Origin of the sequence: Brevibacillus fortis (assembly GCF_003013395.1) — a bacterium.
GTDB classification, from domain to species: domain Bacteria; phylum Bacillota; class Bacilli; order Brevibacillales; family Brevibacillaceae; genus Brevibacillus; species Brevibacillus fortis.
Window position 1 is genome coordinate 1 of record NZ_PXZM01000044.1, and the last position, 55,353, is coordinate 55,353.

Below are 55,353 nucleotides of genomic sequence, written 5' to 3' on the forward strand. Positions count from 1 at the left end.
TGTTCAGTTTTCAAAGAGCAATTTCCTGTCCTCAATGTTCATCGTTATTTGTGATGGCGTCTTAAGGACAAGAATTAATCTATCATGTTACCTATATTTGAGTCAATAGGTTTTTTGAAAAAGTTTTTAAGTATAGTGTTCCTCCCCGAGTTTTCTGCGTCTGACATACTTGGATAACTCATTAGGAGAGGCGATTCTTGCATACATACGAAACATAATGGAGTATCTCTCCTCCATGGCCCGCTTCACTAGATGATCAATTCGTTTATCGCTAAAATCAAGGAGCATCTCTTCCAGCTCACGTTTTAACAAGTATTCTAGTTCCTGCACTTCTTTCGTATTGAACAAAAACCCTAGCAACGATATCGCCCTCCGCCTTACGAGTCTCTCCTTTATCCTTTCCATCAAAATTCAGCCCTATTCAAAATAAAAAGCCCCCGTTTAGGAAGGCTTCAATTTGTTCGCAAATCTGAATTATTTCAGTAAGTTCAATTGCTGCAGTTGTGGGCCCACTGTTTCCTTGATAATGGTTGGCGTAATCGTGCTCTCCACAATGGCAGCGACGAATAACAAAACGACCACAGTAAGAACCGCTATTGGAAATTGCTTGAGTGTATCGTACCAGTCATTTTTCAATCGTGCCAGCTTGTGCGGTTGGACCAGAACTCCCACAGACCGTAAACTCAGTACTCCTAAACGAATACCAATTCCCGCTGCAAACAGGATAGCTGGAAGCTCAAATATTCCATGCGGTAAAATACCTGCACTAAAAATAAGCCATGGGCTTACTCCCGCCGCACTGTATTTGAAAAGGATAAATCCAAGCAGCACTCCATTTGTGAGCAATCCAATTATAGGAAAGAATGCAAACAATATTCCCAGCGCCATCATCATCAATGCACTAAAGACATTATTGGAAAAAATCATCCAGAATACCGCTAAAGGCCCGCCGCCATTATCTTTTATCCGTTCAGCAATTTCCTTTAATTGGCCCATCATTTTATCGACCATATCTTCGACAAGCGGTGCTTGAAAATAACCAATCAAGGCGCCACCCAAAAATAATAAGCATGCGGCGAAGAAAAATTTTCGGTTATCAAGCCATAAATGCCGCAATCGATTGCCCATGCACCACACCCCTTTACTGCCTCTTATTTCACTATATGCATTGTACCTCAACAATAGCCAACAGGCCAAAGAATATCCTTGTCTTCCCTGCATAAACTGTTATCGGACAAAGGAGGTGCTTATCCATGAAATTCATTTACGTGATCAGCGCGAAACGATTAAAGCAAATCTTAATTATCGTCGCGGCCATCGTACTCACAGCTGGAATTGGTTATGCGGAACGCGATTCCATTGCTGCCTTTGCTGAAGGTGCCAGCGCGCAAGCCCCCCAAGCTATTTATAAGGTCGACACCAAAGAAAAGAAAATCGCCCTGACCTTTGATATTAGCTGGGGTGAGACACGAGCATTACCCATCTTGGATGTGTTGAAAGAAAAAAAGGTTAACAAAGCTACCTTTTTCCTCTCCTCCCCTTGGAGCCAACGACATCCGGACGTCTTGAAACGAATCAAAGAAGATGGCTTAGAAATTGGTTCACACGGTCACAAGCACGATAACTACACCAAATACTCCGATGAAGAGATTCGCTCCCAAATGGCCAAAGCCGACTCCATTCTTACCGAAATGACTGGCAAAAAACCAGCGCTCATTCGGATGCCAAATGGTGATTTTGACAAACGAGTGCTGGAAATCGCAAATCGCATGGGTTATACAGTCATCCAATGGGATACGGACTCAAAAGATTGGACCAACCCGGGAACAGATCTGATCATCAATAATGTATTGTCGAAAGCTCATCCAGGAGACATCATCCTGATGCATGCGAGCGATTCTGCGAAAGATACACATCTTGCCCTCCCTGTGATCATTGATCAACTTCGCAAGAATGGATATGAATTCGTTACGGTATCTGAACTCATTTCGGGTACCAGTGTAGACAGCAAAGAAATTCACTAAAACAAAAAGCTGACCTTCATTGGGTCAGCTTTCTCTTTTTACCAGGCGATGCAATTGCATGACTTGCCAGACGTTACAAAACAATAGTGGAACGAGCATGGACAGTGTTGCACGCACATTATCTTCCTTCAAAGCTGGAATCCATTCCAGTGCCGTGACAACAAACATAAAGAACGTCGTCGGTATCCATGCAGATTTATTGGTCAGACTCACTTTTCCATATGCGGTAACAAGCGCAACAATCAATAATAGCGTTGGCTCAATAAGGTACGGGCCAAATCCTTTTCCTTCACCGAAGGATGTATAGCGAAGATAAATCATATCGAAAAAGACAAACAAAATAAGAAATACTTGGACGCTTTTCCACATGGAAGCCGTTTTAAATATCGTTTTGGCGAAATAATTAATTGTCATATACGCAAAAAAGCCCATCTGCGCCACAATACTAATGGTCATTCCGTACAATAAATACATGAACAAGCCAACAAAAAAGTTACCTGTACCGCCTTCTAACAGCTTGTCCAAATCAAAAACAAGGGCAACCAGGATTCCACCTAATCCCCCAAGCAAGAGCGTGGTAATAAAAAGCCAGCCATACTTACGCAAACTCACCAAGTATTCCCTCCCATCCACATCGAATATGATTGTACCAATGGATACAAGAAAATACTAGCGTAAGAACAAAACAAAATGCACACGTTACTTGTAGGCAGAGTAAAGAAGGAGGTGTCCACCCCATGAGAAAGAAGACAATGTCTTTTTGGTTAACCGCTCTTGTCTGTCTGGTGCTCACCAGTTGCGGGGGTGGCGGACAAGCGCAAAGTTCGTCTCAGCCTGATTATAAAAGCGTCAAAGACATGGTGCTGGACATATTGCAGACGGACGAAGCGAAGCAATCTGTAGGTAAAATGATGAAGGATGACAAGTTCAAACAAAGCCTGCTGCTGGACGAGTCGACAGTGCGGACAACTTTGATTCAAAGCATGACGAATCCTAATAGCACGCACATCAAAGAAGCGTTTAAGGACCCCAAGTTCGCAAGCGCCATGGCTAAATCCATGAAAAACGAGCAAAAAACGCTAATGAAGGACCTGATGAAGGACCCTGAATACCAGAAAGAGCTCATAAGCGTAATGAAAGACCCTGAGTTTGAGAAAAATTTGATGGACCTGATGAAAAGCTCTGCTTATCGTCAACAAACCATGCAAGTGATGAAGGATTCCTTGCAGAGCCCATTATTCCAGGCTGAACTCATGAAGATCATGACCAAAGTATCCGAGGACATGACAAAACCCAAGGAACTGAAGTCGAAGAAAAAAGGAAAGGGAAAAGAAGGTGGCGAAGGAGGTTCCGGCGGCGGCAATCCTTCTTCCTAAAATACAAAGGTGAGCTCTATTGCAGAGCCCACCTTTTTCATCTTCTCGGATATTATTGTTTGACAGCTTCCCCGCATTTTTCTATGACACGTTTGGCCATATCGATGTACAACTGACCAATTTCCGTCTTTTCTCCATAGATGGATGGGGAATAATCAGGTTCAGATGGATGATTTTCCGGTTGGCCCAGCGGAATTTGAGCGAGCAGCTCACATGTCAATGTCTCGGCAAGCTTAGCTCCTCCACCACGTCCGAATACGTACTCTTTCGAACCATCCTTTGCTTCGTACCACGCCATATTTTCCACAATACCGAGGATTTCATGACCGGTCCGTTTTGCCATAGCGCCTGCACGGGCTGCTACAAACGCTGCAGTAGCATGAGGAGTCGTTACCACAATCTCCATGCTTTGCGGAATCATGGTATGCACGTCGAGGGCCATATCTCCCGTTCCTGGTGGCAAGTCCAACAAGAGGTAATCCAATTCTTCACCCCAGTGCACTTCCGTGAAAAAGTTACGCAGCATTTTACCCAACATAGGGCCACGCCAAATGATCGGAGAGTTATCCTCCACAAAAAAGCCCATGGACATAACCTTTACGTTTTGCTTTTCAACAGGCAGAATGGTTTCACCAATCACAGTTGGACGTTGTTCAATATTCATCATATCGGGCACACTAAAGCCGTAAATGTCTGCGTCGATAATACCCACTTTTTTTCCTAAACGCGCGAGGGCAACAGCCAGGTTCACTGTCACTGTCGATTTTCCGACGCCACCTTTTCCGGAAGTGACCGCGATAAAGGTCGTATTCGAATCCTTCGCCAAGATCGGGTTCAAGAGGGGAGCTTGTCCCGGTGTCATGTTATGTGTTTGCCCACCTTGGTTATTGCGAAGCTGGGCAGACAGAGCCGCGCGTTCCTCATCTGTCATCGAACCGAATTGCAGGCGTACCTCTTCGGCTCCCAGCGCTTTTACAGCTGAGATGACATCGTCCTCGATCTTGGCTTTGAGCGGACAGCCCGAAATCGTCAGAACGACCGTGAGACTTACTGTCTTGCCTTCAATTTGGATATCCCGAATCATGTTGAGCTCGACCAAGCTACGATTAATTTCAGGGTCTTTTACATCGCGTAATGCTTCGAGAACCTGTTCTCTGGTCAACATACTGGTTCACCTCATCTATGATCTTTAGAAACATTTTCATGCCAGTATAAAAAGAGCGTATGCGCGTTCATTATAGCATATTCGGGCGGTCGGGACACGACCACCGCCCTCTCAAGGTGTAATTGGCACTTTTTCTCCCGAATACTGACGCAATATCCCCTGATATATGGCATTCGCCATAGCCTTTTGGTATTCAACGCTCTGAAGTCGCTTTGCCTCCTCCGTATTGCTGACAAAGCCTACTTCGACCAAAACGGCCGGGCAGTTAACCTCCCGAATCAAGAACACATTGTTCGTCTTACTCGGAACCCGATCTGTATGACCGATTACTCGTTTGATTTCATCTTGTATCAGATACGAAACTTCTTCACTCTTTTTGAAGGTGGGAGAGTAAAATGTCTGCGCTCCCGACCATTTCGGAGAAGGGATGGAATTGACATGGATGCTAACCAAAAAATCTGGTGTACTATCATTGACCAGCTTCACCCGGTTTCTAATATCCTCCGATTTTCGTTTACGTGCCTGATCTGCATCCGGACTAGCTAAATCCTTGTCTTCTTCCCTGGTCATGACGACAAAAGCTCCAGACTGCTGAAGGAAATCCCTCAAATACATGCTAATGGCCAACGTCACTTCTTTTTCAACCACATCCCCGGCTTTGGAAACAGCACCCCCATCTTTTCCCCCATGCCCTGGGTCAATGGCTATGACCGTTCCCGTCAGCGGTAGCGACCATGCCTGCCAGGAAGAGCGATCCGGTGATTCGTAGGTGAACAACAGCATGAGTACTGCAAAAGCCAATATCCAGCCTACTCCTTTTCGTGTCACAGTGTATCGTCCCCTTTGTCCCATTCTCGTTCCATCATATGGACAAACATGGACAAATATACCCGTTTATGAAAAGGAAAAACCCCCTGCCTGCGAACAGACAAGGGGTTTGTATCGAACAGCAATTAGCGCTTGGAGAATTGAGGTGCGCGACGAGCTGCTTTCAAGCCGTATTTCTTACGCTCTTTCATACGAGGATCGCGAGTCAGGAAGCCAGCGCGTTTCAGAGCGCCGCGCAGTTCCGGATCTGCTTTCAGCAGAGCGCGAGCAACGCCGTGACGGATTGCACCAGCTTGACCAGTGGTTCCGCCGCCGTTTACGTTAACCAATACATCGTAACGACCAAGAGTTTCAGTCAGAACGAGTGGTTGTTTTACGATCAATTTCAGTGTTTCCAAACCAAAGTAAGTATCCATTTCACGCTTGTTGATCACGATGCGACCTTCACCTGGAACCAGGCGAACGCGTGCTACGGAGTGCTTACGACGACCTGTACCGTAGTATTGTACTTGTGCCACGTATATTTCCTCCCTTTACCTTAACCGCGAATTTGCCAAACTTCTGGTTTTTGTGCTGCGTGTGGATGCTCAGTTCCAGCGTATACTTTCAGCTTGGTGAACATTTGACGTCCCAGGCTGTTTTTAGGCAGCATGCCTTTTACCGCCAGTTCGAACATACGATCTGGTCTCTTGTTCAGCATTGCGCCAGCAGTGGTCTTTTTCAAACCACCTGGATACAGGGAGTGAGTGTAGTAAATTTTGTCATTCAGTTTGTTACCAGTCAATTTCACTTTGTCAGCGTTGAGTACGATTACGAAATCGCCAGCGTCAACGTGAGGAGTGAATTCTGGTTTCAATTTTCCGCGCAGGATAGAAGCTACTTCGCTCGCCAGACGACCCAGCGTTTGGCCTTCAGCGTCAACGATGTACCATTTGCGCTCAACTTCGAGCGGTTTCGCCATATATGTGGTACGCATTTTTGTCCCTCCTAAATATCTTACCTAACACATATCCATCTACTTATAACCAAAACAACCGAAACTTGCAATGGAAGATAATTGCTGTTACGGGTGAGCAACTCTTCCAGGTGTTCCATGTAATCACGATCTTGTCTTTCAATCCCGGGGCTAGAGTGGGGCTAGGCGGGGTTAAAATACCAAGGAATATCGTACTACATAGACGCCTTATAGTCAAGTGCTGCTCGTTCGTCTAATAGTTGGAAATTAGAAAACTAGTAGACAACTTCCCACATGGTCAGACCCTTGGCTGGTGCTGTCTTACCTGCCTTTTCCCGATCACATGCGGCGAGGATCTCCCTCAGTTCAGCAGGTTTTCTTTTTCCTTGCCCTACTTCAACCAAAGTCCCCACAATAATTCGAACCATGTTGTACAAAAAACCGTTGCCTCGACATGTCACCCATACCTCGTCTCCGCTTTTTTCCACGGTGAGCCCGTACACAGTCCGAACCTTGTCCTCGACGTATGTCTTTGCCGAGCAAAAGGAAGTAAAATCATGTTCACCCACCAAATAATGAGCAGCCTGCTGCATCGCGTCCACATCTAACGGAAACCGGACATGATCGGCGTAACGATGTCGAAATACATCTGCCACCGGATTGTTGTCGATGCAATATCGATATTCTTTTACTTGCACGTCAAAACGCGCATGAAAAGAGGCATCGACCTCTTCGACTGTCCGAATGACAATAGAATCAGGTAACTGATTGTTCAACACAAACCGCCACTTATCCATCGGAATGTTGCTCGACGTGTCAAAATGAATCACTTGACCACGCGCATGAACACCCGCATCTGTCCGGCCTGAACCGAAGACTTGGATATCCTCTCCGGTAACCCTCTTCAATGCAGCCTCAATTTCACCCTGGACCGTTACTTGATCTGGCTGTACCTGAAAACCGCTGAAGTCAGTCCCATCATATGCCAATACACATCGCAGTCGCTTCATGTACGCCACCATCCAATCACGATTACCAAGATCACACTCGCAACAGCTACAACTACATCACGCCAGGTAAACGTCAGCTTATTCAGCCGCGTTCTTCCCACTCCCCCGCGATAGCCACGTGCTTCCATCGCCAAAGCCAGCTCTTCTGCACGCCGAAACGCACTGACGAACAATGGGATGGCGATCGGAATCAGGTTCTTGGCTCTGCGCACGAGACTTCCACTGGTGAAATTGGCCCCTCTGGCGGTCTGCGCCTTGATGATTTTATCCGTTTCTTCCATCAGGGTCGGAATGAACCGGAGTGCAATTGACATCATCAGGGCTATATCATGAACCGGTATCCCGATCTTCCCTAGTGGTCCTAGTAAACGCTCCAAACCTTCCGTCAAATCGATTGGAGAGGTTGTCAGTGTTAGCAAGGAACTAATGAGAATCAAAAGTCCCAAGCGCAAAGAAATGAAGATCGCTTGGCGAACCCCCTGTTCTTCTACTGTAAACCATCCCCACTGAAAGTAGACCGTTCCGCCTTTCGTGATGAAGATATGCAAGACGACGGTAAATAAAATCAGGATCCAGACTGGCTTTAAGCTGTTTAATATATAGGACAATGAAAGCCTAGAAAGAAGTGCAGCATACAAGGTAAAACCAATGAGTATGGCGTACGTAATCGTATTGTTAGCCAGAAAAATCAGGGTAGCAAAAAGAATGATGAAGAGAAGCTTGCTTCGCGGATCTGCACGATGTAAAAAAGATTGCCCTGGTACGTATTGACCAATTGCGATATTCTGCAGCATGCCTAGCCCTCCTTTGGTACGGACAGTCGTTCCAGCAGATGGGCAATCAGCTCTTCCTCCCGATAAAGGGAGCTCGGCAGACTAGCCTTGTCCGGCAGCATTTGATTCATATGCGATACGAGAGCAACCGTTTCCGGTACATCCAAAGACAGCTCTCGGAGCCGATCCACTTGCATGAATACTTCCTCCGGCTTGCCCTGCAAAGCTACTTGACCTTGCGCCATCACAAGCAAATAGTCTGCATAGCGGGCTGCCTCTTCCATGCTGTGCGTTACCAATAGTGTCGTGAGGTTTTGTTCCCGATGAATCCGGTAGATCCCTTCCAGAATCGTTACTCGTCCCGCAGGATCAAGACCCGCAGTTGGTTCATCCAATACCAGAACCTTCGGCTGCATGGCAAGAACACCAGCCAAAGCAACACGTCGCATTTGCCCGCCACTCAAATGAAACGGCGAGCGATCCTTGATCGTGGCATAATCCAGGCCGACAATTTCAAGGGACTCCTTTACGCGCACTTCCGCCATTTCCGTTGGCAAGTCAAAGTTGAGCGGTCCAAAAGCAACATCCTTGGCAACCGTTTCTTCAAACAACTGATGTTCAGGATATTGAAAGACGAGCCCAATATCGCGCCTTTGAGAATGGGATAATCGCCGCTTTGGAGTAATGACCGCATCACCCAGGGTAATCTGCCCTGTACTAGGCATCAGCAACCCGTTCAAGTGCTGAATAAGCGTTGACTTACCCGAGCCCGTGTGGCCAATAATTCCGACAAACGAACCGGATGGAATCGTCAGCGAAATATTGTGTAAGGCAACTCGTTCGAACGGTGTTCCCTTTGCGTAGATGTGGCTTACTTGGTCAAAAGTAATTTGCATACGTGCTCCACCAGCTCCTCTTGATGCAGGACAAACGGTAAATCAATCCCTTTGGAATGAAGTGCGTGTCGCAGTCGAACGGCAAATGGTACATCCAGTCCCACCTGTTTCAATCGATCTACCTCATTAAACACTTCACTCGGCTGACCCTCCATCAGGACTTCACCCGCATTCATGACGATGACCTTATCTGAATAGATGGCTTCTTCCGGAAAATGAGTAATGTTAATGATCGTGAGTCCCTCGTTACGGTTCAGTTGACGAGCCAGATTCAGCACTTCCATTCTCCCTTGTGGATCAAGCATGGCAGTCGCTTCATCCAAGATGATGACAGAAGGACGCATCGCCATAATCCCTGCGATTGCCACTCGCTGCTTTTGCCCACCAGACAGACGATGTGGTTGTGCCTGTAAATAAGACTCCATCCCTACGGAAACGAGCGCTTCATCAATACGATCTCGCATCTCTTTGGGGTCCACACCCATGTTTTCTAGGCCAAAGGCGACATCATCTTCCACTGTAGCCCCAACAATCTGATTGTCCGGGTTCTGAAAGACCATGCCAACATGTCGTCGAATCTCCCAAAGCATCTCACCATTTTTCGTATCCATTCCACTGATGAGTACAGTACCGTCCTCAGGGAGCAGCAACGCATTCATCAGCTTTGCCATCGTTGACTTACCGGAACCGTTGTGACCCAATATGGATACAAAGGAACCCTTTTGAATGGTAAGGTCAACATCTTGTAATACAGGGACCCGTTGGCCATCCTCACCATCGTAGGTATATGAAACATCTCGCAATGCCAGCAGGTTATCTTCATTCATGAGGCATTCACAACCTCCCCAGCCTTCACAGGGAACTGACTAGCAGGATTTCGATGAGAAAGGAAAAAAGGGTTGAATCAGAGTCCAGCCTATGACCAGATCTGCCCCCACCCTTTTCGCGGTAATCTACTCGACCAAAGTCTGAGTAAATGACCTGTTACATGTATTAAACGAATTCGATGTACGCCATTGGAGCAGCGTCGCCACGGCGAGGGCCGGTTTTCAGGATACGTGTGTATCCACCGTTGCGCTCTTTGAAGCGAGGAGCGATTTCATCGAACAGTTTTTGAACTGCATCGCGGCCTTCTGCATTCGCAACTTCTTTGCGAACGAAAGCAGCAACTTGACGGCGAGCATGCAGATCGCCACGTTTCGCGAGCGTGATGATTTTTTCAGCGATTGGGCGCAGTTCTTTCGCCTTCATCTCTGTAGTTTCGATACGCTCGTTGATGATCAGGTCTGTTACCAAGTCGCGGAACAGCGCTTTACGAGCTGAGCTACGACGACCCAATTTACGTTGTGCCATGTGGTTTACCTCCCTCTTAATCGAGAGAACAAAAGTTTGCTTCTTGGTTTGCTATTCTAATCGTCGCTGCGCAGGGACAGGCCCAGTTCAGCTAACTTTTCTTGAACTTCTTCAAGAGATTTGCGCCCCAGATTGCGTACCTTCATCATGTCCTCTTCGGTCTTCTGCGTCAGCTCTTGCACGGTATTAATACCGGCACGCTTCAAGCAGTTGTAGGAACGAACAGAAAGATCCAGCTCTTCGATAGTCATCTCCAAGACTTTCTCTTTCTTGTCCTCTTCCTTCTCTACCATGATTTCTGCGTCCTTCGCCTCGTCAGTCAGACCGACAAACAGGTTCAGGTGCTCCGTCATGATTTTAGCGCCGAGACTCACGGCTTCTTCCGGACTGATGCTACCGTTAGTCCAAACCTCAAGTGTCAACTTATCATAGTTGGTCATTTGCCCTACACGGGTATTTTCCACTTGATAGTTAACGCGCTTGATTGGCGTGTAGATGGAATCAATCGGAATCACACCAATAGGCAGATCCTCAGATTTGTTTCCGTCAGATTGAACATAACCACGACCACGTCCAGCTGTCATGCGGATATGCAGACGACCGCCATTGGCCAACGTTGCAATATGAAGATCAGGGTTTAAGACCTCCACATCACTGTCAGCACGGATATCTCCCGCTTTGACAACGCCTTCGCCTTCTGCATCGATCTCGATTACTTTTTCTTCATCGGAATGGATCTTCAGCGCCAAGCCTTTGATGTTCAGGATGATCTCGGTTACATCTTCAACGACGCCTTCAATCGTGGAGAATTCGTGAAGAACCCCATCGATTTGAACAGTACGAACTGCCGCGCCTGGCAAGGACGAAAGAAGAATTCGTCTCAGCGAGTTGCCAAGGGTAGTTCCGTATCCGCGCTCTAGAGGTTCTACAACAAACTTTCCATACGAGTTGTCGTCGCTAACTTCCACAACCTCGATTTTTGGTTTTTCTATTTCTATCATTAAACAAACCCTCCTTCAAAACGTCGAAATCCTGGGGTGGGCCGCATACGTGCCCACTCAGGAATTTCCCCGGCGGTTTACCGTTTGCGTGCATGACAAGCTATAAATCAGAATTTACCATTCTAGTATGGACATGTTCTGAACGATATAAACCAGTTACACGCGGCGACGTTTTGGTGGACGGCAACCGTTATGCGGAATTGGCGTCACGTCTTTAATCATGTTCACTTCAAGACCAGTAGCTTGCAGGGAACGGATCGCAGCTTCACGACCAGCACCTGGGCCTTTTACTGATACTTCAAGGGAACGCATACCGTGTTCCATAGCAACGCGTGCAGCCGATTCAGCAGCCATTTGCGCAGCAAATGGAGTGCTTTTACGGGAGCCTTTGAAGCCGAGGGAACCAGCACTGGACCAAGAGATCGCGTTACCGTGTGGATCCGTGATAGTGACGATCGTATTGTTGAAAGTAGAACGGATGTGTGCTACGCCGACTTCAACATTCTTACGGTCACGACGACGGGTACGAGTTGCTGTAGCTTGTTTTCTTTTCGCCATGTCAGATTACCCTCCTTTACTTCTTCTTGTTTGCTACTGTACGGCGTGGACCTTTACGCGTACGAGCATTTGTTTTAGAACGTTGACCGCGAACTGGAAGTCCACGACGATGACGGATGCCACGGAAGCAACCGATTTCCATCAGACGCTTGATGTTGAGGGAGATCTCACGACGGAGGTCACCTTCCACCTTCACAGTTTTATCGATGTACTCACGAAGTTTGTTCACTTCGTCTTCTGTCAGATCGCGAACACGAGTGTTCATGTCTACGCCAGCGGCGGACAGAATTTTTTGAGACGTGGGGCGGCCAATACCAAAAATGTAGGTAAGAGCAACTTCAACGCGTTTTTCGCGCGGCAAGTCTACGCCTGCAATACGTGCCATGTGTCAAAAGCACCTCCTTGTTTACCCTTGTTTTTGCTTATGCTTCGGATTTTCACAAATAACCATTACGTTACCTTTGCGACGGATAACCTTGCATTTCTCGCAGATCGGTTTAACCGAAGGTCTCACTTTCATGGTTCTTGCCTCCCTTTTCTAGGGGTTTTACTAACTATTTATAGCGGTACGTAATACGTCCGCGGGTTAAGTCGTACGGCGACAGTTCAACAGTTACTTTATCCCCCGGCAGGATACGGATAAAGTGCATGCGGATTTTTCCAGAGACGTGAGCGAGGACTTTATGTCCATTCTCTAATTCTACTCGAAACATAGCATTTGGCAAAGGTTCGATTACCGTACCTTCCACCTCAATTACATCATCTTTTGCCATGGTAAACTCTCCTTTCTTCTGCTCTTCAGTCGGACCATGAGTTTTGCGAAATGATCACACAACGAACTTATCGTCGACACGTTGGACGACAATCCCGAAGCATTCGGAACTACCGTTTTTATGTCCGTGTAAAAATCTCATAGCCATCTTCCGTAATCGCGATGGTGTGTTCAAAATGAGCACAAGTTTTCCGATCCACTGTTACTACCGTCCAATTGTCCTCCAATGTGCGGACATAACGTTCGCCGGCATTTACCATTGGCTCAATAGCCAACACCATGCCTGGTTTTAACCGCGGTCCTCGATCAGGAGGGCCGTAATTAGGAACCTGTGGATCTTCGTGCAAGTTTTGCCCGATCCCATGCCCCACATACTCGCGAACGAGTGTGAAGCCGGCAGCTTCTGCATGAACCTGAATTGCATGAGAGATATCAGATAAGCGTCCACCCGGAACAGCTTTTTCAAGCCCCTTGTACAACGACTCTTCCGTTACTCTGAGCAGATTCTGGTTTTCTGTTGAAATCTTACCGACCGGATACGTCCAAGCGGAGTCGCCATGGTAACCCTGAAACTGGGCACCAATGTCGATACTGATAATGTCTCCTTCTTGCAACGCCCGTTTACCTGGGATCCCGTGTACGAGTTCTTCATTGACTGAAGCACAGATACTTCCTGGAAAGCCACCATAGCCTTTAAACGATGGAATTGCTCCCATGCTTCGAATAAAGGTCTCGGCAATTTCGTCTAGCTGCTTCGTCGTGACACCAGGCTTGATCGCCTTGGCCAGTTCTTGATGGGTGAGTGCGACGATACGACCAGCTTCGCGCATAACCTCAAGTTCTGCTTTCGACTTTAGGATAATCATTCGCAATTACCCTCGCAACAAAGACTTAATTTCCGCAAACACTACCTGGATATCTTGTTCTCCATCGATATCTCGCAGAAGCTCCTGTGCGGAGTAGTAGTCGATAAGTGGCTGTGTTTGCGCGATATTCACGTCAAGACGTTGTGTTACCACTTCGATCTTGTCGTCTTCACGCTGATACAGCTTACCACCGTCTTTATCACATACGTCAGCCTCTTTTGGAGGATTGAACATCGTGTGATAGCTAGCACCACAAACAGGGCAGATCCAGCGACCGGTCAGACGTTCAATCAATTGCTCGCGTTGAACGTTGATGTTAATTACATGGTCAATTTCGCGTCCCAGCTCTTTTACGGTAGCTGTCAACGCTTCCGCCTGAGGAACTGTGCGCGGAAAACCATCTAAGAGGAATCCCTTTGCGCAGTCTTCCATCGAAAGGCGCTCCCGCACAATACCAATGACGACCTCGTCTGGGACGAGATGACCTTTATCCATGTAGGATTTAGCCTCTAGTCCGAGCGGCGTTTCATTTTTGACCGCAGCTCGGAACATGTCGCCAGTCGAAATGTGCGGAATGTCAAACTCTTTTACGATACGTTCTGCCTGTGTCCCTTTACCGGCTCCAGGCAGTCCCATCAGAATTATATTCAAGTCCATTCCCTCCGTCCCATCAAAAAGCAGAAGCTTTTCTGTAAACATCTAAGTCATTACTTGATAAACCCTTGGTAGTGGCGTTTGATCATCTGACTTTCAATCTGCTTCATTGTATCCAAGCATACCCCGACCACGATCAAGAGCGATGTACCGCCGATGAAAATGGATTGCGGCAAGTTTGCAATACTACCGAAGAAGAATGGCAAAATGGCAATTGTCATAAGGAACAAAGCGCCCGCCAATGTTAACCGGTTTAACGTACGAGTAATGAATACCTCAGTGTTTTTACCAGGTCGGATACCAGGAATGTAACCGCCATTTTTTCTCATGTTCTCTGCCATTTGTACAGGATTGATCTGTACGAATGTGTAGAAGTAGGTGAATCCGAGAATCAAGATAGCGTAGAGCGTCATTCCTAATGGTTTGTTGACTTGGAAGTTCTCATAAATCCAGTTGGCAAATCCTTGTCCAGATGCATCCACCCAGAACTGAGCAATTGTTGACGGGAACATTACCAGCGATACCGCAAAGATAACAGGAATAACACCAGCAGAGTTGATTTTCAGTGGAATGTGGGTAGATTGACCACCGTACATTTTGCGTCCAACCACTCGTTTCGCATATTGCACTGGAATCTTACGAAGACCTTGCTGCATAAAGATAACCCCGACAATAATGGCGAGGACCACCAATAGGATAAGCAGAACTTTGACGATGCTGAAAAAGATGTTTACAGATGGATCACCAAACATCGTGGTGTAAATCGTCGCAGCTGCATTAGGCAATCCAGCAACGATCCCGGCAACGATCAGGATCGAAATCCCGTTACCGATACCCTTCTCCGTAATCTGTTCCCCCATCCACATCATGAATGCGGTCCCAGCTGTCAAAGTCAACGCAATGAGTGCATAGCTACTAACCGACGTGTCGTTTAGCAATCCAGGCGCCATATTGTTGAATCCAATCGTCATCCCTACAGACTGAATCAAACCAAGGATGATGGTAGCGTAACGGGTAACGGTAGCAATCTTGCGACGGCCAACTTCCCCTTCACGAGCCCATTGCGTAAGCTTAGGCACAACATCCATGGACATCAGCTGCATGATAATCGATGCCGTAATGTACGGCATGATACCCATGGCAAAAATCGAGAAGTTTTGCAGTGCTCCACCAGAGAAGGTGTTCAACAAGCCCAGTAATTGGTTTGTGTTCTGCTGAAACAACTCGACGTTTACGTTAGGAACTGGCACGAAGCTTCCGATCCGGAAAACAACCAGCATCATGAGCGTAAAAAGGATCTTACTACGCAAGTCGCTAATCTTAAAAATGTTAGTTAAGGACGCTAACATTAGATCACCTCGGTTGTTCCACCGACTTGAGCGATCTTCTCAGCAGCAGCTCCGGAGAACTTGTGAGCTTTTACAGTCAGCTTCACAGTCAGTTCACCGTTAGCAAGAACCTTAACACCATCGCGCAGCGCACTGATAACACCAGTTTCTTTCAACAGTTCAGGTGTTACTACAGTGCCCTCTTCGAAACGGTTCAGCGCGTCCAAGCTAACAATCGCAAATTCTTTGCGGCTGATGTTAGTGAAACCACGCTTAGGCAGACGACGGTACAATGGGTTTTGACCACCCTCGAAACCAGGGCGAACACCGCCACCAGAACGAGCGTTTTGACCTTTGTGACCTTTACCAGCAGTTTTGCCAGTACCGCTACCAATACCGCGACCGATGCGCTTACGAGTGTGACGGGATCCTTCTGCAGGTTGCAGTTCATGCAATTTCATACGTTGCACCTCCTAACTAATTGAGATGATCAATTAAGCTTCTACTTCTTTCACTTCAACCAAGTGCTTCACTTTGAAAACCATTCCACGGATTGCAGCGTTATCTTCCTTCACTACAGTGGAGTTGATTTTGCGAAGACCCAGAGCTTTTACAGTGTCTTGTTGGTCAACAGTGCGACCAATCAAGCTGCGTTTGAGGGTGATTTGCAATTTTGCCATTTTCATTCCCTCCTTATTAACCCAACAACTCGTCAACAGTCTTACCGCGCAATTTCGCGACATCTTCCGCTGTTTTCAGACGACCGAGGCCTTCCAGCGTAGCGTTGACCATGTTGATAGGATTGTTGGAACCAAGAGACTTACTCAAAATATCGCCTACACCAGCCAGTTCGAGTACGGCACGAACAGGTCCACCAGCGATAACTCCTGTACCAGGGGCAGCAGGCTTGATGAGAACCTTACCTGCGCCAAATTGGCACAGTACTTGGTGTGGGACAGTTGTCCCTCTCATCGGTACACGAATCAATTTTTTCTTAGCATCGTCAATCGCTTTGCGAATGGCGTCTGGAACTTCTTGAGCTTTACCCATACCAGCACCTACGTGGCCGTTACGGTCTCCCACAACAACCAAGGCGCTGAAGCTCATGCGACGTCCACCTTTAACCGTCTTAGCTACACGGTTAACTGCGACTACTTTTTCTTCGAGCTCTAATTTGCTAGGGTCGATACGCATTCCTTACCCTCCTTGTTGTTAGAATTGCAGACCAGCTTCACGAGCTGCTTCTGCCAGTGCTTTAATACGTCCATGATAGATGTAACCACCGCGGTCAAAAATCACTTCAGTCGCACCTTTTTCTTGTGCACGCTTAGCGATCAGTGTGCCAACAGCTGTAGCAGCTTCCACGTTAGTGCCATTTTTCAGGCCCAGCTCTTTATCCAAAGAAGATGCAGATACCAATGTTGCGCCTGTTGCATCGTCGATCAATTGAGCGTAGATGTGCTTAGAAGAACGGAATACGTTCAGACGCGGGCGAATGGTTGAACCAATCACGCGTTTGCGGATTCGCAGATGACGTTTTTTCCGAGCTTTGTTTTTATCAGCTTTCGTAAACATTAAGCGGCCTCCTTTCTCATGAAGCTAGAAGCTTATTTACCTTTTTTACCTTCTTTACGACGAACCACTTCGTTGTTGTAACGAATACCTTTACCTTTGTATGGCTCAGGTTTGCGCAGGGAACGAATCTCAGCAGCAACTTGGCCTACACGCTCTTTGTTGATACCTTTAACAATCAGAGTCGTTTGGTTAGGTACGTCGATTTCGATACCCTCTTCTGGAGTAACTTCCACTGGGTGGGAGAAACCAAGAGAGAGAGTAACGCCGTTGCCAGTTTTGGCAGCACGGTAACCTACACCGACCAATTCCAGGGTACGAGTGAAGCCTTCAGATACGCCATTTACCATGTTGGCAACCAGCGCACGAGTCGTACCATGCAGGGAACGGTGAAGTTTGTTATCGCTTGGACGCTCTACTACTACTTCGTTTTCAGCGATGTTGATTTTGATATCTTCATGGAAGCTACGAACGAGTTGACCCTTAGGGCCTTTTACCGTCAGCTCAGTTCCGTTCAGAGTGAGGGTAACGCCTGCAGGTACCACGATCGGTTTTCTACCGACACGAGACATGTGGTGCACCTCCTGTGCTATTTACAATCTATTAATTACCAAATGTATGCGAGAACCTCTCCACCAACGTGTGCTTGACGAGCTTGCTTGTCAGTCATTACACCAGTGGATGTAGAGATGATCGCGCAACCGAGACCACCCAAAACCTTAGGTACTTCATTGTTCTTTGCATAAACACGAAGTCCTGGCTTGGAGATACGTTTCAGACCTGTGATGACGCGCTCGTTGCTCGCACCATATTTCAGGAATACGCGGATGATTCCTTGTTTGTTGTCTTCAACAAACTCCGCATCGCGGATGAAGCCTTCTTCTTTCAGAATGCGCGCGATTTCCTTCTTGATGGTGGACGCCGGGATTTCCACTTTCTCGTGGCGAACCATGTTGGCGTTACGAATTCGTGTCAACATATCTGCGATTGGATCAGTCATAACCATGAGAGAAAACCTCCTTCCCGTTTCAAATTACCAGCTTGCTTTTTTCACGCCTGGAATTTGACCTTTATAAGCAAGTTCACGGAAGCAAATACGGCAGAGTTTGAATTTGCGCAATACGGAGTGAGGACGTCCGCAACGCTCGCAACGAGTGTACGCGCGTACTGCAAACTTCGGCTGCCGCTGTTGCTTGATGATCATTGATTTCTTTGCCACATTCTTCCCTCCTTACGAGTGGGTTTATTTACGGAATGGCATACCCATTTGAGTCAGCAACTCACGAGCTTCCTCATCCGTTTTCGCGGAAGTAACAATAACGATGTCCATACCGCGAACTTTATCAATTTTATCGTACTCGATCTCAGGGAAGATCAATTGTTCCTTCAGACCAAGTGTGTAGTTACCGCGACCGTCAAAAGCCTTGGAAGAAATTCCACGGAAGTCACGAACACGCGGGAGAGATACGTTCATCAATTTGTCGAGGAAGTGGTACATACGCTCGCCACGCAGGGTAACCTTCGCGCCGATTGGCATACCTTCACGCAATTTGAAACCCGCGATGGATTTCTTAGCCTTTGTTACTACAGGCTTTTGACCAGCGATGATTTGCAGGTCTTCAATTGCAGTATCCAAGGACTTAGCGTTAGCTACCGCTTCGCCAACACCCATATTGATGATGATCTTTTCTACTTTCGGCACTTGCATGATGGAAGTGTAGTTGAACTTGCTCATCAAACCAGGCACGATTTCGCTCGTATACTTTTCTTTCAATCTTGTTGCCATTTAGGATATCCTCCTTTCCAACCTGACTACTTGTCGAGTACTTCGCCAGACTTTTTCGCGTACCGAACTTTCTTGCCGCTATCCAATACTTTGTAACCGATGCGAGTAGCTTTTCCGGACTTCGGATCGATCAAAGATACGTTGGATACGTGAATAGCTGCTTCTTGAGTCACAATGCCACCTTGCGGGTTAGCTTGGGACGGACGGCTGTGTTTCTTCACGAGGTTGATACCTTCAACCAGAACGCGTTCTTTCTTCGGATAAGCAGCGAGAACGCGACCTTTTTTGCCTTTATCTTTGCCCGCATTTACGATAACAGTGTCGCCTTTTTTAACGTGCATCGCTTGGTGCACCTCCTATCGAACAAACTGCCTGAGTTTTGCCGTTCAATTAGATAACCTCTGGAGCCAGAGAGATGATCTTCATGAAATCCTTATCGCGGAGCTCACGAGCCACAGGTCCAAAGATACGAGTACCACGAGGGGATTGATCGTCTTTGATAACTACAGCTGCATTCTCATCGAACTTGATGTAAGAACCATCGTTACGACGAACGCCACTTGCTGTGCGTACTACAACCGCTTTAACTACTTGACCTTTCTTGACAACGCCGCCGGGTGTAGCGGATTTTACGGAGCACACGATAACATCCCCGATGTTCGCCGTTTTGCGACCGGAACCACCCAGAACCTTGATGCACATGAGTTCCTTAGCACCGGAGTTGTCAGCAACAGCCAATCTCGTTTGAGTTTGGATCATTTACTGTTCCTCCTTTCGGATTTATCTATCCGAAAATCTGACTTATACGATTACTGCCTCTTCAACGATACGTACCATACGGAAACGCTTGTCTTTAGACAATGGACGAGTTTCCATGATTTCTACGATGTCGCCAACTTTTGCTGCGTTGTTCTCATCGTGAGCCTTGAACTTTTTGGAGAATTTCATGCGTTTACCGTACAATGGGTGTGTCTTGTAAGTTTCAACAAGAACAACAATGGTTTTATCCATCTTGTCGGAAACGACGCGACCTACAACGGTTCGACGCATATTGCGATCTGCGGTCATCGTTCAAACCTCCTTCCTATAATTAGCCGATTCCCAATTCTCTCTGGCGCAGGACGGTTTTCGCACGAGCAATATCCTTACGCACTTGTTTGATACGAGATGTGGTTTCGAGTTGACCCGTAGCCAACTGGAAACGAAGGTTGAACAACTCTTCTTTCAAAGAAGTAACGTTTTGTTCTAGCTCGGCAGTGGTCAAATTACGGTACTCATTAGCCTTCATGTGCGTCACCACCCACTTCTTCACGCTTCACGAACTTGCACTTGATAGGCAGTTTGTGCATAGCCAGACGCATAGCTTCGCGAGCGACTTCTTCAGGAACACCAGCAAGTTCAAACATGATCTTGCCTGGCTTCACTACCGCTACCCATTTCTCAGGAGAACCTTTACCGGAACCCATCCGTACTTCGAGCGGTTTTTGTGTAACTGGTTTGTCAGGGAAAATTTTAATCCAGACTTTACCACCACGTTTAATGTAACGGGTCATTGCAATACGGGCAGCCTCGATTTGACGGTTGGTTACCCAAGATGGTTCCATTGCTTGCAATCCGTATTCACCGAACGCAACAGTGGTACCGCCTTTTGCGTTACCTGCCATTTTCCCGCGGTGTTGTTTACGGTGTTTCACGCGTTTTGGCGTCAACATGATTACTTGCCTCCTTCCTCAGTAGCGACGTTCTTTCTCGCTGGAAGGACTTCTCCACGATAGATCCACACTTTAACACCGATGCGACCATAAGTGGTATGTGCTTCAGCAGTACCGTAGTCGATGTCAGCGCGCAATGTGTGAAGCGGAACAGTACCTTCGCTGTAACCTTCAGAACGTGCGATGTCCGCGCCGCCAAGACGACCGCTTACCAAGGTTTTGATACCTTTAGCACCTGAGCGCAGCGAACGAGTGATCGATTGCTTTTGCGCACGGCGGAAAGAAATGCGGTTTTCCAATTGGCGTGCAATATTTTCAGCTACCAGAGTAGCATCCAGATCCGGACGTTTTACTTCGTTGATGTTGATATGAACGCGTTTGCCAGTCAGTTCGGTCAAAGTTTTGCGCAGAGTTTCAACCTCTGAACCACCTTTACCAATTACCATACCAGGCTTAGCGGTGTGAATCGTAACGTTCACGCGATTAGCTGCGCGTTCGATTTCGATCGTGGATACAGCAGCATCTTTCAGACGCCCTTTTACATACTTACGGATTTTCAAGTCTTCGTGCAACAGAGTTGCGAAGTCCTTGTCAGCGTACCATTTGGACTCCCAGTCACGAATGACACCGATCCGAAGACCTACCGGGCTTACCTTTTGACCCACACGTAATCCCTCCTTATTTCTCGTTTAGTACCACTGTGATGTGGCTCGTGCGTTTATGGATGCGGCTAGCGCGACCCATAGCGCGCGGACGGAAACGCTTCAACGTAGGACCTTGGTCTACGAAGATTTTGCCAACTACCAGGCTATTTGGATCCAGCTCATAGTTGTGCTCAGCGTTTGCAATAGCCGACTTCAGGAGCTTTTCAACAACTGGAGAAGATGCCTTTGGCGTGTGTTTCAAGATCGCCAAAGCTTCACCTACTTGCTTGCCTCTGATCAAGTCAGCCACGAGGCGGACTTTACGAGACGCGATACGAATATTGCGTGCAACTGCTTTTGCTTCCATCTTTGTACCTCCTCTCTGTCAAGAGAAAATTAGCGCTTCTTGGACTTCTTGTCGTTGTCGACGTGACCCTTGAAGGTACGAGTTGGTGCGAATTCACCCAATTTATGACCAACCATGTCTTCCGATACGTATACAGGTACATGTTTGCGGCCATCGTAAACTGCAAACGTGTGTCCTACGAAATCAGGGAAGATGGTGGAACGGCGAGACCATGTTTTGATCACGCGTTTCTCGTTCTTTTCATTTTGCTCGTCAACTTTTTTCATCAAGTGGTCATCCACGAAAGGACCCTTTTTTAAGCTACGTCCCATTAGTGAACCTCCCTTCGCCAAAGGCGTTCGGTTATAGTATCAGCCTACCTTACTTTTTACGGCGGCGGATGATGTACTGGTCGGACTTGTTCTTCTTCTTACGAGTCTTGAGACCCAGGGTTGGTTTACCCCAAGGAGTAACAGGAGCCTTACGACCGATTGGAGCGCGACCTTCACCACCACCGTGTGGGTGATCGTTAGGGTTCATTACGCTACCGCGAACTGTCGGGCGAATACCCAACCAGCGGGAACGTCCTGCTTTACCGATGTTCAACAATTCGTGATCTTGGTTACCTACTTGACCGATAGTAGCACGGCAAACGTTATGAATGCGGCGTGTTTCACCGGAAGACAGGCGTACGATTACGAATTCACCATCACGACCAAGCAATTGAGCAGAAGTACCAGCAGCGCGAACCAATTGGCCGCCTTTACCAGGTTTCAGCTCGATGTTGTGGATGGTTGTACCTACCGGGATTTTCTCCATTGGCAGTGCGTTACCGATTTTGATGTCGGCATCTGCTCCGGATACAATCTGGTCGCCCACTTTCAGGTTTTGTGGAGCGATAATGTAACGCTTTTCACCGTCTGCATAGTTGATCAGCGCGATGTTAGCGGAACGGTTTGGATCGTATTCAATGGTTGCTACGCGACCAATGATACCATCTTTGTTACGTTTGAAGTCGATAATACGGTATTTACGTTTGTGACCGCCACCTTGATGACGAACGGTAATTCTACCTTGGTTGTTGCGACCAGCTTTTTTGCTGAGAGGCGCCAACAAGGATTTTTCGGGAGTCGACGTGGTGATCTCCTCGAAAGTAGAAACCGTCATTTGGCGACGACCAGGAGAAGTCGGTTTAAACTTTTTGATACCCATGTTAATACCCTCCTTTTCGGTAGTCGTCGAGGTTATACTCCCTCGTAGAAGGCCAATTCTTTGCTGTCATCAGTCAGCTTAACGATTGCTTTCTTCCACTCGGATGTGTAACCGGAGTATTTTCCGTAGCGTTTTGGTTTAGCAGGTACACGAACTGTGTTAACTGCTTCTACTTTTACGCCAAATACTTTTTCAACTGCTTGTTTGATTTCTGTCTTGTTGGCTTTGAGAGGTACTTCGAATACGTACTTTTTCTCAGCCATCATATCAGTGGTGCGCTCGGTAATGACAGGGCGTTTAAGGACATCATGAAGGCTCTTCATTAGGCGAGCACCTCCTCTACTTTCGCAATCGCTTCTTTCGTCACGATTACTTTGTCATGCGCTACCAGATCAAGAACGTTAATGCCAGCAGCATCTACGATTTTTGCACCTGGAATATTGCGGGAAGCAAGAGCTACGTTTTGGTCGTACTCGGAAGTAACGATCAGAACTTTGCGATCAGCTTTCAAGTTGTTCAGAACAACTGTCATTTCTTTAGTTTTAGGAGCTGCAATGTTCAGAGCTTCCAAAACCAAAATTTCATTGCTTTGTACTTTTGCGGAGAGTGCGGATTTCAGTGCCAAACGGCGAACTTTACGGTTCAGTTTGTAACCGTATTTGCGCGGAGTTGGACCGAATACAACACCGCCACCTTTCCATTGCGGAGAGCGAATGGAACCTTGGCGTGCACGTCCTGTACCTTTTTGGCGCCATGGCTTGCGGCCACCACCACGTACTTCAGAACGGTTCTTTACATCATGTGTACCTTGGCGTTGGGATGCTTGTTGCATCACGATCGCATCGTACAGAACTGCGCTGTTAGGCTCAATCCCAAATACGCTGTCTGCCAGATCGATTTCGCCAACTTGAGAACCGCTTTGGTTATAAAGAGCTACTTTCGGCATGTCAGTTCCTCCTTTCCTTACTAGTTCTTCTTGACTGCCGTGGAAACCAGTACGCATCCGTTTTTCGGACCAGGCACGGAGCCTTTCACGAGAATCAAGTTGCGTTCTGCGATAACTTTAACCACTTCCAGGTTTTGAATGGTAACGTTGTCTCCACCCATTTGACCTGGCAGGGTTTGGCCTTTAAATACACGACCTGGATCGACAGCACCCAAAGAACCTGGGCGGCGATGGTAGCGTGAACCGTGAGCCATAGGACCGCGGGATTGATTGTGACGTTTGATAGCACCTTGGAAACCTTTACCCTTGGTTACGCCGGCAACGTCAACGAATTCTCCCTCAGCAAAAATGTCAGCCTTCAACTCTTGACCAACCTCATAATCAGCGAGGTTTACTCCGCGAATTTCGCGAACGAAGCGCTTAGGAGCAGTGTTAGCTTTTGCTGCATGGCCTTTTTCCGGCTTGTTAGCGCGCTGTTCTTTTTTGTCTTCGAAGCCGATTTGAATCGCTTCATAACCGTCGTTCGCAACGTCTTTCTTCTGAAGAACTACGTTAGAACCTGCTTCGATAACCGTTACAGCAATCGCTGCTCCGTTTGGACCAAAAACTTGACTCATTCCAAGTTTTTTCCCTAAGATTCCTTTGGTCATTTGTGCCACCTCCTGTGCTTATTTCAGTAAAACGTTTTATGTTGTATCAAGTCCCCATCGATGCGCAGGGGTGCCATTTAAGGGTTTGTTGCTTGGTATAACACGCTTATCAAGACAACGTCTGCGCGTGTATCGCTTTTTGGGACCTTACAGTTTAATCTCGATGTCCACACCAGATGGCAGATCCAGACGCATCAGAGCATCTACTGTTTGTGGTGTAGGATTCAAGATATCGATCAAACGTTTATGTGTACGCATCTCGAATTGCTCACGAGAATCTTTGTACTTATGAACCGCACGCAGGATCGTGTAAATTGCTTTCTCCGTAGGAAGTGGAATTGGACCGGATACGTTAGCACCGGAACGCTTCGCAGTGTCCACGATTTTCTCTGCGGACTGATCCAGGATTTTATGATCATACGCCTTCAAACGAATACGAATCTTTTGCTTTGCCATTGAAGTCCCTCCTTTTTCGCCCATTTTTTAAACAGACATTTCTCCGTGGAAATATCCTGCACCCCAGTCATGGCAAAGGGCCCGGGTGTGTCAGCAACCTCCCACATCATCGCAAGTCCATGACCAACATTCAATATTGTACTAAAAAGATCTGGGCAACGCAAGTTTTTTCTTGGGTTTCCGAATATTTTTTTGTACACGGTGTGCCTACTGAATGACTCACCTTGATCATCTTACAGATTTCCGGGAAAAAAGGCAAGCGGGATTACCTGCCAACTCGCCGAGTAATCTATCTATAATAGAAGGAAGACGTTATACTTATGGTTGTAATCGTTTAGAAATGGAGGTTTTCCTCAGTGTCTGATGTGAATCAAACCCCTTATGAAATCATCGGCGGTGCAGATACCTTGGCCCGTCTTGTCGATTCCTTTTACGATCTGGTAAAGCAGCATCCCGACATTACCGAGCTCTTCCCTGACGATTTAACCGAAGTGAAGGAGCGTCAATATCAGTTTTTGACACAGTTTCTCGGTGGTCCAAGCCTTTATTCGGACGCCCATGGTCATCCGATGCTGCGAGCACGACATATGCCGTTCCCTATTGGACCTATACAGGCAGAGGCTTGGCTCTCATGTATGGATAAAGCCATGGATTTGACAGGACTCGAAGGAGAAATTCGGAAACAAATCTTTGATCGTTTGCGTTTAACCGCCCACCATATGGTCAATAAGTGGGAACAATAAGAAAAAGCGTAGGACAATTTCTGTCCTACGCTTTTGTTGTTAGATCAGAGGTTGCTGCCGTACTTGTAACTTTCGGTCTCACCAGGCTACGCGATCCCAAATAAACACCGCCGACTATCATACACAACGCCAGCAAGTGTACGAGTTGAAGTCTTTCGCCCAGGAATATCGCCGCAAATACCAAGCTGGCCATTGGCATTCCATTTAGGAAAACAGCCGTTCGACTTGCCCCCAGCTGACGTATCCCATAGTTCCAGCCGATCGAGCCGACCGCAGTTGATAGCGCACCTGAAGCAAATATCACAAGCCACTGGAAAGAAGAAACGTCCAAAGAGAGATAATAGGATGCAGGTTGGACAGTCAATGCTACTCCCCACAAGAAGAAGACCCCAAACATTTGTGATAAAGCCGTAATTAAAAGAACTGGTACACCTCTTACGACCAATTTCCGTATGAGCAAACCACCCGTTACATACATAAGCATGGAGAAAAACATAATGGCATCTCCCCAGCCATTCATATGAAGGCCACCGTGCTGAGAGATGACTACAATCAAAACTCCTGCAAAACCCATTCCAATGCCAAGCCCTTTTTTCAACGACATGCCTTCCCCTAAGAAAAGCATCGCCAAGAGTGCCGTTGCTAACGGATTTAATCCAAGAATAAGCGATGCATTTCCCGCTGTTGTATATTGAACACCCGCGGCAAGCGTAATTTGATGAAGCGCGATAGAACTAGCGCCGACTCCACCCAGCAAGAACCAATCCGTTTTGCTAAATCGCAAACTCTTTCTGTATAAGAAAATGAGAGGCGATAAACAAATTCCACCGACAGTCATGCGTATAGCGGCGACATACAACGGAGGAAACGTTGATAAATATTTGACCATGACGACGTTTAAGCCCCACAGCGTGACAACACCTGCAAGCATAAGAAACAATAATCGCTCATTATTTTTCATCTCTAATATCCCCCATCCAATCCTGATGGTATTGTAGCATATTGCTACGAGAGGCAAATTGAATGATTTTGATGGGAGTTATTTAAAAATTCGATAAAAGAGCATAAAAAAACCCGACAACCAAAGTTATCGGGTTTTGTGTATCCGTATATCTTACGCGTCGATAGAAGCTACAACGCCAGCGCCTACTGTACGGCCACCTTCGCGGATCGCGAAGCGAGTACCTTGTTCCATCGCTACTGGAGCGATCAGTTCTACAGTGAACTCAGTGTTGTCGCCAGGCATGATCATTTCAACGCCTTCTGGCAATTGGATGATACCTGTTACGTCAGTTGTACGGAAGTAGAATTGTGGACGGTAGTTAGCAAAGAAAGGAGTGTGACGTCCGCCTTCTTCTTTGGACAGAACGTAAACTTCTGCTTTGAACTTAGTGTAAGGCTTAACGGAAGCTGGTTTCGCCAAGCATTGTCCACGCTCGATGTCATTACGGTCTACACCGCGCAGAAGAGCACCGATGTTGTCACCAGCTTGAGCGGAATCCAGCAATTTGCGGAACATCTCAACACCAGTTACAGTAGTAGTTTTTGTTTCTTCAGCCAAACCGATGATCTCAACTTGGTCACCAACTTTTACTACACCGCGCTCTACGCGACCAGTAGCAACAGTACCACGACCAGTGATCGTGAACACGTCCTCTACAGGCATCAGGAACGGCTTGTCAGTTGCGCGCTCAGGAGTTGGGATGTAAGAATCTACAGCTTCCATCAGCTCAACAATTTTCTTAGCCCAGTCACCAGTTGGGTTATCCAAAGCTTCTTTAGCAGAACCTTTGATTACTGGAGTGTCGTCACCTGGGAACTCATATTGAGACAACAGGTCACGGATTTCCATTTCAACCAGTTCCAACAACTCTTCATCGTCTACCATGTCGCATTTGTTCATGAATACTACGATGTAAGGTACGCCTACTTGTTTGGAGAGCAGGATGTGCTCGCGAGTTTGTGGCATAGGGCCATCAGCTGCGGATACAACCAGGATTGCGCCGTCCATTTGAGCAGCACCAGTAATCATGTTTTTCACGTAGTCCGCGTGACCAGGGCAGTCAACGTGAGCATAGTGACGGTTGTCAGTTTCGTACTCAACGTGTGCTGTGTTGATTGTGATACCGCGCTCTTTTTCTTCTGGAGCAGCGTCAATCGCAGCATAGTTCATAGCTTGTGCTTTACCGCTCTGTGCCAATACAGTTGTAATAGCAGCAGTCAGGGTAGTTTTACCATGGTCAACGTGACCGATAGTACCAATGTTAACGTGTGGTTTATTACGCTCAAATTTCGCTTTTGCCATGAGAGAAAAGCCTCCTTATAGAAAAGGGTTTTATGGTTTGAAGAAAGGTTTACCTTACGAATGGTTGTCCCTTCAATATTGTAAACCTTTCTGATTGCAAGATAAAGCTGTAACCTGTAATTATTCGCCTTTAGATTTCTTGATGATCTCTTCAGCGATGAATTTAGGTACTTCTTCGTAGTGGTCGATCACCATGGAGTAAACGCCACGACCTTGGGTACGGGAACGAAGAACTGTGGAGTATCCGAACATCTCGGACAGTGGTACCATCGCACGGATTACTTGTGCATTTGCACGAGCTTCCATACCTTCGATACGACCGCGGCGGGAGTTCAGGTCGCCCATTACGTCGCCCATGTACTCTTCAGGCATTGTAACTTCTACTTTCATGATTGGCTCGAGCAATACCGCGCCACATTTTTTCGCAGCTTCCTTCAGTGCGAGGGAACCTGCTACTTTAAATGCCATCTCGTTGGAGTCGACATCATGGTAGCTACCGTCAACGATCGCCGCTTTAATGTCAACAAGCGGGAAGCCAGCAATAACACCATTTTTCATCGCTTCTTCGATACCCGCTTGAACAGCAGGGATGTATTCGCGTGGTACTACACCACCAACGATTTTGTTTTCGAATTGGAAGCCTTGACCAGCTTCGAGTGGAGCGAATTCCACCCAAACGTGACCGTATTGACCACGACCACCGGACTGACGAACGAATTTACCTTCCACTTTTGCTGCGTTACGGAATGTTTCACGGTAAGCAACTTGTGGAGCACCTACGTTCGACTCGACTTTAAATTCGCGTCTCAGACGGTCTACGATAATCTCCAGGTGAAGCTCACCCATACCGGAGATGATTGTTTGACCAGTCTCTTCATCTGTGCGAGTTCTGAACGTTGGATCCTCTTCAGCCAGCTTGGACAGGCCGATACCCATCTTGTCTTGGTCTGCTTTGGATTTTGGTTCGATCGCAACAGAGATAACTGGCTCTGGGAAGTCCATAGACTCGAGGATTACAGGAGCCTTTTCATCACACAGAGTATCACCAGTTGTTGTATCTTTCAAACCTACAGCTGCTGCAATGTCACCGGAGTAAACCGTTGTGATCTCTTCACGGTGGTTTGCGTGCATTTGCAGGATACGGCCAACGCGCTCACGTTTACCCTTGGTAGAGTTGAGAACGTAAGAACCGGAGTTCAGTACACCGGAGTATACGCGGAAGAAAGTCAAACGACCAACATACGGGTCAGTCATGATCTTGAACGCAAGAGCAGAGAACGGACCGTTGTCGTCAGCTGGACGATCAACTTCATCTTCAGTATCTGGCAATGTACCTTTAATTGCAGGGATATCTACCGGAGACGGCAGGTAAGCAACTACGTTGTCCAGCATAGGCTGAACACCTTTGTTCTTGTAAGAAGAACCGCACATTACCGGCGTCAGTTTGCACTCGATAGTACCCTTACGCAGAGCAGCACGGATTTCGTCGTTGGTCAGCTCTTCGCCTTCCAAGTACTTCATCATGAGCTCTTCGTCTTGTTCTGCAGCTGCCTCAACCATCGCCATGCGAAGTTCTTCGCAACGTGCGAGCAGGTCAGCAGGGATTTCAGCGGAGTCAGAAGTTTTACCCAAATCATCGGTATATACGATTGCCTTCATTTCGATCAGGTCAACCATACCTTTGAATTGATCTTCTGCGCCGATTGGATATTGGATAGCTACCGGATTTGCACCCAGTCGAGATTTGATCTGACCCAAGCACATATCAAAGTTAGCACCCATGATATCCATTTTGTTGATGTAGCACATGCGCGGTACGCCGTAGCGGTCAGCTTGGCGCCATACTGTTTCGGTTTGCGGCTCAACGCCACCTTTTGCGTCAAAAACGGTTACAGCACCGTCAAGAACGCGCAGGGAGCGCTCAACTTCTACAGTGAAGTCTACGTGGCCTGGCGTATCGATGATGTTGATTCGATGGCCATCCCATTGAGCAGTAGTAGCAGCCGAAGTAATGGTAATACCGCGCTCTTGCTCTTGTTCCATCCAGTCCATGGTAGCTGCACCTTCGTGCACCTCACCAATTTTGTGTACACGACCAGTGTAGAACAGAATACGTTCAGTCGTTGTCGTCTTACCAGCATCGATGTGAGCCATGATACCGATATTACGCGTATTCGGCAAAGAGAACTCGCGAGCCATTAGGTATGCTCCTTCCATACTCGAGTTTGAGAATAAACGGGTATCCAATACGGACACCCGATTCAATTCCTACCAGCGATAGTGAGCAAACGCTTTGTTCGCTTCAGCCATCTTGTGCGTGTCTTCACGCTTTTTAACTGCTGCACCGGTGTTGTTAGCAGCGTCCATGATCTCGTTAGCAAGACGTTGTTCCATGGTTTTCTCTCCACGGTTACGGGAGTAGTTAACCATCCAACGCAGGCCAAGAGTGGTACGGCGCTCCGGTTTTACTTCGATTGGTACTTGGTAGTTAGCACCACCTACACGGCGAGCTTTAACTTCCAGTACTGGCATTACGTTTTTCAGTGCTTCTTCAAACACTTCCATCGGGTTGCGACCTGTGCGCTCCTGGATGATGTCAAATGCGTTGTAGAGAATGTTCTGAGCTACACCACGCTTACCATCCAACATCAGGCGGTTAATCAAGCGAGTAACCAACTTGCTGTTGTGAATAGGATCAGGCAGCACGTCACGACGGGTTACAGGACCTTTACGAGGCATCGTATTCCCTCCTTCTTTTCGTTATAAAATCACGCCACTTCACAGGCGTTTTCTTATTTCTTTTTCGCTGCAGCTGCTGCTTGACCTGGCTTCGGACGCTTAGTACCGTATTTGGAACGACCTTGTTTACGGTTGTTCACACCAGCAGTGTCAAGTGCACCACGAACGATATGGTAGCGTACCCCTGGCAAGTCTTTTACACGACCGCCGCGCACCAGCACGACGCTATGCTCTTGCAGGTTGTGGCCAATACCACCGATGTAAGCTGTTACCTCGATTCCGTTAGTCAAACGCACACGAGCGTATTTACGCAACGCGGAGTTCGGTTTTTTCGGAGTCATGGTACCTACACGAGTGCAAACACCACGTTTTTGAGGAGAGCTTTGGTTAGTTTGGCTTTTCTTGAAGCTGTTGTACCCCTTTTGAAGAGCTGGGGACTTCGACTTCACAACCTTATCCTCGCGACCTTTACGCACCAATTGGTTAATTGTAGGCATGATGTTACCTCCCTTCTTAATACCCAATCTTCAAGACCACAGATCCAGGTGAGTCATTTTTAGGTCAAATAGAAAGTCCTTGTCCAGCATTACGCAACGTGTAAGCCAGAGACAAAAACATCGTTAACCACTTTTTTTAATCGCAGCAGTAGCCGCTCCCACTTCAATTCCGCACGCTTTGCCTAAGCGATGCATGGAATCTACATGAATGACTGGAACACCCTTCTCTTTGCAAAGGAGCTCGACTTTTTGGGTCAAACGCTTATCTGCATCAACAGCGATATACACTGCTTCTACCTGTTGGTTTTCAACAGCCTTGATCGTCTGCTTAATGCCGATAGTCAAGTCCTTGGCCCGCTCTACTTTTTCATAAGACATGATCCTCATATCCTCCAAAGTACAGATGTCAGGCACACTTGAATATAATATCAGGTGGGCTAGTTGTTGTCAACGCCCATCTACTATTTTTATTTAGGAAAGCGCCCACCAATCGGTGATGGGCGCTTTTCCCGGTAATTACTCTACAGAAACTGCTTCTTGCTCAGCCTTCGCTGCTTCCAGCTCTGCTTCGTAATCTACTTGACTAGCAACTTTTACATTGCGGTAACGTGACATACCGGTACCTGCTGGAACCAGCTTCCCGATAATAACGTTCTCTTTCAAACCTAGCAAGCGGTCCACTTTTCCTTTGATCGCTGCATCGGTAAGAACACGAGTCGTCTCCTGGAAGGAAGCTGCCGACAGGAAGGAGTCGGTTTCGAGGGATGCTTTGGTGATCCCGAGAAGAACCGGACGACCTACTGCTGGACTTCTGCCTTCCATGAGGGCTTTAGTGTTCGCTACCTCAAACTCTGGTACCTCAACATAGGAGCCTGGCAAGAGGTCAGTATCTCCGCTGTCGATGACGCGCAGTTTGCGCAGCATCTGGCGAATCATAACCTCAACGTGCTTGTCGTTAATTTCTACCCCTTGCATACGGTAAACTTTTTGTACCTCTTGCAAGATATAGTTGGAAACGCCGCGCATGCCGCGAACTTTGAGCATTTCTTTCGGGTCTACGGAACCTTCCGTGAGCTCATCACCGGCATTCAGCTTGACACCAACAGAAACCTTGATGCGAGAGCCGTACGGTGCTGCATACACTTTGTTTTCCGCTTCGCCACGAACTTCGATTTCGCGACGATCTTTCCCTTCGCGAATGTCGATGACTTCACCATCGATCTCGGAGATGACTGCTTGCCCTTTTGGATTACGCGCTTCGAACAACTCCTGAATACGCGGCAAACCTTGGGTAATATCGTCTCCCGCAACCCCACCGGTATGGAAGGTACGCATGGTCAGCTGGGTACCCGGCTCACCAATGGACTGAGCAGCGATAATACCAACCGCTTCTCCCACTTCCACCTCGGCACCTGTCGCCAGGTTACGTCCGTAGCACAGTTTGCAGACACCATGGCTGGTGCGGCAAGCAAGTACGTTACGGATATATACGGAAGTAATACCTTCTTTTTCGATATACTCGGCAACCTCTTCAGAGATCTCCTCATTGCGGTGCACGATAATTTCTTTCGTCTCAGGGTGGCGCAAAGTCTCGAAGCAAGTACGTCCTGTCAGACGGTCAGACAGCTTCTCAATTTCTTCCTTACCATCCTTGATCGCTGCTACACGAATACCTTTATCTGTTCCGCAATCCGTTTCACGAACGATAACGTCTTGCGCAACGTCTACCAGACGACGAGTCAAGTAACCTGAGTCGGCTGTACGCAATGCTGTATCGGCAAGACCTTTACGCGCACCATGCGTGGAGATAAAGTACTCCAATACAGTCAGACCTTCACGGAAGTTGGATTTAATCGGCAACTCAATGATTCGACCAGATGGGTTGGCCATCAGACCGCGCATACCTGCCAGCTGAGTGATCTGGGATACGTTACCGCGGGCACCGGAGTTCGCCATCATGTAGATCGCATTGAACTTATCCATCGCCTTCATCAATACTTCTGTTACTTCATCCTTCGCTTTGGACCAGATGGAGATTACACGGTCATAACGCTCGTCTTCGGTAATTAAACCGCGACGGAATTGCGTCATGACAGTTGCAACTTTCTCATCTGCAGCATCAAGGATGTCTTTTTTCTTTCCTGGTACTGCGATGTCCGCTACGGCAATCGTGATACCCGCTTTTGTCGAGTACGTGAAGCCCAGTTCCTTGATCTTGTCGAGGATCATGGACGTTTTCATCGTACCAAAGCGACGGAAGCACTCGGAAATAATGGTTCCTAGGAAGCCTTTTTTTACAGCGCCTGGGTCCGGGAGGTTCTTAATGAACTCAGAAACATTCGTACCTTTATCAAAGACAAAGCACTCATCTGGGACAATCGTTTGCAGGTTAGCTCTAGTCGGTGCATTGATAAACGGCATATCTGCAGGGAAGATTTCGTTGAAGATCACTTTCCCAACTGTCGTTACGATCAGTGCGTTCTCTTGTCGCTCAGTAAAGCTGGTTTTGTTCAGGCGTTTCGCTGGCAGAGCGATGCGCGTATGCAGGCTGATAAAGCCTTGCTGATAAGCGGCAATCGCATCGTGAGGATCACGATAAATCGTACCCTCGCCTTTGTCGCCTTCGCGTTCCAGTGTCAGGTAGTAAGAACCAAGCACCATGTCCTGGGATGGAGTTACTACCGGCTTACCGTCTTTCGGGTTCAAGATGTTTTGCGCTGCCAGCATGAGGATACGGGCTTCTGCCTGTGCCTCAGCAGACAACGGAACGTGAACCGCCATTTGGTCACCGTCAAAGTCCGCGTTGTACGCTGTACAAACAAGCGGATGCAGACGGATCGCACGGCCTTCAACCAGAACTGGTTCGAATGCCTGGATACCCAGACGGTGCAAGGTGGGGGCACGGTTCAACAGTACCGGATGCTCGCGAATTACATCTTCGAGAACGTCCCATACCTCTGGCTGAACGCGCTCAACCTTGCGCTTTGCGCTCTTGATGTTGTGAGCGAGGCCTTTGGAAACCAGCTCTTTCATCACGAACGGTTTGAAGAGTTCCAGTGCCATTTCTTTTGGCAAACCGCACTGATACATCTTCAAGTTAGGTCCTACAACGATAACGGAACGACCGGAGTAGTCAACACGCTTACCGAGCAGGTTTTGACGGAAACGACCTTGTTTACCTTTCAGCATGTGGCTGAGAGATTTCAAAGGACGGTTACCTGGTCCTGTTACCGGACGTCCACGACGACCGTTGTCGATGAGCGCGTCTACTGCTTCCTGCAGCATGCGCTTTTCGTTTTGTACGATAATGTCAGGAGCACCCAGTTCGAGCAGGCGCTTCAGACGGTTATTACGGTTGATTACACGACGGTACAGGTCATTCAGGTCGGAAGTGGCAAAGCGTCCACCATCCAACTGAACCATCGGACGAAGCTCTGGCGGGATAACCGGCAATACGTCGAGAACCATCCAATCCGGGTTGTTACCGGAGTTGCGGAATGCCTCAAGTACTTCCAGACGCTTGATCGCACGGTTGCGACGTTGTCCTTGCGCCGTTTTCAAGTCTTCTTTTAACGTTTCCACATCTTTATCCAGATCGATTTCAGCAAGCAGGCGTTTGATCGCTTCTGCACCCATCATCGCCTGGAAGGAGTGGCCGTATTTCTCACGATAGTTGCGGTACTCTTTTTCGGAGAGCAATTGCTTTTTATCGAGAGGAGTATCACCTGGATCGGTAACTACATAAGAAGCAAAATAGATTACTTCTTCCAGGGAACGAGGGGACATGTCGAGCACCAAGCCCATACGGCTTGGAATCCCTTTGAAATACCAGATGTGAGAAACTGGGGCAGCCAGTTCAATGTGCCCCATACGCTCACGCCGTACTTTGGCGCGGGTCACTTCCACGCCACAACGATCGCACACTACACCTTTATAACGAACGCGCTTGTACTTACCGCAATGACACTCCCAGTCCTTGGTTGGTCCAAAGATGCGTTCGCAAAACAAGCCGTCTTTTTCCGGTTTCAATGTGCGGTAGTTGATCGTCTCTGGCTTCTTCACTTCCCCGAAAGACCACGAACGGATCTTATCGGGGGAAGCCAAGCCGATCTTCATATATTCGAAGTTGTTCACGTCAATCACAGGGCGTTACCTCCCTTGGTACCGGAATCTTACTCTTCGTTCAAGCTTCCGCCTTCGAGTACAAGGTTCAGTTTTTCACCGTTACCTTCATCCTCGTCTTCCATTTCACGCATTTCAATCTCCTTCTCATCACCGGACAGAATCTTCACGTCCATACCCAAGCTCTGGAGTTCCTTGATCAATACCTTGAAGGACTCTGGTACACCTGGTTCTGGAACGTTTTCGCCCTTAACAATCGCTTCGTACGTTTTCACGCGGCCCACGACGTCATCCGACTTGACAGTGAGAATTTCTTGCAAGGTGTAGGCAGCACCGTATGCTTCCAATGCCCAAACCTCCATCTCCCCGAAACGCTGTCCACCAAATTGAGCTTTACCACCCAATGGCTGCTGCGTAACAAGAGAGTAAGGACCAGTGGAACGAGCATGGATTTTGTCATCGACCAAGTGAGCCAGTTTCAGCATGTAAACACAACCAACCGTTACACGGCGATCAAATGGTTCACCTGTACGACCATCAAACAAGATCGTTTTTCCGTCACGATCCAGGCCTGCTTCTTCCAACGTTTCGAATACTTCTGCCTGACGTGCACCGTCAAATACTGGCGTTGCTACGTGGATACCCAGAAGCTTCGCTGCCATACCCAAGTGAGTCTCCAATACCTGACCGATGTTCATACGCGAAGGTACGCCCAACGGGTTGAGTACGATCTCTACTGGAGAGCCATCTGGCAGGAACGGCATGTCTTCTTCCGCCATGATGCGGGCGATAACCCCTTTGTTACCATGTCGACCGGCCATTTTGTCACCTACGGAAATTTTCCGTTTTTGGGCGATGTAAACGCGAACCAGTTGATTTACGCCTGGTGGCAATTCGTCGCCATTCTCACGCGTAAATACTTTTACGTCTACAATGATACCGGAACCACCATGCGGTACGCGCAGGGATGTATCACGAACTTCACGAGCTTTTTCACCGAAGATTGCATGCAGAAGGCGCTCTTCTGCTGTCAGCTCAGTAACCCCTTTTGGCGTAACCTTACCAACGAGAATGTCGCCGTCCTGAATCTCTGCACCAACACGGATGATACCGCGTTCGTCCAGGTTTTTCAGAGCATCTTCCCCGACGTTTGGAATATCGCGAGTGATTTCCTCTGGACCCAGCTTGGTGTCGCGAGCTTCGGACTCGTATTCTTCAATATGGATAGACGTATACACGTCATCTTTTACAAGTTTTTCACTCAGAAGAATCGCGTCTTCGTAGTTGTATCCTTCCCACGTCATAAACGCAACGATTACGTTACGACCGAGAGCCAATTCACCTTTTTCAGTGGATGGGCCGTCCCCAACGATATCGCCTTTTTCAATCCAGTCTCCGCGACTTACGATTGGACGCTGGTTGATGCAGGTACCTTGGTTGGAACGGATAAACTTGTGCATTTTGTATTTATCGAGATCGCCGGCAACTTTTCTGCCGTCGATTTCTTGGTAACGACGAATCCAGATTTCGCGAGCCGTTACGCGCTCTACTTGACCCGGATGCTTGGCAACGATCGCCACGCCGGAGTCTTGCGCTGCTTTATGCTCCATACCCGTACCGACAAACGGTGCTTGTGGAATCAAAAGCGGAACGGCCTGCCGCTGCATGTTTGAACCCATCAGTGCGCGGTTGGCGTCATCGTTCTCGAGGAACGGAATCAGCGCTGTCGCAACAGATACAACCTGCTTCGGCGATACGTCCATGAAGTCAACCTTGTCGCGAGGTACGCTCAAGATCTCACCTTTACGACGGCAGATAACCATGTCGTTAACAAATCGGCCATCTTGATCGAGAGGCTGATTCGCCTGCGCCACGTTAAACACATCTTCCTCATCAGCCGTCAAATAGCTGATGTCAGTCAACACGAAGCCTGTTTCCGGATCTACTTTACGACGAGGCGTTTCGATAAATCCGTAGTCATTAATGCGTGCAAAGGAAGACAGAGAGTTAATCAAACCAATGTTTGGTCCCTCTGGCGTCTCAATTGGACACATACGACCGTAGTGAGAATGGTGAACGTCGCGCACTTCAAAGCCTGCGCGCTCACGCGTCAAACCACCAGGTCCGAGTGCGGACAGACGGCGTTTGTGCGTCAGCTCAGCCAATGGGTTTGTTTGGTCCATAAACTGAGACAGCTGCGAGCTACCAAAGAACTCCTTCAGTGATGCAATCACTGGACGGATGTTAATGAGAGCCTGCGGTGTAATTTGATTTTGATCCTGGATGGACATACGCTCACGAACCACACGCTCCATACGGGACAAACCGATACGGAACTGGTTCTGCAAGAGCTCACCCACGGAACGGAGACGACGGTTACCCAAGTGGTCAATGTCGTCAGTGGAACCAACACTGTGCAGGAGGTTCATGAAATAGTTGATCGCCGATACGATATCCGCCGGCGTAATATGCTTGAAGGACTTATCTACATTTCCGTTTCCGATTACTTTGATGATCTTGCCGTCTTCAATCGGAGAGAAAATATTAATAGATTGTAGATGGATTGCTTCATCTTCCAGAACGCCGCCATGCGTGCGAACGTCAATAAATCCGATGCTGCCTTCCAGAGCTGGCACAATGCGTTCCAATACACGACGGTCAATCATTTGACCGGCTTCGGCGAAAATTTCACCTGTAGTGGTATCGATCAATGTTTCAGCCAAACGTTGGTTGTACAGACGGTTTTTCAGATGAAGCTTCTTGTTCATTTTGTAACGACCAACAGAAGCCAGGTCATAGCGCTTAGGGTCGAAGAAACGAGAGATCAAGAGGCTCTTCGCATTTTCAACTGTTGGCGGCTCGCCCGGACGAAGACGCTCGTAGATTTCGATGAGCGCTTTTTCCGTAGAATCGGTATTGTCTTTTTCCAGCGTGTTCTTGATGTATTCATCTTCACCCAGCAAGTTGAGAATCTCGATGTCAGAACCAAAGCCCAACGCACGCAAAAGAACCGTTACCGGGATTTTTCGCGTACGGTCGATGCGGACATAAATTACGTCTTTCGCATCGGTCTCCAGCTCCAGCCAAGCACCCCGGTTCGGGATTACTGTAGCTGTAAACGTCTGCTTGCCGTTTTTGTCCACTTTGGTGTTGTAATATACACTGGGGGAACGAACAAGCTGGCTGACAATAACGCGCTCAGCACCATTAATAATGAAGGTTCCCGTTTCGGTCATGAGCGGGAAATCCCCCATGAAGACTTCTTGTTCCTTCACTTCTCCCGTCTCTTTGTTCAACAAACGTACCTTCACACGCAGAGGCGCCGCATAGGTGACGTCACGTTCTTTCGACTCGTCAACATCGTACTTCGGCTCTCCCAAGCTGTAGTCGATAAACTCCAGCACGAGATTACCTGTGAAGTCCTGGATTGGCGAAATGTCTTGGAACATCTCACGGAGCCCCTCATCAAGGAACCACTGGTAGGACTTTTGTTGAATCTCGATGAGATTTGGAAGGCCCAGCACTTCGTTAATACGTGAATACGTACGACGCTGGCGGTGTCGGCCACTTTGAATCACTTTACCTGCCAACTTATTCACCCCTCAGGTTGTGTTTTCACACATAGAAACTCGGCATTCGGCAACTTTAAAATCGCAGACGAATGCCTAAAAATAAAAATGGGTTAAAGCAGTTTCAACCATTTTTAACCCAGAGAAACTCTATTTTAAAAGAATTCCCATGTTTTCACGCAAACATTCCTATCTAAGGAAAAAAGTAGAAACGCTTGACGGACAGGAAATCGCTGAAAAATAGACATTTATCCCATATTGACATTTTATAATGCTACCACATTGAAGTATTCGCGTCAAGAAAAGATTTCTAATGATTTCTTCTTGCTTATTTGATTGCACGGAATATGTGGTAGCCCTTTTCCCGATCTACTTCTATCACTTCACGGTACATTTCCTGTAGTTTCTTCAATGCAGATGGGGCGCCTTGTTTCTTTTGAATGACAACCCACATTTCTCCACCATCAACCAACAGATCGTAACCTTCCGCGAAAATGCGATGAACGATTTCCTTGCCCGCGCGAATCGGCGGGTTGGTCAGAATGACGTCAAACTGCTCACCTTGCACGCCGCTATAAACATCACTCACTCGAACCTCGACATTTTTTAATCCATTTGCTTCTGCATTACGACGAGCCAGGTTCACCGCACGCTCGTTCACATCGATCATCGTTACCCGACCATGTTCAGCAAGTCTGGCAGCCGTCAAGCCCATCGGACCATACCCACAGCCCACATCGAGCACACGCGCATGACTGTCGATTTCCATGTTCTCGATGAGCAATACACTTCCAAAGTCAATCCGGTCTCGTGAAAAAACGCCTGCATCCGTAATGAAACGAAGCTCATTGCCACGAAGCATAAACGTAAATTGCTGTTCGTCATGTGCAGCACCCGGTCGATTGGTGTAGTAGTGGTCTGCCACGTGTGATTCACCCTTCCTCATCGTTTCAACATGCATTCATCAAAACCTTACAGAAAAACCCCCTGCCGCAGGCAAGGGGATTTCCTTAAGGAAGCTAACTTACTTTACTTCTACTTGTGCGCCAGCTTCTTCGAGTTTTGCTTTGAGAGCTTCTGCTTCGTCTTTGGAAACGCCCTCTTTGAGTGTTTTTGGAGCGTTGTCTACCAGGTCTTTTGCTTCTTTCAGACCCAAGCCAGTCAGCTCGCGAACAACTTTGATTACGTTGATTTTGGAAGCGCCGCCGCTTACCAGGTTAACAGTGAACTCAGTTTGCTCAGCAGCAGCTTCTGCTCCGCCACCAGCAACTACAGCTACAGGAGCAGCAGCAGTTACGCCGAATTCTTCTTCGATTGCTTTTACCAGGTCGTTCAGTTCGAGAACGGACATGCCTTTAATGGCTTCCAAGATTTGCTCTTTACCCATTTTAAAATCCTCCATTCAAGGAATCGTATTTGTAAAACATTAACCGATCAGGCGATTACGCGCCTTGACCTTCTTTTTGTTCTGCCACTGCTTTGACTGCCAATGCAACGTTGCGCATTGGAGCTTGCAGGACGGAGAGAAGCATGGACAAGAGACCTTCGCGGTTTGGTAGGGACGCCAATTCTTTAATTTGATCAGCACCAACTACTTTACCTTCGATAACGCCACCCTTGATTTCCAGCTTGTCGTTTTTCTTCGCGAATTCAGCGATAACTTTCGCTGGAGCGATGATATCTTCCGTGCAGAACGCCAAAGCGTTCGGTCCAGTCAGATATTGATCCAGTTCAGTCAGGCCTTCCTTCTCAGTAGCCAAACGAGTCAAGGAGTTTTTCAACACTTGGAACTCAACACCTGCTTCACGCAATTGTTTGCGGAGCTCGGTTACTTGGGCTACAGTCAGACCGCGGTAGTCAGCCACCACTGTGGTTTGGCTTTCGCGGAGTTTGGTAGCGATTTCGTTGATCGCTTGTACCTTTTCTTCACGAATAACGGTTGGACGAATTTCTGCCATTGTTTACACCTCCCGTGCTCTAATCCTAGAAAATGAAGAATGCCCTCGCAGACTCACGAGGGCATAATGCTATATCGTCAAAGGAAAACAGCGTTTCCTCATTCGTACATTACACGCCTCGGAGGGATATTAAGCGTTACTTTCACAAGCACCGCGCCTTCTGTCTACGGCATATTCTTTTCATCAACAGGGACTATCTTAACAACTCCCACAAAGGAAGTCAAGTGTCATTATTTTACAGCTACACGTACACCAGGGCCCATAGTAGAGCTCAGGGTTACATTTCTCATGTAAACACCTTTTGCTGCAGCCGGTTTCGCACGGTTCAGTGCGTCAGTCAGAGCAGCCAAGTTGTCAGCCAGCTTGTCAGCATCAAAGGATGCTTTACCGATAGGAGCGTGGATGTTACCAGCTTTGTCTACGCGGTATTCAATTTTACCTGCTTTGATTTCGTTAACCGCTTTTGTTACATCGAAAGTAACAGTACCGGTCTTAGGGTTTGGCATCAGGCCTTTTGGACCGAGAACACGACCCAATTTACCTACTTCACCCATCATGTCAGGAGTAGCTACTACAACGTCAAAGTCGAACCAGCCACCTTGAATTTTCGCGATCATGTCTGCATCGCCTACGAAGTCTGCGCCAGCTGCTTCAGCATCTTTTGCTTTTTCGCCTTTAGCGAATACGAGAACACGTTGCACTTTACCAGTACCACGTGGCAATACAACAGCGCCACGGATTTGTTGGTCAGCACGCTTAGGGTCTACACCCAAACGGAAAGCTGCTTCAACAGTTTCATCGAACTTAGCAGTAGCTGCTTTTTTAACCAGCTCAATACCTTCTGCTACTTCGTATACTTTGTTTTTATCAACGAGCTTTACAGCCTCTTGATATTTCTTACCTTTTTTCGCCATGATTAAATCTCCCTTCAATGTGGTCGTAGCGGTTGATCCTCCCACAGACAGGGGGGCACAACGTCTGTGCCCCCTTGCACTCAAGACAATTAGTCTTCGATTACGATACCCATAGAACGAGCTGTACCTTCTACCATGCGCATAGCCGCTTCTACGGATGCAGCATTCAGGTCAGGACGCTTCAGTTCTGCGATTTCACGAACTTTATCACGCTTCAGCGTAGCAACCTTTGTTTTGTTTGGTACGCCGGAACCGGACTCGATACCAGCAGCTTTCTTCAACAGAATTGCAGCTGGAGGAGTTTTTGTGATAAAAGTGAAAGAACGGTCTTCAAACACAGTGATTTCCACCGGAATGATCATACCTACTTCGCTTTCAGTGCGAGCATTGAATTCTTTACAGAATCCCATGATGTTTACACCAGCTTGACCGAGAGCCGGACCTACTGGAGGTGCAGGATTCGCTTTACCTGCTGGAATTTGTAATTTAATTACGCGGATAACCTTCTTAGCCACGTAAGACACCTCCTTACTTCACATGTGGTTATTACGGGGGAATGCCCCCTCCCACCGTTTTTTGAAAGTCTAGTAAAAGACTTTCGATCTATAGTGAGAGTGCAAGAAACCCCAATTAGTGTTGTGGGATTGTTAAAACAAAATGAAATGTAACACATAGCGCGATACTTTTCAAGTTGAATCCTAATCCAATTTTTGAACTTGTGTAAAGTCTAGCTCTACCGGTGTTTCGCGACCGAAGATGTCCACCAATACGCGAACCTTCTGCCTGTCCGGGTGAATCTCGATAATCTCCCCGGTGCGATTGGAAAACGGACCATCTATGACGCGCACCATATCGCGGAGAGCATAATCGACTCTGATCTTGGGAATTTCGATTCCCATTTGCTTGAGAATCGTATCGGCCTCTTCAGGACGCAGCGCTGTCGGTTTAGAGCCAGCACCCGTGGATCCGACAAAGCCGGTAACCCCAGGGGTGTTGCGCACGACATACCAAGAGTCGTCCGTCATCACCATTTCAACAAGGACGTATCCAGGAAACACTTTTTTCGTGACGGTGCGCTTCTTACCATCCTTGGTTTCCACCTCTTCTTCAGTGGGAACAAGAACGCGAAAGATCTTGTCTTCCATGCCCATCGACTCGAGTCGCTTCTCCAGATTGGTTTTCACCTTGTTTTCGTAACCTGAGTACGTATGAAGTACATACCATGCTTTTTCCATATCCAACAGGACGATAACCGTCCGTCCCTCCTAAGACTTGCATAATTACGTTCCTAGAATCAAATCGATCAAGCGCGAGATACCCAAATCAACGACGAAGAAGAATACTGCCAGGAGCACAACCGTAACAAGAACAACAAGCGTATAGGTCGTCAATTCTTTACGGTTGGGCCAACGGACTTTCTTTAGCTCGGACATTACGTCACTAAAAAAACCACCGGTACGGCGAAAACTGGCTCCGATTCGTGATAAAAAACCCACTTTGCCACCCCCTGACTTCGTCGCATCAACCATTACTTCGTCTCGCGATGAAGGGTTTGCTTCTTGTCACGGGAGCAATACTTTTTCAGTTCAACACGTTCAGTAGTGGTGCGCTTGTTCTTCGTGGAGATATAGTTACGCTCGCCACACTCGGTGCACGCCAACGTGATGTTTACTCGCATTTATTGCCACCTCCATCTCATTTCAAACCTGCTATTAATTAAAAGTACCCCGATGATAAATAGTACGGGAAAACCGCTACTTTTTCCAGACCATTTCATTCACCTAAGTAACCATAGAACAGAGAGATAAAAGTCTATGGCTACCTAAATAAATTTATCATACCGAAATACCCATGTCAAACAAAATGACTTGACAACCGGAAGTCCTTTTGCTTCCAAAATAAAAAGAGAGATTCTCTCTTACAGATGAATCTCTCTTCCTTCTAGATAGCGCTCTAGCTTACGCTTGACTCTCTGTAATGCATTATCAATAGATTTGACGTGACGCTTCAGTTCAACAGCAATCTGCTGATAGGATCGTCCGTCCAAGTAAAGCATGAGAACCTGACGCTCCAAGTCACTCAAGATTTCACTCATCTTGCCCTCGATGTCATCGAATTCTTCCCGATTGATAAACAATTCCTCTGGATCGGTCACCTTGGTTCCCGAAATCACATCGAGTAGTGTGCGGTCAGAATCTTCATCGTATATAGGCTTGTCCAGTGAGACGTAAGAATTGAGCGGGATGTGCTTTTGGCGTGTCGCCGTCTTGATCGCGGTAATGATCTGACGGGTAATACACAGTTCGGCAAATGCCTTGAACGACGTGAGCTTGTCTCCTCGGAAGTCGCGAATAGACTTGTACAGTCCGATCATCCCTTCCTGCACGATGTCTTCGCGGTCAGCCCCAATAAGAAAATAGGATCTCGCTTTGGCACGGACGAAGTTCTTGTATTTGTTGATCAAATACTCCAAAGCTTCGGCGTCATTATCGCGAACCAGGTCGACTACTTCTTCGTCGGTCATTAGTTCATATTGGGCATGCTTTAACTCCTTGAGGTCAACACTCACAAATGATCCCTCCGCCAACCGGTTTCTCCAATAGATAGCGCTATTATACATGATGCCGTAAAAAAGCGTCAACCGAATCCAAGTTATTCCCTTCTCCATTTTTCGAATATTTTCGCTATTTCATCATTCAGCGTAATCCGTCTGGAGAAGCCCTCTTCTTGCGTTTTTTCGACCTGTTTCTTGATTTCTTTCCCCGCATTTTCCATATCGAGCAACAACTCCCGGGCAGATTTGCGTAAAGCTCCCTGCCCAAATATGACACGTTGCGACGTATAGTCAGAAGTTGCCACATAAATTTGTCGATTTTTATTGTGAAATTCGGAGACTAACTGCTCGATTTTTTCGTCAGCCGTCTCCTTTTTCTTCGTGAAATAGACTTCAACCTGGAAGTCTTCCATTTGACGGCCAATGCCAGGAACGTTGTACGCATCAAAAACGATGATAACCTTCGTCCCTGTGTAGCTCTGGTATTCTGCCATTTTTGCGATCAACTGATCACGCGCCTCGTCCATCCGCTCTTGATCCTTCAGCAGGCGCAGATCGGGCCAGGCGCCGATGATATTGTATCCATCTACGATCAACAGCTGCTTGGCTTTTTTTTTCGCCATATCATTTCACCCGCGTCGGAATTGGACTCCTGGAGCGATAGACTTCATACATCAACAAGGCAGCTGCTACAGAGGCGTTGAGTGAGGTAACATTGCCCGCCATCGGAAGGCTGTATAGAAAATCACAGTTCTCCCGAACGAGGCGACTCATGCCTTTTCCTTCGCTGCCAATGACAATCGCGAGCGGCATCGTAAAATCACCCTGACGGAAATCTTGTTTAGCACTCGCGTCTGTTCCTGCGATCCAAACGCCGCGTTCTTTGAGCTCTTCCATGGTACGAACTAAGTTCGTCACTCGCGCTACCGGCACGTAGTTGATCGCCCCTGCTGAAGCTTTTGCCACTGTTGCCGTCAAACTGACAGAACGTCGTTTTGGAATGATGACACCATGAGCACCGACTGCATCGGCTGTCCGCATGATCGAACCGAGGTTATGTGGATCTTCCAGCTCGTCCAACAGCAAAATGAACGGCACCTCGTTTTTTTCCTCTGCCCGCTTCAAAATATCGTCTACTTCTACATAATCATAAGCAGCAACAGAAGCCACTACCCCCTGATGGTTGTCCGTCGACACGAGCTGATCCAACTTTTTGCGGTTCGCTGTCGTCACAATGACACCCTGTTCTTTCGCCAAGGCAAAGACAGGTCCCATCAGATTTTTATTTGTTCCCTCTGCAACCCAAATCTTATTAATCGTACGGCCTGATCGCAAAGCCTCGATGACGGGGTTTTTCCCCAGAATCCATTCTTCACTCATTTCATGATTCTCCTTCCACTATGGCAAAAGCTTGCTGCACAATTTCAGCGATCCGCTCTTCTTTTCCACTCAAGTACAGGTACCCGATCAATGCTTCAAAAGCCGTTGCGTGACGGTAGTCGATAATATCGGCGTTTTTGGCACTGGAGCCAGATTTGGCATTCCGCCCCCGCTTCACTACATTCAATTCTTCCTCTGGCAATGTGGGCATTAACGTCAACAACACATTGGCCTGTGCTTTCGCTGAAACATAGCGGTTGGCCGCCTTGTGGAGCTGGTTTGGTTTAACCAGCCCCTTGGCGATCAAATGATACCTGACACAATGCGAATAGGTAGCATCCCCGAGGAAGGCAAGCACGAGTGGATTGGTCAGATTAGGATCTCGGGTCAGTTCTTCTTTTTGCATCTATTTTCTTCGGCCCCTTATTTTCGACGCCAGCGAACACCTTGTGGCGTGTCCTCAAGCACGATTCCTTTTGCTGCGAGCAGATCGCGGATTTCGTCAGAACGGGCAAAGTTTCTTGCTTTGCGAGCTTCTGTGCGCTCTTCGATCAACGCATCGATCTCACTATCCACCAGCTCCTGCTCTTCTGCAATTTCAAGACCAAGAACCTCCGTCAACTCCCCCAACAGATCCATGTACGCACGAACTTCAGTTTCGCCTACATTTTGATGACGCAAATACAGGTTGGCTTCCTTCACGACGTCAAAAATAACGGTAATAGCATTCGCTGTATTGATATCATCATCCATCTCGGAAATGAATCGCTCACGAAGCTCCCCAATGATTCGTGCTTGCTCCTGTGCCTGATCATTCGGCTCTTCTGCGCGCACGGTATCCAGACGATGGGACAGGTTCGTATACGCGGTCTTGACTCTCTCTAGACCATTGGCCGCCTGTTCAATCAACTCTTCGCTAAAATTGATCGGGTTGCGATAATGCCCCTGAAGCATGAAGAAGCGAATTAATTGACCGCCGAACTTCTCCGAAAGCTCGCTCGCAAGCAAGAAATTCCCGAGGGATTTGGACATTTTTTCGTTATCGATATTGAGCATGCCGTTGTGTAGCCAGTAGCGAGCAAAGACTTTACCCGTAAAGCACTCCGACTGGGCAATTTCGTTTTCGTGGTGCGGGAACACAAGGTCTGTTCCGCCCGCATGGATATCGATTTCCTCACCCAAAAACTTCAGGGCCATTGCCGAGCACTCAATATGCCATCCCGGTCTTCCTTCGCCCCACGGACTGTCCCAGGTAACTTCTCCGGTTTTGGCCGCTTTCCAAAGTACAAAGTCCAGGGGATGTTCCTTTTTCTCGTTGATTTCTACACGAGCACCTGCCTGCAAATCATCCAACGGTTGATGTGAGAGCTTTCCGTATTCCTGAAAACGTCCCGTGCGGAAATAGACGTCTCCCTCACTCTCGTAGGCAAAGCCTTTTTCAATCAACCCTTGCACGAATTCAATAATCTCCGGAATCGTCTGCATCACTCGTGGTTGAATATCAGGTGGCAGTACGTTCAGTGCTTTCAGATCAGCATTGTACGCATCCGTGTATCGATCAGCCACTTCTTTGACGGTGACACCTTCCTGATTCGCCACACGTATCAGTTTGTCATCTACATCCGTAATGTTTTGCACGAATGTCACTTCATAGCCACGATATTTCAAGTAGCGGCGAAGCGTATCAAATACAATGGCAGGGCGCGCATTACCAATGTGGATGTAGTTGTACACGGTCGGGCCGCACACGTACATTTTTACCTTCCCTGGCTCCAATGTGTGAAACGGTTCCTTTCGCCGCGTCATCGTGTTAGTCAGCTGAATGCCCATCGTTCTTTTTATCCTCCCTCAAAAGCTCCAATTCTTTGCGTAATTGCTCAATTTCCTTTTGCATCATACGAATCGTATCTGCTACCGGGTCTGGCATGTTTACATGGTCCAAATCATTTTTGACGCGCTTGCCATCCTGGATGACGATGCGTCCCTTGATTCCTACTACGGTCGAGTTAGGCGGTACCTCCTGCAAGACAACGGCACTAGCCCCTATCTTTGAATTATCGCCAATTTTGAAGGAGCCCAACACCTTTGCTCCCGTAGCAATAATGACATCATTGCCGATTGTAGGGTGACGTTTTCCTTTTTCCTTACCTGTTCCCCCGAGTGTAACCCCTTGATAAATCGTTACATTGTCTCCAATTTCGCACGTCTCTCCGATCACAACACCCATGCCATGGTCAATGAACAAGCCGCGGCCAATTGTTGCGCCCGGATGAATCTCAATTCCCGTGAAAAAGCGGGATAGTTGAGAGACAATTCGGGCGAGTGTACATAGTTCGGCCTTCCAGAGCCTGTGGGCAATCCGGTGCCCCCATATCGCGTGCAAACCGGAATAGGTCATGACGACTTCCAGCGTACTGCGCGCAGCCGGGTCTCGTTCAAAAACAGCATGAATGTCATCTCTCATCTGTGCTAACATTTTTGGGTGGCACCTCCTGCCTGATTTACCTGCTCACTTTCAACCTCAATGTCAGGGTTCAAAAAAATAAAAAACGTCCCTATCCCCTCAAACACGAAGGGACAGAGACGGGTTTACCGTGGTTCCACTCTGCTTAGATCGTCACACTGTCTCTCGAACGCACAACAGTCATGAACAAATCTCGCTCATATCCCGATAACGGCGGGAAGCCGATGGCGCCTACTGATATCTTTTCAAAAAGATAGGTTCAGCTCATTGCTCACAGGGGCATTTCCATACAGGGCACATCAGATGGCTCTCACCTATCCATCCTCTCTGTAGATGTGCAAACTGTTGTACTTCTCCTGATCGTCGCATTCCTTTGTATAAAATCATGCAGCAGACAATCGTCTACTGACCGTTTGCAATTACTTGCTCTGCACGTGCAATCACCTTGTCGCGTCCGAGCAGATACAACGTCTCCGCTAAATCGCGACCATGTGCCTGGCCAGTTGCTCCTACACGGACTGGCATGAACAACGCCTTGCCTTTGTGACCCGTTTCCTTTTGCACGTCTTTGAGTACCGCTTTAATAACATCCACATTATATGCATCATGGGCAGAAAGGTGCTTCACAAAGGAAGCAAGTACTTCCGGCAATTGTGGTTCTTTTAGCACCAGAGTTGCTTCTTCATCGTACACCACTTCGTCGAGGAAGAAAAGAGCTGCCAGCGGAACGATTTGCGCACAGTAGGACATTTGCTCTTGGTACAAGCCAACAATACTGCGAACCCATTCGCTCTTCTCAGCAGACAAATTCTCTTCGATGAAGCCAGCTTTTTGCAGATGCGGGATACACATGTCTGTAATCATATCCAGCGGTTGGCGCTTCAAATAGAAGTTGTTCATCCAGTTCATCTTCGTTGCATCAAACACCGCTGGCGACTTGTTCACGCGGTCCATCGAGAACAGCTTGATCAAATCTTCCATTAAGAAAATCTCTTCTTCGCCACCTGGAGACCATCCCAAAAGAACAAGGAAGTTCACGATTGCTTCTGGCAAGAAGCCGAGGTCACGGTACTGTTCAATGAACTGAAGGATGCTCTCATCGCGCTTGGACATCTTTTTGCCATCTTGGTTGAGGATCAGAGCCAAGTGAGCGAAGTCAGGCGCTTCCCACCCTAAGGCTTCATAAATCATCAATTGACGAGGCGTGTTGGACAGATGCTCTTCACCACGAATGACGTGGCTAATTTTCATCAAATAGTCGTCCACTACAACGGCAAAGTTGTATGTAGGAATTCCATCAGGACGGCAAATAACGAAATCGCCCATCTCGTTGGAGTTGAAGGTTACCTGGCCACGAATCAGGTCGTTCACAACATACTCGCGATCATCCTGAACGAGGAAGTGAATGGATGGCACTCGCCCTTCTGCTTCGTACTGAGCACGCTGCTCGTCCGTTACATGGCGGTGCTTTTCCAAAATGCGTGGTGTTTCTCCACGTGCGAGCTGTTCTTCACGCTCTGCATCCAGTTCTTCTTTTGTCGCGTAGCAGTAGTATGCTTTGCCTTCTGCCAGCAGTTGATCGATATATTTCCGATAAATGTCCAGACGCTCTGTTTGACGGTACGGTCCATACGGTCCACCAACATCCGTACCTTCCTCCCATGTTACGCCGAGCCATTTCAGGTTTTTCATTTGCTCTTCGTCCGCATTTTCCTTATTGCGCGTTTGGTCCGTATCTTCAATCCGAACGATGAACGAACCACCGTGATGTTTTGCAAAAAGATAATTAAAGAGCGCTGTTCGCGCACCGCCGATGTGTAAATGCCCCGTAGGACTCGGCGCATAACGTGTGCGGATTTCTTTCGCCATTGGTAGCACCATCCTTATGAATGTAAAAGGCTATAAACTTGACCTAAGTAAAAACGTATCTAAGGCTTTATGTTACACCTTGCCCTTCTACTTGACAAGCAAGCATACTGCCTGTGCAGCGATTCCTTCTCCTCTACCTGTAAAACCGAGTTTCTCCGAAGTCGTCGCCTTCACATTCACTTGCGAGAGGTCGTCTACTTCTAGCACACGCGCAATAACTTCACACATTTGCGGGATGTACGGCGCCATCTTCGGTGCTTGGGCAATGATTGTTGCATCCACGTTTCCTAAACGGTAGCCGCGCTCCCGAACCAACTTCCATACATGCTCCAGCAGCTTTACGCTATCCGCATCCTTAAAAGCAGGGTCTGTATCTGGGAAATGACGGCCAATATCCCCCTCACCAATCGCTCCAAGAATCGCGTCACTAATCGCATGGAGGAGAACATCCGCGTCAGAATGCCCCAGCAAGCCTTTTTCATACGGGATGGTGACGCCTCCGATAATGCATGGACGCCCCTCTACCAATTGATGCACGTCAAAACCTTGTCCAATACGCATGAGCTACTCTCCCTTTCGTTTCCGCAATATCTCTTCACCAAACCACAGATCATCTGGCGTAGTAATCTTAATGTTCTCATAGCTTCCGTGCATAATCGCTACCGGATGACCCAGCCACTCAACCAGCATCGCATCATCCGTGCCCAACTTCCCTGCTGCCTCTGCTGCCTGATGTGCCTCTCGCAATAAAGACATACGAAAAGCTTGTGGGGTTTGAACCGCCCACAAGCTTTCCCGTGCCGGGGTTGACTCTACAAGTCCTGTTGCCCCCACCACTTTTATCGTATCTTTGACAGGTACTGCCATGATCGTTGCCTGATCGTGTTGCACCTGTTTGATCATGTCACTGATCTGTTTGCGAGTGACGAAAGGACGAGCAGCATCGTGAACCAGTACGTAATCGCAATCTGCGGGTAGTGAAGCCAGGCCATTTCTCACACTGTCTTGTCGCTCCGCTCCACCCAGTGTCACCACAGCCTCCAGCTTTTCAGCCGAGACCCAGGCCATTACTTCTGCGTGGTCTCTTTCACTCACCACCAACACGACTTCATCAATGTCGGGATGAGTAGCAAAAAGACGTACCGTATGAGCCAAGATCGGCTCGCCCGCAAGCGGTAACCACAACTTGTTTCGTTGTCCACCCATTCGTTTACCCGAACCGGCTGCAACGATCACGACACCCGTACTCACTGATTCATCCCTCTCCTGTCTTTTCTATAACGCTCGTTCCAGCAACTTTGGTTTGGCGAAGATCATTCGTCCTGCTGAAGTTTGCAGCACGCTCGTTACGAGAACGTCGACGTCGTTTCCGATGTATTCTCGTCCACCCTCTACGACAATCATCGTGCCATCGTCCAGATAAGCGACACCCTGACCGTGCTCTTTCCCATCCTTGATGACTTGAACGTTCATTTCTTCTCCAGGTAAAACAACGGGCTTGACTGCATTCGCCAAATCATTGATGTTCAAAACCCCAACACCTTGCAGCTCACATACCTTGTTCAGGTTGAAGTCGTTAGTTACGACCTTTCCGTTAATGAGCTTGGCAAGCTTGATCAGCTTGCTGTCCACCTCGGATACTTCTTCAAAATCGCCTTCCCAAATCTGAACCTTTACCTTCATTTCTTTTTGAATCTTGTTCAAGATATCCAGACCGCGACGACCACGGTTTCTCTTCAGTACATCGGAGGAATCAGCGATATGCTGCAGCTCCTCTAACACAAATCCCGGAATGACCAGTACACCTTCCAGAAAGCCGGTACGGCAAATGTCTGCGATGCGTCCGTCGATGATGACACTGGTATCGAGAATTTTATTTTCCAAGTTAACGGCCGTTGTTGCGCTATCCTTTTTCTTATCCTTACGTCCAATCGAAAATACCGACATAATCTCGTCCCGCTTGCGAAACCCTACCTGGAAGCCCAAATAACCAAGCAACCCGGAAACAATTAACGGCAGAAGATCTCCTACATATGGAATCGGAATTTTACTGATGGGCAGGAATAATAAGAATGCAATAATAAGACCACTAATCAACCCCATCGCTCCGAACATCACATCGACAACCGGCATTTTAACGAGTGTCTCTTCGCCCCATCGAACGATGCGCAGAACATAATCCACAACCCAATTCGCTAAAAAGAAAAACAAGATGGCACCCAGTACAGCCCCAATATATTGCGATCCGGCTACTACACCAAAGTTTAACAGTGGATCAAGCAACGAGAACAGTTCGTCACCAAATCGATACCCCAATCCGCCACCAATCAAAACAAAAATGAATTTTCCTACTCGGCGTAACATGCCTTCACCTCCTTTTACTAATATAGACAGAAGCATAAGAGTAAAACCCTATTTTTTTCCAAATCATTACAATGCTTCATTTTACTTTCCCTCACTATAGCAAAAAAGATTTTGCCATGTCAAATAGCCAAAAATTTTAACATAGTTGTCATTTTCTCGTCAACCCGGGAACACTCGTTTCCTTCGATGGTAAATTGACAGGGAGCTGACTCCCTTCTTATAATGTCAGTATCGCAATGAGAGAAAATTATGACGATACCAACAGCCTAAAGCAGAGGTGAACCAGGATGGACAATCGAAACATAGACGACTTTCAAACGCAAGTATCCGAGCTTTTGATCAGACATCGTAGCGTACTGGACGTCATGTCCAAAGTTCAGGAAACGGCATCCCGCATTAACCGTTCACTGACAAAAGCCATCACCGAATGCGGCTGTGTCGAAGTGGTTGCCAAGAAACAGACATACGATTCCAACAAGAATCTGGAGGACAACAAGTCCCAATTGGACACCCACTTTAACGGCCCACTGTGTGAGCATTGTCGCGACGTAGTTACTGCTGAGCTTGGCAAAAACCTTTTTTACCTGACTGCCTTGTGCAATATTACTGACATTAAGCTAGAAGATGTGCTTCAGAAAGAATCCAACCGACTGAATACTTTGGGTGTCTTCAATCTGTCTTAAAAGTCCGCTACTCGTATTACGAATGAACCCTATAAAAAGTTGCATACAAAAAAGAAAAACCCGCACATTGAAGTGTGGGTTTTTTTATGCGGTAACTATTCAAACGGAACGGATTCTTCTTCTTTGTTTTTACGCTTACGTAATTTTTTGACGAGAAAGTCAACGTTTTTTTTTATTCCGTACAGAGCGTAAAAAGCGAGTGGAAGGAATACAATTTTTGGAAATTGCTGCGGATACTTAATCGCTACAACGACCACAATCGCGATGATAATCGGTGTGATCCAGTAAGCGGATTTAGGAATCCCCACTTTTTTAAAGTTAGGATACTTAACCTTTGATACCATCAAAAAGGCAAGCAGCAACATACTTACGGCAAGCAATACCGGAGTGAACACTTGGTGATAGAGTGCGAGTGTAGCCAGTACGCCTCCCGCTGCCGTAATCGGCAAACCAATAAAATACCCCGGAACCCCGGCCTGTACGTTAAAACGCGCCAAACGCAGCGCACCACAGATCGGAAAAATGGCTGTAATGAGAATCCCAAGCAAATCAAAGTGTTGCAAGACGACAACATACATGATGAACGCTGGCGCAATCCCAAATGTAATAACGTCAGAAAGGGAATCCAATTCCTTCCCGAATTCGCTTTGGGCATTCAGCATACGAGCTACACGTCCATCCAGCCCGTCTGCCAGCATACCAATGATCACTGTGATCGCTGCATAATCGACGTATTGATCGCCTCGAAACGCAAGAATAATTGCTAAAACTCCCAGAAACAAGTTGCTTACGGTTAGTATGTTCGGTAACGATTTCACGAACATAGACTACCTCCTGATTTCTTTTGCGTAAGGAGCAGGTTATCCTGTCGACCTTGTTTTTATCCAAGTCCCTAGGCAAATGTTGAATACAAATAATGCCTTTATCCTATTCTACTTTAAATGTGTCTGTCAATGAACACTTGTTCTTGAATCCGTTTCAGCCCCTCTTTAATCGCTCGCGCGCGAACCTCGCCAATGCCTTCCACTTCGTCTAATTCCTGAATCGTTGCCATCATGATTCGCGGCAAATGATGAAAATGCTCTACCAGATTCGAGATGATCGTGACAGGCAGACGCCGAATCTTGTACAGGATCCGATAACCTCTAGGTGAAACAGATTCATCCATCATACTGGCATTAGAGGAATACCCCAGCGTTCGCAAAAAATAAGGGAGCTCGAGCATTTCCTCCGAGTTCAATTTTTTCATGTCCCGGAGCACGAGATCAGGTGAATAGGATGGATCTCGGGAGTAGTCCCGAATTAGCATATGGGCCTCTTCCTCAATGTTTGAAACCAGTTCCTCCAACTGCATACTGACGAGCCTTCCTTCTACGCCTAGCTCACAGATGTACTTGGAGACCTCTGTCTTAATACGTAACACCATCTCAATCCGTTGCAAAACCGAGGCAACTTCGTGTAAAGTAACGAGCTCCTCGAATTCTAACGCACCGAGATTCGTCAAAGTTTGCTCCAGCACGGCCTTGTATTTCTCAAGGGTAGATACAGCCTGATTCGCCTTGGCCAAAATGACGCTGATTTCGCTTAAGACATACCGAAAATTCCCCTGGTACAGCGTGATCACATTGCGGCGCTGAGAGATCGCAATGACCAGATGATTCGTTTGCATGGCCGTCCGTTGCGCTGTACGATGCCGTGTCCCCGTCTCGCTCGTAGGGATTGAGGAGGGTGGGAAGATTTGCGTATTCGCGTACAGGATACGTTTTGCGTCTTCACTTACTATAATCGCCCCATCCATCTTCGCTAATTCATACAAATGGGCAGGAGAAAACTCACAATTGATGGAAAAACCGCCATCGACAATCGACTTCATCTCCGGACCGCACCCAATGACGATCAAGCCCCCGGTTTTGGCCCGTAAAACATTTTCCAACCCTTCACGAAGCTGTGTGCCGGGTGCCACGAGACGAAGCACATCACCGAATTGCGGAGTTCTTTTGATGTTCCCCTGCATGCCCACTCCTACCTCCTTATCACCTCGTTCAACGCATCGGAAATATTGCTCACACCAATTACTTGAATATCTGCTGGCGCATCCAGACCACGGATGTTTTTCTCCGGTATGATGACACGCTTAAAGCCTAGCTTATGTGCTTCTCGTACTCGTTGCTCAATACGGGAGACACCGCGCACCTCACCAGTCAAACCAATTTCTCCGATAACGACATCATGCGGATTGGTAGCATGATCACGGAAACTGCTTGCAATGCTTACAGCAATGGCCAAATCAACCGCTGGCTCATCTAATC

The 55,353-nt window shown here is 47.6% G+C and carries 74 protein-coding genes and 2 other annotated features (1 of these 76 only partly in view); of the genes, 4 read left to right on the forward strand and 70 right to left on the reverse strand.

Annotated elements, in window-relative coordinates:
* Positions 1-126 precede the first annotated feature (126 nt).
* Both C7R93_RS24470 and C7R93_RS24475 read right to left on the reverse strand, forming a co-directional pair.
* On the reverse strand, positions 127-360 hold the full coding sequence (locus C7R93_RS24470) for a hypothetical protein (RefSeq protein WP_012684012.1): 234 nt from the start codon (positions 358-360) through the stop codon (positions 127-129).
* Between the two features lie 114 nt (positions 361-474).
* Positions 475-1,128, reverse strand: coding sequence for a stage II sporulation protein M (locus C7R93_RS24475; RefSeq protein ID WP_106841266.1), 654 nt, complete (start codon positions 1,126-1,128; stop codon positions 475-477).
* A gap of 125 nt (positions 1,129-1,253) precedes the next feature.
* On the opposite strand from C7R93_RS24475, the gene pdaB reads away from it, so the two are divergent.
* Complete coding sequence (gene pdaB / locus C7R93_RS24480) at positions 1,254-2,024, forward strand: polysaccharide deacetylase family sporulation protein PdaB (RefSeq protein ID WP_106841267.1); 771 nt, start codon at positions 1,254-1,256, stop codon at positions 2,022-2,024.
* A 24-nt stretch (positions 2,025-2,048) separates the two neighbouring features.
* Here the strand turns inward: pdaB and C7R93_RS24485 are convergent, their stop codons facing one another.
* Positions 2,049-2,636: a KinB-signaling pathway activation protein gene (locus C7R93_RS24485; protein WP_106841268.1), complete on the reverse strand. Its 588-nt coding sequence runs from the start codon at positions 2,634-2,636 to the stop codon at positions 2,049-2,051.
* A gap of 125 nt (positions 2,637-2,761) precedes the next feature.
* Between C7R93_RS24485 and gerD the strand changes: the two genes are divergently transcribed.
* On the forward strand, positions 2,762-3,400 hold the full coding sequence (gene gerD / locus C7R93_RS24490) for a spore germination lipoprotein GerD (RefSeq protein ID WP_106841269.1): 639 nt from the start codon (positions 2,762-2,764) through the stop codon (positions 3,398-3,400).
* A gap of 52 nt (positions 3,401-3,452) precedes the next feature.
* Here gerD and C7R93_RS24495 read toward each other — a convergent pair whose 3' ends face one another.
* The 38 genes from C7R93_RS24495 to rpsJ form a co-directional block, all read right to left on the reverse strand.
* Entirely contained in the window at positions 3,453-4,565 is a 1,113-nt protein-coding gene (locus C7R93_RS24495; RefSeq protein WP_106841270.1) for a P-loop NTPase, read from the reverse strand.
* 111 nt (positions 4,566-4,676) lie between these two features.
* Positions 4,677-5,393 carry an N-acetylmuramoyl-L-alanine amidase CwlD gene (gene cwlD / locus C7R93_RS24500; RefSeq protein WP_279629460.1) on the reverse strand — a complete coding sequence of 239 codons (717 nt, stop codon included), beginning with the start codon at positions 5,391-5,393 and terminating at the stop codon, positions 4,677-4,679.
* 125 nt (positions 5,394-5,518) lie between these two features.
* Positions 5,519-5,911, reverse strand: a complete 393-nt coding sequence (gene rpsI / locus C7R93_RS24505; RefSeq protein ID WP_005828788.1) for a 30S ribosomal protein S9 — start codon at positions 5,909-5,911, stop codon at positions 5,519-5,521.
* Positions 5,912-5,931: 20 nt separating this feature from the next.
* Positions 5,932-6,369 carry a 50S ribosomal protein L13 gene (gene rplM / locus C7R93_RS24510; RefSeq protein WP_007716295.1) on the reverse strand — a complete coding sequence of 146 codons (438 nt, stop codon included), beginning with the start codon at positions 6,367-6,369 and terminating at the stop codon, positions 5,932-5,934.
* Between the two features lie 254 nt (positions 6,370-6,623).
* Positions 6,624-7,358 (reverse strand): tRNA pseudouridine(38-40) synthase TruA, encoded by a 735-nt coding sequence (gene truA / locus C7R93_RS24515; protein WP_106841272.1) that lies wholly within the window; start codon positions 7,356-7,358, stop codon positions 6,624-6,626.
* Positions 7,355-8,152 (reverse strand): energy-coupling factor transporter transmembrane component T family protein, encoded by a 798-nt coding sequence (locus C7R93_RS24520; protein ID WP_106841273.1) that lies wholly within the window; start codon positions 8,150-8,152, stop codon positions 7,355-7,357. The genes truA and C7R93_RS24520 overlap by 4 nt, the downstream gene beginning before the upstream one ends.
* 2 nt (positions 8,153-8,154) lie before the next feature.
* Positions 8,155-9,027: an energy-coupling factor transporter ATPase gene (locus C7R93_RS24525; RefSeq protein ID WP_106841274.1), complete on the reverse strand. Its 873-nt coding sequence runs from the start codon at positions 9,025-9,027 to the stop codon at positions 8,155-8,157.
* Positions 9,003-9,854: an energy-coupling factor transporter ATPase gene (locus C7R93_RS24530; RefSeq protein WP_106841275.1), complete on the reverse strand. Its 852-nt coding sequence runs from the start codon at positions 9,852-9,854 to the stop codon at positions 9,003-9,005. Before C7R93_RS24530 ends, C7R93_RS24525 begins: the two co-directional genes overlap by 25 nt.
* A 166-nt stretch (positions 9,855-10,020) precedes the next feature.
* Positions 10,021-10,380, reverse strand: a complete 360-nt coding sequence (gene rplQ, locus C7R93_RS24535) for a 50S ribosomal protein L17 (protein WP_106841276.1) — start codon at positions 10,378-10,380, stop codon at positions 10,021-10,023.
* 56 nt (positions 10,381-10,436) lie between these two features.
* Positions 10,437-11,381: a DNA-directed RNA polymerase subunit alpha gene (locus C7R93_RS24540; RefSeq protein WP_017247057.1), complete on the reverse strand. Its 945-nt coding sequence runs from the start codon at positions 11,379-11,381 to the stop codon at positions 10,437-10,439.
* Between the two features lie 156 nt (positions 11,382-11,537).
* The gene (gene rpsK, locus C7R93_RS24545; protein WP_106841277.1) at positions 11,538-11,939 is read right to left on the reverse strand and encodes a 30S ribosomal protein S11; all 402 of its coding nucleotides are present in this window, start codon (positions 11,937-11,939) and stop codon (positions 11,538-11,540) included.
* Between the two features lie 16 nt (positions 11,940-11,955).
* On the reverse strand, positions 11,956-12,324 hold the full coding sequence (rpsM, locus tag C7R93_RS24550; RefSeq protein ID WP_106841278.1) for a 30S ribosomal protein S13: 369 nt from the start codon (positions 12,322-12,324) through the stop codon (positions 11,956-11,958).
* A 21-nt stretch (positions 12,325-12,345) separates the two neighbouring features.
* Positions 12,346-12,459: a 50S ribosomal protein L36 gene (rpmJ, locus tag C7R93_RS24555; RefSeq protein ID WP_003333770.1), complete on the reverse strand. Its 114-nt coding sequence runs from the start codon at positions 12,457-12,459 to the stop codon at positions 12,346-12,348.
* 34 nt (positions 12,460-12,493) lie between these two features.
* Complete coding sequence (gene infA / locus C7R93_RS24560; RefSeq protein WP_003333772.1) at positions 12,494-12,712, reverse strand: translation initiation factor IF-1; 219 nt, start codon at positions 12,710-12,712, stop codon at positions 12,494-12,496.
* Between the two features lie 118 nt (positions 12,713-12,830).
* On the reverse strand, positions 12,831-13,577 hold the full coding sequence (gene map / locus C7R93_RS24565; protein WP_106841279.1) for a type I methionyl aminopeptidase: 747 nt from the start codon (positions 13,575-13,577) through the stop codon (positions 12,831-12,833).
* 6 nt (positions 13,578-13,583) lie between these two features.
* Positions 13,584-14,228, reverse strand: a complete 645-nt coding sequence (locus C7R93_RS24570) for an adenylate kinase (RefSeq protein ID WP_106841309.1) — start codon at positions 14,226-14,228, stop codon at positions 13,584-13,586.
* A gap of 56 nt (positions 14,229-14,284) precedes the next feature.
* Positions 14,285-15,580, reverse strand: a complete 1,296-nt coding sequence (secY, locus tag C7R93_RS24575) for a preprotein translocase subunit SecY (protein ID WP_106841280.1) — start codon at positions 15,578-15,580, stop codon at positions 14,285-14,287.
* Positions 15,580-16,020 (reverse strand): 50S ribosomal protein L15, encoded by a 441-nt coding sequence (gene rplO / locus C7R93_RS24580; protein ID WP_007716272.1) that lies wholly within the window; start codon positions 16,018-16,020, stop codon positions 15,580-15,582. The genes secY and rplO overlap by 1 nt, the downstream gene beginning before the upstream one ends.
* A gap of 33 nt (positions 16,021-16,053) precedes the next feature.
* Positions 16,054-16,239, reverse strand: coding sequence for a 50S ribosomal protein L30 (gene rpmD, locus C7R93_RS24585; RefSeq protein WP_007716270.1), 186 nt, complete (start codon positions 16,237-16,239; stop codon positions 16,054-16,056).
* 16 nt (positions 16,240-16,255) lie between these two features.
* Positions 16,256-16,753 (reverse strand): 30S ribosomal protein S5, encoded by a 498-nt coding sequence (rpsE, locus tag C7R93_RS24590; RefSeq protein WP_007716268.1) that lies wholly within the window; start codon positions 16,751-16,753, stop codon positions 16,256-16,258.
* An 18-nt stretch (positions 16,754-16,771) separates the two neighbouring features.
* Positions 16,772-17,134, reverse strand: a complete 363-nt coding sequence (gene rplR / locus C7R93_RS24595) for a 50S ribosomal protein L18 (RefSeq protein WP_106841281.1) — start codon at positions 17,132-17,134, stop codon at positions 16,772-16,774.
* A gap of 32 nt (positions 17,135-17,166) precedes the next feature.
* On the reverse strand, positions 17,167-17,703 hold the full coding sequence (gene rplF / locus C7R93_RS24600; protein WP_007716264.1) for a 50S ribosomal protein L6: 537 nt from the start codon (positions 17,701-17,703) through the stop codon (positions 17,167-17,169).
* 35 nt (positions 17,704-17,738) lie between these two features.
* Positions 17,739-18,137, reverse strand: a complete 399-nt coding sequence (gene rpsH / locus C7R93_RS24605; RefSeq protein ID WP_007716262.1) for a 30S ribosomal protein S8 — start codon at positions 18,135-18,137, stop codon at positions 17,739-17,741.
* Positions 18,138-18,164: 27 nt separating this feature from the next.
* Positions 18,165-18,350, reverse strand: a complete 186-nt coding sequence (locus C7R93_RS24610; protein ID WP_005828830.1) for a type Z 30S ribosomal protein S14 — start codon at positions 18,348-18,350, stop codon at positions 18,165-18,167.
* Between the two features lie 24 nt (positions 18,351-18,374).
* Complete coding sequence (rplE, locus tag C7R93_RS24615; RefSeq protein ID WP_007716254.1) at positions 18,375-18,917, reverse strand: 50S ribosomal protein L5; 543 nt, start codon at positions 18,915-18,917, stop codon at positions 18,375-18,377.
* A 26-nt stretch (positions 18,918-18,943) separates the two neighbouring features.
* Positions 18,944-19,258, reverse strand: coding sequence for a 50S ribosomal protein L24 (gene rplX / locus C7R93_RS24620; RefSeq protein ID WP_017247051.1), 315 nt, complete (start codon positions 19,256-19,258; stop codon positions 18,944-18,946).
* Between the two features lie 49 nt (positions 19,259-19,307).
* Positions 19,308-19,676 carry a 50S ribosomal protein L14 gene (gene rplN, locus C7R93_RS24625; RefSeq protein WP_017247050.1) on the reverse strand — a complete coding sequence of 123 codons (369 nt, stop codon included), beginning with the start codon at positions 19,674-19,676 and terminating at the stop codon, positions 19,308-19,310.
* Positions 19,677-19,718: 42 nt separating this feature from the next.
* A complete protein-coding gene (gene rpsQ / locus C7R93_RS24630) occupies positions 19,719-19,985 on the reverse strand; it encodes a 30S ribosomal protein S17 (RefSeq protein ID WP_007716251.1) in 267 nt (88 codons plus the stop codon).
* 22 nt (positions 19,986-20,007) lie between these two features.
* On the reverse strand, positions 20,008-20,205 hold the full coding sequence (gene rpmC, locus C7R93_RS24635) for a 50S ribosomal protein L29 (RefSeq protein WP_007716250.1): 198 nt from the start codon (positions 20,203-20,205) through the stop codon (positions 20,008-20,010).
* A complete protein-coding gene (gene rplP / locus C7R93_RS24640) occupies positions 20,195-20,629 on the reverse strand; it encodes a 50S ribosomal protein L16 (RefSeq protein ID WP_007716249.1) in 435 nt (144 codons plus the stop codon). Before rplP ends, rpmC begins: the two co-directional genes overlap by 11 nt.
* Before the next feature lie 2 nt (positions 20,630-20,631).
* Entirely contained in the window at positions 20,632-21,294 is a 663-nt protein-coding gene (gene rpsC / locus C7R93_RS24645; RefSeq protein WP_007716248.1) for a 30S ribosomal protein S3, read from the reverse strand.
* Between the two features lie 13 nt (positions 21,295-21,307).
* A complete protein-coding gene (rplV, locus tag C7R93_RS24650) occupies positions 21,308-21,640 on the reverse strand; it encodes a 50S ribosomal protein L22 (RefSeq protein WP_106841282.1) in 333 nt (110 codons plus the stop codon).
* A gap of 29 nt (positions 21,641-21,669) precedes the next feature.
* Positions 21,670-21,951: a 30S ribosomal protein S19 gene (rpsS, locus tag C7R93_RS24655; protein ID WP_007716246.1), complete on the reverse strand. Its 282-nt coding sequence runs from the start codon at positions 21,949-21,951 to the stop codon at positions 21,670-21,672.
* A 49-nt stretch (positions 21,952-22,000) separates the two neighbouring features.
* Complete coding sequence (gene rplB / locus C7R93_RS24660) at positions 22,001-22,831, reverse strand: 50S ribosomal protein L2 (protein WP_007716245.1); 831 nt, start codon at positions 22,829-22,831, stop codon at positions 22,001-22,003.
* A gap of 32 nt (positions 22,832-22,863) precedes the next feature.
* Positions 22,864-23,154, reverse strand: a complete 291-nt coding sequence (rplW, locus tag C7R93_RS24665; protein WP_007716243.1) for a 50S ribosomal protein L23 — start codon at positions 23,152-23,154, stop codon at positions 22,864-22,866.
* The gene (gene rplD, locus C7R93_RS24670) at positions 23,154-23,777 is read right to left on the reverse strand and encodes a 50S ribosomal protein L4 (RefSeq protein ID WP_007716242.1); all 624 of its coding nucleotides are present in this window, start codon (positions 23,775-23,777) and stop codon (positions 23,154-23,156) included. Before rplD ends, rplW begins: the two co-directional genes overlap by 1 nt.
* A 20-nt stretch (positions 23,778-23,797) precedes the next feature.
* Positions 23,798-24,427, reverse strand: a complete 630-nt coding sequence (gene rplC, locus C7R93_RS24675; protein WP_106841283.1) for a 50S ribosomal protein L3 — start codon at positions 24,425-24,427, stop codon at positions 23,798-23,800.
* A gap of 147 nt (positions 24,428-24,574) precedes the next feature.
* On the reverse strand, positions 24,575-24,883 hold the full coding sequence (rpsJ, locus tag C7R93_RS24680; protein WP_007716236.1) for a 30S ribosomal protein S10: 309 nt from the start codon (positions 24,881-24,883) through the stop codon (positions 24,575-24,577).
* Positions 24,884-25,239: 356 nt separating this feature from the next.
* Here rpsJ and C7R93_RS24690 point away from each other — a divergent pair, with 356 nt between their 5' ends.
* A complete protein-coding gene (locus C7R93_RS24690; protein WP_106841285.1) occupies positions 25,240-25,626 on the forward strand; it encodes a globin domain-containing protein in 387 nt (128 codons plus the stop codon).
* 25 nt (positions 25,627-25,651) lie between these two features.
* Here C7R93_RS24690 and C7R93_RS24695 read toward each other — a convergent pair whose 3' ends face one another.
* The 26 genes from C7R93_RS24695 to C7R93_RS24815 all read right to left on the reverse strand — a co-directional run bounded on the left by C7R93_RS24695 (position 25,652) and on the right by C7R93_RS24815 (position 52,361).
* Positions 25,652-26,587, reverse strand: coding sequence for a DMT family transporter (locus tag C7R93_RS24695; RefSeq protein ID WP_106841286.1), 936 nt, complete (start codon positions 26,585-26,587; stop codon positions 25,652-25,654).
* Between the two features lie 153 nt (positions 26,588-26,740).
* Positions 26,741-27,931 carry an elongation factor Tu gene (tuf, locus tag C7R93_RS24700; protein ID WP_106841287.1) on the reverse strand — a complete coding sequence of 397 codons (1,191 nt, stop codon included), beginning with the start codon at positions 27,929-27,931 and terminating at the stop codon, positions 26,741-26,743.
* Between the two features lie 120 nt (positions 27,932-28,051).
* Entirely contained in the window at positions 28,052-30,130 is a 2,079-nt protein-coding gene (gene fusA / locus C7R93_RS24705; RefSeq protein ID WP_106841288.1) for an elongation factor G, read from the reverse strand.
* A gap of 69 nt (positions 30,131-30,199) precedes the next feature.
* Positions 30,200-30,670 carry a 30S ribosomal protein S7 gene (rpsG, locus tag C7R93_RS24710; protein ID WP_007716226.1) on the reverse strand — a complete coding sequence of 157 codons (471 nt, stop codon included), beginning with the start codon at positions 30,668-30,670 and terminating at the stop codon, positions 30,200-30,202.
* Positions 30,671-30,723: 53 nt separating this feature from the next.
* Positions 30,724-31,167 (reverse strand): 30S ribosomal protein S12, encoded by a 444-nt coding sequence (gene rpsL / locus C7R93_RS24715; RefSeq protein WP_005828873.1) that lies wholly within the window; start codon positions 31,165-31,167, stop codon positions 30,724-30,726.
* 123 nt (positions 31,168-31,290) lie between these two features.
* Positions 31,291-31,545 carry a 50S ribosomal protein L7ae-like protein gene (locus tag C7R93_RS24720; protein WP_087341519.1) on the reverse strand — a complete coding sequence of 85 codons (255 nt, stop codon included), beginning with the start codon at positions 31,543-31,545 and terminating at the stop codon, positions 31,291-31,293.
* A gap of 138 nt (positions 31,546-31,683) precedes the next feature.
* On the reverse strand, positions 31,684-35,310 hold the full coding sequence (rpoC, locus tag C7R93_RS24725; protein ID WP_106841289.1) for a DNA-directed RNA polymerase subunit beta': 3,627 nt from the start codon (positions 35,308-35,310) through the stop codon (positions 31,684-31,686).
* A gap of 29 nt (positions 35,311-35,339) precedes the next feature.
* Complete coding sequence (gene rpoB, locus C7R93_RS24730) at positions 35,340-38,879, reverse strand: DNA-directed RNA polymerase subunit beta (RefSeq protein WP_106841290.1); 3,540 nt, start codon at positions 38,877-38,879, stop codon at positions 35,340-35,342.
* A gap of 307 nt (positions 38,880-39,186) precedes the next feature.
* Complete coding sequence (locus C7R93_RS24735; RefSeq protein ID WP_106841310.1) at positions 39,187-39,783, reverse strand: class I SAM-dependent methyltransferase; 597 nt, start codon at positions 39,781-39,783, stop codon at positions 39,187-39,189.
* Between the two features lie 99 nt (positions 39,784-39,882).
* A complete protein-coding gene (gene rplL, locus C7R93_RS24740) occupies positions 39,883-40,245 on the reverse strand; it encodes a 50S ribosomal protein L7/L12 (protein ID WP_106841291.1) in 363 nt (120 codons plus the stop codon).
* 55 nt (positions 40,246-40,300) lie between these two features.
* A complete protein-coding gene (gene rplJ, locus C7R93_RS24745; protein WP_106841292.1) occupies positions 40,301-40,816 on the reverse strand; it encodes a 50S ribosomal protein L10 in 516 nt (171 codons plus the stop codon).
* 24 nt (positions 40,817-40,840) lie between these two features.
* Positions 40,841-41,004 (reverse strand) — a sequence feature (ribosomal protein L10 leader region).
* Positions 41,005-41,046: 42 nt separating this feature from the next.
* Positions 41,047-41,730, reverse strand: coding sequence for a 50S ribosomal protein L1 (gene rplA, locus C7R93_RS24750; RefSeq protein ID WP_106841293.1), 684 nt, complete (start codon positions 41,728-41,730; stop codon positions 41,047-41,049).
* An 89-nt stretch (positions 41,731-41,819) separates the two neighbouring features.
* Positions 41,820-42,245: a 50S ribosomal protein L11 gene (rplK, locus tag C7R93_RS24755; protein ID WP_007716214.1), complete on the reverse strand. Its 426-nt coding sequence runs from the start codon at positions 42,243-42,245 to the stop codon at positions 41,820-41,822.
* Between the two features lie 183 nt (positions 42,246-42,428).
* Positions 42,429-42,965, reverse strand: a complete 537-nt coding sequence (gene nusG / locus C7R93_RS24760) for a transcription termination/antitermination protein NusG (protein ID WP_017247036.1) — start codon at positions 42,963-42,965, stop codon at positions 42,429-42,431.
* A 45-nt stretch (positions 42,966-43,010) separates the two neighbouring features.
* The gene (gene secE / locus C7R93_RS24765) at positions 43,011-43,259 is read right to left on the reverse strand and encodes a preprotein translocase subunit SecE (RefSeq protein ID WP_106841294.1); all 249 of its coding nucleotides are present in this window, start codon (positions 43,257-43,259) and stop codon (positions 43,011-43,013) included.
* On the reverse strand, positions 43,259-43,408 hold the full coding sequence (gene rpmG / locus C7R93_RS24770) for a 50S ribosomal protein L33 (protein ID WP_003392018.1): 150 nt from the start codon (positions 43,406-43,408) through the stop codon (positions 43,259-43,261). Before rpmG ends, secE begins: the two co-directional genes overlap by 1 nt.
* Positions 43,409-43,648: 240 nt before the next feature.
* Positions 43,649-44,299: an RNA polymerase sporulation sigma factor SigH gene (gene sigH / locus C7R93_RS24775; protein WP_005828894.1), complete on the reverse strand. Its 651-nt coding sequence runs from the start codon at positions 44,297-44,299 to the stop codon at positions 43,649-43,651.
* 83 nt (positions 44,300-44,382) lie between these two features.
* Positions 44,383-44,907: an NYN domain-containing protein gene (locus C7R93_RS24780; RefSeq protein ID WP_106841295.1), complete on the reverse strand. Its 525-nt coding sequence runs from the start codon at positions 44,905-44,907 to the stop codon at positions 44,383-44,385.
* A gap of 1 nt (position 44,908) precedes the next feature.
* The gene (gene rlmB / locus C7R93_RS24785) at positions 44,909-45,664 is read right to left on the reverse strand and encodes a 23S rRNA (guanosine(2251)-2'-O)-methyltransferase RlmB (RefSeq protein WP_106841296.1); all 756 of its coding nucleotides are present in this window, start codon (positions 45,662-45,664) and stop codon (positions 44,909-44,911) included.
* Position 45,665: 1 nt separating this feature from the next.
* Positions 45,666-46,070: a Mini-ribonuclease 3 gene (locus C7R93_RS24790; protein ID WP_007716204.1), complete on the reverse strand. Its 405-nt coding sequence runs from the start codon at positions 46,068-46,070 to the stop codon at positions 45,666-45,668.
* Positions 46,071-46,087: 17 nt separating this feature from the next.
* Entirely contained in the window at positions 46,088-47,494 is a 1,407-nt protein-coding gene (gene cysS, locus C7R93_RS24795) for a cysteine--tRNA ligase (protein ID WP_106841297.1), read from the reverse strand.
* Positions 47,475-48,140, reverse strand: coding sequence for a serine O-acetyltransferase (cysE, locus tag C7R93_RS24800; protein WP_106841298.1), 666 nt, complete (start codon positions 48,138-48,140; stop codon positions 47,475-47,477). Before cysE ends, cysS begins: the two co-directional genes overlap by 20 nt.
* A 100-nt stretch (positions 48,141-48,240) precedes the next feature.
* Positions 48,241-48,501, reverse strand: a binding site (T-box leader).
* Between the two features lie 29 nt (positions 48,502-48,530).
* Complete coding sequence (gene gltX / locus C7R93_RS24805) at positions 48,531-49,997, reverse strand: glutamate--tRNA ligase (protein ID WP_106841299.1); 1,467 nt, start codon at positions 49,995-49,997, stop codon at positions 48,531-48,533.
* Positions 49,998-50,084: 87 nt separating this feature from the next.
* Positions 50,085-50,558 carry a 2-C-methyl-D-erythritol 2,4-cyclodiphosphate synthase gene (gene ispF / locus C7R93_RS30785; protein ID WP_056493496.1) on the reverse strand — a complete coding sequence of 158 codons (474 nt, stop codon included), beginning with the start codon at positions 50,556-50,558 and terminating at the stop codon, positions 50,085-50,087.
* Between the two features lie 3 nt (positions 50,559-50,561).
* The gene (ispD, locus tag C7R93_RS30790) at positions 50,562-51,248 is read right to left on the reverse strand and encodes a 2-C-methyl-D-erythritol 4-phosphate cytidylyltransferase (RefSeq protein WP_244191652.1); all 687 of its coding nucleotides are present in this window, start codon (positions 51,246-51,248) and stop codon (positions 50,562-50,564) included.
* A gap of 24 nt (positions 51,249-51,272) precedes the next feature.
* On the reverse strand, positions 51,273-52,361 hold the full coding sequence (locus tag C7R93_RS24815; RefSeq protein WP_106841300.1) for a PIN/TRAM domain-containing protein: 1,089 nt from the start codon (positions 52,359-52,361) through the stop codon (positions 51,273-51,275).
* A 287-nt stretch (positions 52,362-52,648) separates the two neighbouring features.
* Between C7R93_RS24815 and C7R93_RS24820 the strand changes: the two genes are divergently transcribed.
* Positions 52,649-53,044 (forward strand): nucleoside triphosphate pyrophosphohydrolase family protein, encoded by a 396-nt coding sequence (locus C7R93_RS24820; RefSeq protein WP_047074748.1) that lies wholly within the window; start codon positions 52,649-52,651, stop codon positions 53,042-53,044.
* A 95-nt stretch (positions 53,045-53,139) separates the two neighbouring features.
* Here the strand turns inward: C7R93_RS24820 and pssA are convergent, their stop codons facing one another.
* From pssA to radA, 3 genes are all read right to left on the reverse strand, one after another.
* Positions 53,140-53,868: a CDP-diacylglycerol--serine O-phosphatidyltransferase gene (gene pssA, locus C7R93_RS24825; protein WP_106841301.1), complete on the reverse strand. Its 729-nt coding sequence runs from the start codon at positions 53,866-53,868 to the stop codon at positions 53,140-53,142.
* Between the two features lie 113 nt (positions 53,869-53,981).
* A complete protein-coding gene (gene disA, locus C7R93_RS24830; RefSeq protein WP_106841311.1) occupies positions 53,982-55,058 on the reverse strand; it encodes a DNA integrity scanning diadenylate cyclase DisA in 1,077 nt (358 codons plus the stop codon).
* 8 nt (positions 55,059-55,066) lie between these two features.
* A protein-coding gene (gene radA, locus C7R93_RS24835; RefSeq protein ID WP_106841302.1) for a DNA repair protein RadA crosses the window boundary here: on the reverse strand, positions 55,067-55,353 show its 3' end. Its footprint extends 1,081 nt past the window's final position; the window shows 287 of its 1,368 coding nt (coding positions 1,082-1,368); its start codon lies off the right edge, out of view; it ends in the stop codon at positions 55,067-55,069.

Coding starts and splice junctions, on each gene's coding strand:
- C7R93_RS24475 (WP_106841266.1), bottom strand. CDS start 1,128: ATGGGCAATCGATTGCGGCATTTATGGCTTGATAACCGAAAATTTTTC.
- pdaB (WP_106841267.1), top strand. CDS start 1,254: ATGAAATTCATTTACGTGATCAGCGCGAAACGATTAAAGCAAATCTTA.
- gerD (WP_106841269.1), top strand. CDS start 2,762: ATGAGAAAGAAGACAATGTCTTTTTGGTTAACCGCTCTTGTCTGTCTG.
- C7R93_RS24495 (WP_106841270.1), bottom strand. CDS start 4,565: ATGTTGACCAGAGAACAGGTTCTCGAAGCATTACGCGATGTAAAAGAC.
- rplM (WP_007716295.1), bottom strand. CDS start 6,369: ATGCGTACCACATATATGGCGAAACCGCTCGAAGTTGAGCGCAAATGG.
- truA (WP_106841272.1), bottom strand. CDS start 7,358: ATGAAGCGACTGCGATGTGTATTGGCATATGATGGGACTGACTTCAGC.
- C7R93_RS24520 (WP_106841273.1), bottom strand. CDS start 8,152: ATGCTGCAGAATATCGCAATTGGTCAATACGTACCAGGGCAATCTTTT.
- C7R93_RS24525 (WP_106841274.1), bottom strand. CDS start 9,027: ATGCAAATTACTTTTGACCAAGTAAGCCACATCTACGCAAAGGGAACA.
- C7R93_RS24530 (WP_106841275.1), bottom strand. CDS start 9,854: ATGAATGAAGATAACCTGCTGGCATTGCGAGATGTTTCATATACCTAC.
- rplQ (WP_106841276.1), bottom strand. CDS start 10,380: ATGGCACAACGTAAATTGGGTCGTCGTAGCTCAGCTCGTAAAGCGCTG.
- C7R93_RS24540 (WP_017247057.1), bottom strand. CDS start 11,381: ATGATAGAAATAGAAAAACCAAAAATCGAGGTTGTGGAAGTTAGCGAC.
- rpsK (WP_106841277.1), bottom strand. CDS start 11,939: ATGGCGAAAAGAAAACAAGCTACAGCAACTCGTACCCGTCGTCGTGAC.
- rpsM (WP_106841278.1), bottom strand. CDS start 12,324: ATGGCACGTATTGCAGGCGTAGACTTGCCGCGCGAAAAACGCGTTGAA.
- rpmJ (WP_003333770.1), bottom strand. CDS start 12,459: ATGAAAGTGAGACCTTCGGTTAAACCGATCTGCGAGAAATGCAAGGTT.
- infA (WP_003333772.1), bottom strand. CDS start 12,712: ATGGCAAAAGATGATGTAATTGAGGTGGAAGGTACGGTAATCGAACCT.
- map (WP_106841279.1), bottom strand. CDS start 13,577: ATGATTATCCTAAAGTCGAAAGCAGAACTTGAGGTTATGCGCGAAGCT.
- secY (WP_106841280.1), bottom strand. CDS start 15,580: ATGTTAGCGTCCTTAACTAACATTTTTAAGATTAGCGACTTGCGTAGT.
- rplO (WP_007716272.1), bottom strand. CDS start 16,020: ATGAAATTGCATGAACTGCAACCTGCAGAAGGATCCCGTCACACTCGT.
- rpmD (WP_007716270.1), bottom strand. CDS start 16,239: ATGGCAAAATTGCAAATCACCCTCAAACGCAGCTTGATTGGTCGCACT.
- rpsE (WP_007716268.1), bottom strand. CDS start 16,753: ATGCGTATCGACCCTAGCAAATTAGAGCTCGAAGAAAAAGTAGTCGCA.
- rplR (WP_106841281.1), bottom strand. CDS start 17,134: ATGTTTACGAAAGCTGATAAAAACAAAGCTCGGAAAAAACGTCATCTG.
- rplF (WP_007716264.1), bottom strand. CDS start 17,703: ATGTCTCGTGTCGGTAGAAAACCGATCGTGGTACCTGCAGGCGTTACC.
- rpsH (WP_007716262.1), bottom strand. CDS start 18,137: ATGGTTATGACTGATCCAATCGCAGATATGTTGACACGAATTCGTAAC.
- rplE (WP_007716254.1), bottom strand. CDS start 18,917: ATGGCAACAAGATTGAAAGAAAAGTATACGAGCGAAATCGTGCCTGGT.
- rplX (WP_017247051.1), bottom strand. CDS start 19,258: ATGCACGTTAAAAAAGGCGACACTGTTATCGTAAATGCGGGCAAAGAT.
- rplN (WP_017247050.1), bottom strand. CDS start 19,676: ATGATCCAAACTCAAACGAGATTGGCTGTTGCTGACAACTCCGGTGCT.
- rpsQ (WP_007716251.1), bottom strand. CDS start 19,985: ATGACCGCAGATCGCAATATGCGTCGAACCGTTGTAGGTCGCGTCGTT.
- rpmC (WP_007716250.1), bottom strand. CDS start 20,205: ATGAAGGCTAATGAGTACCGTAATTTGACCACTGCCGAGCTAGAACAA.
- rplP (WP_007716249.1), bottom strand. CDS start 20,629: ATGTTGACGCCAAAACGCGTGAAACACCGTAAACAACACCGCGGGAAA.
- rplV (WP_106841282.1), bottom strand. CDS start 21,640: ATGGAAGCAAAAGCAGTTGCACGCAATATTCGTATCGCGTCTCGTAAA.
- rpsS (WP_007716246.1), bottom strand. CDS start 21,951: ATGGGACGTAGCTTAAAAAAGGGTCCTTTCGTGGATGACCACTTGATG.
- rplB (WP_007716245.1), bottom strand. CDS start 22,831: ATGGGTATCAAAAAGTTTAAACCGACTTCTCCTGGTCGTCGCCAAATG.
- rplW (WP_007716243.1), bottom strand. CDS start 23,154: ATGAAGAGCCTTCATGATGTCCTTAAACGCCCTGTCATTACCGAGCGC.
- rplD (WP_007716242.1), bottom strand. CDS start 23,777: ATGCCGAAAGTAGCTCTTTATAACCAAAGCGGTTCTCAAGTTGGCGAA.
- rplC (WP_106841283.1), bottom strand. CDS start 24,427: ATGACCAAAGGAATCTTAGGGAAAAAACTTGGAATGAGTCAAGTTTTT.
- rpsJ (WP_007716236.1), bottom strand. CDS start 24,883: ATGGCAAAGCAAAAGATTCGTATTCGTTTGAAGGCGTATGATCATAAA.
- C7R93_RS24695 (WP_106841286.1), bottom strand. CDS start 26,587: ATGAAAAATAATGAGCGATTATTGTTTCTTATGCTTGCAGGTGTTGTC.
- tuf (WP_106841287.1), bottom strand. CDS start 27,931: ATGGCAAAAGCGAAATTTGAGCGTAATAAACCACACGTTAACATTGGT.
- fusA (WP_106841288.1), bottom strand. CDS start 30,130: ATGGCTCGCGAGTTCTCTTTGCCGAATACGCGTAATATCGGTATCATG.
- rpsG (WP_007716226.1), bottom strand. CDS start 30,670: ATGCCTCGTAAAGGTCCTGTAACCCGTCGTGACGTGCTGCCTGATCCT.
- rpsL (WP_005828873.1), bottom strand. CDS start 31,167: ATGCCTACAATTAACCAATTGGTGCGTAAAGGTCGCGAGGATAAGGTT.
- C7R93_RS24720 (WP_087341519.1), bottom strand. CDS start 31,545: ATGTCTTATGAAAAAGTAGAGCGGGCCAAGGACTTGACTATCGGCATT.
- rplL (WP_106841291.1), bottom strand. CDS start 40,245: ATGGGTAAAGAGCAAATCTTGGAAGCCATTAAAGGCATGTCCGTTCTC.
- rplJ (WP_106841292.1), bottom strand. CDS start 40,816: ATGGCAGAAATTCGTCCAACCGTTATTCGTGAAGAAAAGGTACAAGCG.
- rplA (WP_106841293.1), bottom strand. CDS start 41,730: ATGGCGAAAAAAGGTAAGAAATATCAAGAGGCTGTAAAGCTCGTTGAT.
- nusG (WP_017247036.1), bottom strand. CDS start 42,965: ATGGAAAAAGCATGGTATGTACTTCATACGTACTCAGGTTACGAAAAC.
- secE (WP_106841294.1), bottom strand. CDS start 43,259: ATGGTTGATGCGACGAAGTCAGGGGGTGGCAAAGTGGGTTTTTTATCA.
- rpmG (WP_003392018.1), bottom strand. CDS start 43,408: ATGCGAGTAAACATCACGTTGGCGTGCACCGAGTGTGGCGAGCGTAAC.
- C7R93_RS24780 (WP_106841295.1), bottom strand. CDS start 44,907: ATGGCGAAAAAAAAAGCCAAGCAGCTGTTGATCGTAGATGGATACAAT.
- rlmB (WP_106841296.1), bottom strand. CDS start 45,664: ATGAGTGAAGAATGGATTCTGGGGAAAAACCCCGTCATCGAGGCTTTG.
- C7R93_RS24790 (WP_007716204.1), bottom strand. CDS start 46,070: ATGCAAAAAGAAGAACTGACCCGAGATCCTAATCTGACCAATCCACTC.
- cysS (WP_106841297.1), bottom strand. CDS start 47,494: ATGGGCATTCAGCTGACTAACACGATGACGCGGCGAAAGGAACCGTTT.
- cysE (WP_106841298.1), bottom strand. CDS start 48,140: ATGTTAGCACAGATGAGAGATGACATTCATGCTGTTTTTGAACGAGAC.
- gltX (WP_106841299.1), bottom strand. CDS start 49,997: ATGGCGAAAGAAATCCGCACACGTTATGCGCCGAGTCCTACGGGGCAT.
- ispF (WP_056493496.1), bottom strand. CDS start 50,558: ATGCGTATTGGACAAGGTTTTGACGTGCATCAATTGGTAGAGGGGCGT.
- C7R93_RS24815 (WP_106841300.1), bottom strand. CDS start 52,361: ATGTTACGCCGAGTAGGAAAATTCATTTTTGTTTTGATTGGTGGCGGA.
- C7R93_RS24820 (WP_047074748.1), top strand. CDS start 52,649: ATGGACAATCGAAACATAGACGACTTTCAAACGCAAGTATCCGAGCTT.
- pssA (WP_106841301.1), bottom strand. CDS start 53,868: ATGTTCGTGAAATCGTTACCGAACATACTAACCGTAAGCAACTTGTTT.
- disA (WP_106841311.1), bottom strand. CDS start 55,058: ATGCAGGGGAACATCAAAAGAACTCCGCAATTCGGTGATGTGCTTCGT.